We start from the raw sequence: 55,353 nt of genomic DNA on the forward strand, positions 1-55,353 counted from the left end.
TGGTGGCCTCATCGCAGGCCACCGACACGTGATCGGCATCGACGCGCCACAGGTTGATGTTCGCGGCCTTGGCCGCGGCGACGACCTCTTCGGCCCGGCCGGGCACGTTCGCCAGCACGGTGTCGAAGAAGGTGTCGTGCACCAGCGAATCACCCAGGGCCGCAGCGATCTTCGCTGCATGTCCGTGCACCCGGCGGGCGATCTGGGTCAGTCCGGCGCCGCCGTGGTAGCTGGCGTACATGGCCGCGATCACGGCCAGCAGCACCTGTGCGGTGCAGATGTTGCTGGTCGCCTTGTCGCGGCGGATGTGCTGCTCGCGGGTCTGCAGGCTCAGCCGGTAGGCCGAGGTGCCGTCGGCGTCCAGTGAGACACCGACCAGGCGGCCCGGGAGCTGACGGGCGTGCTTGGTGTGCACGGCCAGGTAGCCGGCGTGCGGACCGCCGAAGCCCATGGGCACACCGAAGCGTTGGGTGGTGCCGAAGGCGACGTCGGCACCGAAATCGCCGGGCGGGGTGATCAGGGTGGTCGCCAGCAGGTCGGCACCGACCGCGACGAGTGCGCCGCGCTCATGGGCCTGCTCCACGAGGGCGCTCCAGTCGTCGACGCGTCCGCTGGCGCCGGGCAGCTGCACGATCACCCCGAAGAAATCACCCTCGGGCAGGCCGTCGCGCAGGTCGGCAGTGACGATCTCGATGCCGAGCGGTTCGGCGCGGGTGGCGATCACCGCCGCGGTCTGGGCGTACACGTCGGCGTCGACCGCCAGCCGGTTCGAGGGGCCCTTGACGGCGCGGTGCATCAGCGTCATGGCCTCGGCGGCGGCGGTGCCCTCATCGAGCATCGAGGCGTTGGCCACGTCCAGCCCGGTCAGGTCGCTGACCATGGTCTGGAAGTTGAGCAGCGCCTCCAGCCGGCCCTGGCTGATCTCGGGCTGATACGGCGTGTAGGCGGTGTACCAGGCCGGGTTCTCCAGGATGTTGCGCTTGAGCACCGGCGGGGTCAGGGTGTCGAAGTACCCCTGGCCGATCATCGACACGGCCACGGTGTTGGAGTCGGCCAGTACGCGCAGCTCGGCGAGTGCCTCTTCCTCGGTGGCCGCCGGCGGCAGGTGTTCCAGGCCCGGCGCCAGGCCGTCGGCGCCGACCGCGTCGAGGATGCCGGCCGGCAGTGCCTTGTCGGCCAGCTCGTCGAGTGAACCGACGCCGATGACGTCGAGCATGGTCGCGATGGCATCGGCATCGGGCCCGATGTGGCGGGTAGCGAAGCCGGAATGGTCAACAGACACGTGATCTCCCCTGTTCGAGGGCGCGGACAGCCAGTCCCTCTCCCTCTGTCGGGGCGCCTGAGAGATTCAGCCGGACCGATCGAATCGGGTCCGGCCTTTCCCCATGGGCGGGTGCACGAGGCACCGCTTTCCAGAGGCATCGTGGCCGTCCGCGGTCCTGGGTGCCTGAGAGGTTGACGGAGAGGTATTGCTCCTTCGGCGCCCGTGACTGGCCGTCACGGAACTCTCCCGCGCAAGGGCGATGCGCTGCTGATTCTACCGGTCGGCCAGATCCAGCGCCGTCCACGCCAGCGCAGTGGCGCCATCACGCAGCGCCACCTCGGCCGCCGGACCCACCGCGGCATCGGCGAAAGCCCGCTGATGGTTCACCGCGGGCAATGATCCGATGCCCAGATAGGGGTGGATCGCGGGCACCACCTGGGACACGTTGCCCATGTCGGTCGAGGCCGTGCGCATGGCCGCGGCCCCCTCGGCGGGCTCGGCGGTCATGTCCCGGCCCAGGTCGGCGGCGTTGGCGATGAACATGTCCAGGATCTCGTCATCGGTGCGGAACTCCGCATACGGCGGGGATTCGAGTTCGATGTCGAGCTCGCAGCCGGTGCCCAGCGCACCCGCTTCGAAACAGTTGCGGATCCGGCGTTCGATGCCGGCCAGGTCGGCGAGGGTGCGGGCCCGCACATACCAGCGGCCGGTCGCCGAATCCGGGATCGCGTTGGGCGCGGACCCCGCATCGGTGACCACCCCGTGCACCCGGGTGGTCGGGGGCAACTGCTGGCGCAGCAACCCGATCGCCACCTGCGCCACGGTGAACGCGTCGGCGGCGTTCACCCCGAGATGCGGATAGGCGCCCGCGTGCGCGCTCACACCGCGGTAGCGGACCCGCCAGTGCGCGACAGCCAGCGGTTCGGCCCGCGGCGCGTCGACCGGGCCGGGATGCATCATCAGCGCCGCGTCCAGACCGTCGAACTCGCCGGCGTCCAGCATGGCGATCTTGCCGCCGCCGCCCTCCTCGGCCGGGGTGCCGATGACGTGCACGGTGATCGCCTGTGCGGTGTCGGCGGCGCGCACCATCAGGGCGGCCCCGATCGCGGAGGCCGCGATCAGGTTGTGTCCGCAGGCGTGCCCGAGGCCGGGCAGCGCGTCGTATTCGGCGATGAACGCGATGTGCAGCGGCCCGCTGCCGGCCCGGGCGTGGAAGGCGGTGTCCAGCCCGCCGGCCCGCGGGTCGACGCCGAACCCGCGCTCGGTCAGCAGTGTGGTCAGCATCCGGTGGGCACGGAACTCCTGCCACGCCGGTTCGGGATCGGCGTGCAGCCGGGTGCTGACGCCGCGCACCAGGTCCCAGTTGCGGGCCAGGTGCTCGGCGGCGAGGGCTTTAGAGGTCACCCGGCACCCCGAAGCTCGGGGCGGCCGACGGGTCCAGGGCCCGGCGGACATAGTCGTCACGCTGCGGTTCCCACACCGTCCACAACTCGGCCAGCCGGGGGTAGGGGTCCTCCGCCCAGTCCACCCGCAGCGTGGTCTCGGGCCAGTCGACCTCCCGGTAGACCAGCAGGCCGGCCGCGTGGATCGGACCCTCCTCGCCGCCGGCCGCCAGTGCGGCGGCCAGCCCGTCGAGCAGGCGGCGTTCGAATTGTGGTGCGGCGGAATGTTCGTAGCCGCGGATCAGCTCGGTGATGGTCGCCGGACCGGCGAGCATGTTGCCCGCGGCCACCACACCGTCGCCGGCTGTGTGGTGGTGGGTGCCGAGTGCGCCGGCCCCGCTGAACGCCGCGGACCGGCCCTGGCTGTCCAGCACGGTGAGCTGCCGATAGTCACGCAGTTCGTGGGTGTCGACGACGGTGTCCAGCGCGGTCCGGGCGTCGTCGCCGGCTGCCAGCCGGTCCAGTAACCGCCCGCCCAGTCGCGGATCGGTGACGTTCTGGCTGGCCGCCGCACCGAGTCCGGGCCGGATGTTCAGGCAGCGCGAGGCCACCGCCGGCGACGAGGACGCGATGATCATGCCGAATGCCCCGGTGTCGCGGTCGAGCGCGGCAAGAGAGAACGTCACGACGCCCGCTGCCTGACCGCGATGACGTCCACCTCGACGAGCCACTCCGGTCGGGCCAGTGCGCTGACCACCAACCCGGTCGACACCGGGTGCACCCCCTTGAGCCAGCGGCCGATCACCCGGTACACGCTCTCGCGATAGCGCGGATCGACAAGGTAGACAGTTACTTTGACGATATCGTCGAGGGTCGCCTCGGCCTCGGCGAGCAGGGTGGCGATATTGGTCATGGCCTGTTCGGTCTGCGCGCCGACATCCCCGACTCCGACGTTCTCGGAGGTGTCGAGGTCCTGTCCGATCTGTCCGCGGACATAGACGGTGTCCCCGGCGACCACGGCCTGGCACAGGTCGTTGTCCAGATTCTGTTCCGGGTAGGTGTCGCGGGTGTTGAACGGGCGGATGCGCTGATGGGTCACGCGGGTATGCCGCCGTTCACCCGGTCGGACAGTTCGGCGGCGGCCTTGACCATGCCAAGCGGACCGTCGAAATCGAAGTTGCGGTAGACCGCCGCATAGTGCGCGAACGGCGGAGCCTGGGCGAACAACTGGAAGGTGAGCCGGTGCCCGGCGTAGTCGCTGTTGAGCAGATCGCGCGCGAAGGCCAGCAGCTTGCGCCGGTCGTCGGCCTGCCATTCATCGGTGATCGAGTAGTACTTCTCCAGCCACTCCGACGCCCCGGGGACGCCGAAGGTGGCCGAGTCCGGGGTGATGCAGATCTGACCGCCGCACAGTTCGCGGGCCCAGTGCATCATCTGCGGCAGCTGGGTCTGCGCCCACACCCGGCCGGCCATGAGCAGCGACTGGTTGGGCATCAGCAGGCCACCGGGGCTGGTCTCGGCGGTGGCGATCGCCGCGGTCAGGTGCGCGTCGATGCCCTCGCGGTAGCAGGCCAGCATGGCCAGCTTCTCCTGCACCGCGGGATTGCTGTCCAGACCGGTCTGCCGGACGTTGAACAGCGCGGCACCGATCATCAGGTCGGCGTACCGGATCGACCGGTGCACGTAGGGCAGTGCGCTGTAGCGGTGCAGGCAGCTGCGCACGAAGGTGGCGGCCCGGGTGTGCCGGTAGAACAGGATGTCGTCCCAGGGGATCAGCACATTGTCGAAGATGACCAGCGATTCGACCTCGTCCACCCGGTTGGACAACGGGTAGTCCGCGGCATCGCGGCGGCCGGCGAAACCGGTGCGGCAGATGAACTTCAGGTTGGGCGCGTTGAGGTCGGCGATGAACCCCACGGCGTAATCGGAGAGCTTGGCGTCACCCCAGTTGGCGATCGTGGGTTTGGTGTAGGCCTGGGTCGCGTACGGCGCCGCGGTCTCGTATTTCGCGCCGCGAACGATGATCCCGTCGTCGGTCTCCTTGACCACGTGCAGCAGCATGTCCGGGTCCTGATCCTGGGGGCGCTTGGAACGGTCGCCCTTCGGGTCGGTGTTGGCCGAGATGTGGAACGGGTCCCCGGTGGAGGCCTTCTTCACGTGCCGCCGGATGTTCTCGGCGAACCGGGGGTCGACCTCGTTGAGCACGTCCTGGCCGTCGTAGAGGGCCCACATCTCGCCGACGGTCTCGTCGCCGACGCGGGTGACCACACCGCGCGCCTCGTCCAGGACGAGGTCGATCGCCGCGCGCTTGTCGTGCCAGTCCTGTTGCGTCAGCGGCATCTTGTTCGCGATCGAGTTGCGCTCGCCGTTCTCGTCGACGTAGCTCATCACGTCCTGGCTGGCGGCCTCGTGCGCCATATCGTAGATCCGGGCCCTGATGTCCACGATCGGGGCGAACATCGGGTGCTTGGTGACATCGTGCACCTGCTCACCGTCGATGTAGATCTCGCGTCCGGTGTTGATGGCCTCGCGGTATTCGTCGCCGGTCCTGATCATGCGTGGTGTCCTTCCGTGGTGTGGGCAGAGAGCGTGCGGTACGCGCCGCGCAGATGCAGCAGCGGTTCGGCATCGGTGTGCACGACGTGCCGCACCTCGCCGAGGTAGAGATGGTGGGAGCCGACGTCGGTGACGCTGTGCAAGGCGCATTCGAAGGCCGCCACGCTGTCGATGTAGACCGGGAGCCCGTTCACCCCGTCGGCCCATTCGCTGTCGGCGAAGGTGAACGGCAGCCGCCCGTCGCGCCGGCGCCCGGCGAAAGCGTCTGCCGCACCGTGGTGTTCGGGGCCGAGCAGGGAGACGTTGAACGCTCCACTGGTACGGATGGCCGCGTTGATCGGACTGCGCCGGTTGATGCACACACCGAGAACGGCCGGCTCGTCGGAGACCCGGCTGACCGCGGACACGGTCTGTCCCCAGCGGGTGTCGCCGGTGTGAGTGGTCACGATGGTCACCGGTGTCGCGGCACAGCTGATCGCGCGGATGAACTCCCGCGTGCCGGTCGGTGTCAGGGTGGATTTCACGTCAGATCCCTCGCAATTCGGGTTCGTGGCCAGGATCGCGGAAGGCAGCGTCGAGATCCGCGCCTTCGATGCTGCCCTGGTCCTGTCCATCAGGCAAAGAGTTGATTCCGTTGTTCTGCATCGGTTTTCGAGATGTCCATGGTCACGACGACCTTGCCGGCGCGGCCGGGTTCGGAGAACCTGCGGTGGGCCGCCGCCAGGTCGGCGAAGGCGAACGTCGAATCCAGCACCGGTTGCACGCTGTGCGCCAACACCTTCGGCAGCACCTCGGCTGCCACTTCACGGCAGATCGCCGTCCGCATCTCGTCGCACAGCCTGCCCAGGCTGGACGACGAGATCTCCACTCCGCCGGCCATCAGCGCCCCCAGGTCGACGGCGGCACCCGTGCCGGAGGCGACTCCGACGATGACCAGCCGGCCCAGTGGCGCGAGCACGCCGATGTTGGCGGCCACCGTCGCCGCCCCCTGGTTGTCCAGCACGATGTCGACGCCCGCGGGCGCCAGCCGCTTGACTGCGTCGAAGACATCGCTCTCGCCGTAGTCGATGACCTCATCGCAGCCGAGCGCCTCACACAGGGCGGTCTTCTCCGCTCCCCGGGCAGTGCCGATGACGGTGGCGCCCAGCCCGCGGGCGATCTGGACCGCCGTCGAGCCGACTCCCCCTGCGGCGCCGTGGATCAGCACCCGCTCACCGGGCTGCAGGCGGCCGCGGTGCACCAGATTCCACCACGCCGTCGCGGCGGCCTCCGGCAGCGCGGCGGCCACACTCAGCTCGAGGTCGTCGGGGATCTCGATGCAGGCGCCGGACGGGACGGCGACGTATTGGGCATATGCGCCGGCCCGGGTCAGTGCCGCCACCCGGTCACCGGGGCGCCATCCTGCACCCGCCACGACCACCGTGCCCACGCACTCCAGACCGGGAACACCACCGGGCGGCGGTGGCATCACCCCACGACACTGCAGGATCTCGGCATTGTTGAGCCCGAAGGCATCGACCGCCACCAGTACCTCGCCGGGGGCGGGCTGCGGTATCGGCACCCGCTCGATGCGCAACGGATGCCGTCCGCCCGGGTCGCGAAGGACCGCCGCGGCCATGGTGGGCTCGGTCATCGCAGCACCACATCAGCGTGGAAATCCACCACCGCCCGGGCGAACTCGCTCGGGCACGTCTCCGGGCTGGCGATGTCACCGTCGGCCAGTACGTATTGCCTGGCCTGCGGGAAGGCCGCCATGATCCGGTCGTGCCGCGGGTAGGCCCGCGGGTCACGGGCTGAGGCGACGCACAACACCGGACCCGGATACCGGCCGACGCCGTCCTCGGAGCGATACGCGGCGACTGCGGCGTGCCCGCGGTCGGGATCGGGATGTGCCAGCACGTCCCGCACATAGCGCCCCTGCACGTCGGGATCGGGATGGGCCAGATACTCGGCGCGGCGCTGCCACAGCCGGGCGAGGTGTCCGCCGTCCGGTTCGGTGGCAATATCGTTGAACGGCGGCGCGGTTCGCCGCCGGCGACGCTCGTCCTCGTCGATGAACGGTGTCGATGACAGCACCACTGACAACACGCGTTGCGGTGCCGACACGGCCAGCTCGTAGGCGACGAGCCCGCCGAAATGATGCCCGACCAGATGGGCGCAGGGCACCCGCAGTTCGTCCAGCACATCGAGGACGGCAGCCGCCGCCGACTCGATCGTGTTGTCGGGTAACGCTTGTGAAGCGCCGTAGCCGGGAAGATCGGGTATCACGATGCGATACCCCTCGATCAGGCCGGCGACGGCGCGGAACTCATCCCAGCTACGCGGCGTCTGGTGCAGCAGCACCAGGCAGGGGCCGTCGAGGTGACCGCCCACGGTCACGACGTGCATGCGCCCGGATCGGGTCTGCACGTACATCGGTGTCGGCTCGGTGCCGCTCACATGGCCTCCAATACGGGTCAAGGTCCTTGACTCGATCCAAGACGCGTCCGGCTTGCGGAGCAAACAGTGAATAGTGCTGCATCACATCGGATTAACAGATGCAGTGCATCTACGGAAGCGATCGATCCGGGTGGGTGGATCAGCTCGCGCCGGTCACCACGGTGCGGCACCGTTCGGCGAAGGCCCCGGCGCGGCGACTCATCCGCATGGACTGCAGTGAGGCCACCACCACCCGCAGCGGTCGCACCTCGTCGGCGAGCGGGACGGCCACCACCCGGCCGCCCGCATAGGTGCTGTCGGTGGCCGGGCGCTGGTGCAGCAGGCTGTAGCCGTGGTCCTGGGCCACCATCGCGCGCACCGTCTCGTAACTGCTGGAGCGGTACTGCACGTTGGGCTGCAGTCCGCGTTCGGTGAAGACGCCGATGAAGTAATCGCGACTGAAGGGCAGATCGACCAGGATCATCGGTTCGTCGACCAGGTCGGCGAGTTTTACGCTGTCCTCTCCGGCCAGCCGGTGCGCGGCCGGAAGTGCTGCGTAGGGGTGGATTTCGGCCAACACGTCGCGATCGATACCGTCACCGAGCGCCAGGTCGTAGGTCAGGGCCACCTCGGCCCGGCCCGATTCCAGGTACTCGCTCACCTCACCGGCGACGGCCTCGGTGACGTGCACTTCCAGGCCGGGGTGGTCCCGTTTCAGCCCCGCCAGGATCGACGGGAGGTAGAACGGCGCGATCGGGCTGAAACACACCACGTGCAGCGGACCCCAGAATGCCTGCGCCTCACCGGCGATCGATTCCAGCGATTCGGCAAGTGCGGTGAGCGTCTGGCGGGCGCGGAGCAGCAACTCTTTGCCGGCCGCGGTGAGGATGAGCCCCTTGGCATGCCGCCGGATGAACAGCTGGACGCCCAGCTCCTTCTCCAGGTGGGCGACGGCCGAGGACACCGCCGACTGCGCGACGTAGAGATCCTCGGCCGCGCGCGTCATGCTTTCCCGCTCGGCGACCCGGATGAAGTAGCGCAGCTGCGTCAGCGAGATGCCGCGCAGCTGGTCCACCCCGGTCATGGCCCACCAAGGACCGTCGGCAGCCAGGTCGCCAGCGCCGGGAAGACGATCACCAGGGCGAGCACGCCGACGGTGGCGATGAGGAACGGGGTGTTGGCGCGCAACACGCCCCACGCGTCCACCTTGGCGATCTTGGCGGCCACCACCAGGGACATCGCCACCGGCGGGGTGACCTGACCGACGATGACGGTGAGCACGATGATGACGCCGAAGTACACCGGGTCGATACCGACGGCGAGCATGGTCGGCAGCATCACCGGCATGATCACCGGGATCAGCGGGTCGAACAGCATGCCGGCCAGAATGGCCACCACCGTCAGCACCACCACGTAGCCGAGCTGGGCGTCACCGGGCACGATCTGCGTGGCGAATGCGGTGAGCGCCTTGGGCAGTCCGGCCATCGCGAGCACCGCGCCGAGGGCGACGGAGACACCGACGATCAGCATCACCTCACCGGTCAGGACCGCGGCCTCGATCAGGCACCGGTACAGCCGTCGCACCCCGAGGGAGCGGAACACCAGCGACGAAATCAGGATGGCGTAGACGACGGCGAAGGCACCGGACTCGGTCGGGGTGAACACACCGAGGGTGAGTCCCAGCACCACCAGCAGCGGCACACCGAAAGCCAGGAAGGCGCCACGAAAGGTGCGCCACACCTCGCGCCAGTTGAACGGGATCTTCTCGCCCCACCCGTTGCGTTTGGCCTGCACCGCCACCACCACCATGAGCACCACGGTCAAGATGACACCGGGGATGATGCCGGCCAGAAAGAGTGCGCCCAGCGAGGTTCCGGTGGCCGCGGCGTACAGGATCATCGGTGAGGACGGCGGGATGAGCGGTCCGATGCCCGACGAGGATGCCGTCACGGCCGCGGCATACGGTCCCGGGTAGCCGTGCTTCTTCATCTGCGGGATGAGCGTGGAACCCGTGCCGGCGAGATCGGCCACCGAGGTGCCGACCATGCCACCGAAGAACAGGCTGGTCGATACGTCGACCTGGGCGAGTCCGCCCGGCAGGGATCCGAAAATCGAACGCGCGAAAGCGAATACCCGTTCGGCCACCCCACCGGCGTTCATCACCACACCGGCGAGGATGAACAGCGGCATGGCCAGCAGCACGAAGCTGCTCATTCCGTCGGTGACCTGTTGCGGGTACTGCAGCATCCAGGAGCCGCCCAGGGTGGCGTACACCGCGACACCACTGGCCATCGCGATGATCAACGGCGTGCCCAGCAGCAGCAGGCCGACGATCACCACCAGGGTGAGAGTCAGGATCACGATTTCTCCTCGTCGAGCTGGCGCAGGATCGCCGCTCGGCACCCAGGCAACTGGAACAGCACGATCAGTGCGGCCACGGTCGCCCCGATGGGCAGCGCAGCGATGAAGAAGCCCTTGGGCAGCCGCAGGTACGGGCTGGGGTCACCCCCGAACTTGGTGACGTACAGGTAGGCGAACCAGGCCAGGTGCAACAGGACCGCGGCGGTCAGCAGATCGGTGCCCAACTTCAGCCAGGTCTGGATCCGGACCGGCAGCCGGCCGACGAAGGCCCGGATCTCGATGGACTCCCGGCGGCGCACCCCGAGGGTGAAGCCCAGCATGGTCAGCCACAGCATCATGCCGGTGACCAGTTCCTCGGTCCAGCCCAGCGGGGAGTTGAAGGCGAACCGCATCACCGCGTTGGCGAACAGGATCAGGGTGATCGCCGCCAGCAGCGCGGCGCAGAGGACCTCGAGCACCCGGTCGATCACCGTGTGCGTACCCGGATTCGGGTCGACGCCGAAGGTGGAGTCGAGTTGCATCTCCACGTCGGTCGGTTCGGCGATCGGATGGTGCGTCTCACGTGCAGTGGTCATGCGGGGGCTCCCGTCGCGTCAGGGTCCAACCTGTCCTCCAGCAGCGCCCCGAAGCCCGGTCGCGCCGCCCGCACGCCAGCGATCTGCAGTGCGTACCAGAACGACGCCTGCACCGCGCTGATCACCGGTTTGCCCAGCTCGGCCTCCAGTGCGGCGATCGCGCCGACGCTGGCGAAGTTCGTGCAGCTGATGAAGACGGCACTCGACTCGTCGGTGTCGGTCTCGACGGCAAGGTCGAACACCCGCTCCAGCGGTACCTCGGCCAGTTCCTGGTCACTGGTGATGCCCAGACCGACGCTCGTGACGACCGGATGGCCGTTCTCGCCGAAGAACCGGCTCGCCCGGTCGATCACCTCCTGCCGGTAGGGCGTCACGAGGCTGATCGGCCCGGCGCCGACCGCCTTGAGCGCGGCGATGCTCGCGGTCGAGGTGGTGGTGCAACGACCGGTGAGCCCGCTCCACTGCTCGAAGTGGCCGACCAGCATGCGATCCCACGCGGTGCCGTGCAGAAACGACGCGCTGGTGCCACCGAAGACCAGGACATCCAGTGGCGCCTGGGCCACCAACTCGACGGCGGTCCGCAGCTCGGGCGAGCGCATCATCGCGTCGATACCGTCGACGGTGACGCTGGGCAGCGTGACCCGGCTGGTGTGGATGGTCGCGCCGGGGGTGGCCATGGCATACATCTCGGCCTCCATCAGCGTGCTGGATGCCATGTACACCAGCCCGATCCGGGTCGCCGTGTTCAGCGCCCCGAGCGGGAGTCTGGGCCGTGCCCGGTGCTGGGCCGGGGTCACTGGCGGTACTCGGCGAGCACCCGGTCGGCGAAGTCGCCGGGGATCCCCGCGGCGATCTCGTCGCGCACACCGCTGACCGCCTCACTGAGCTGATTCACATCGGCCTCGTTGACCTGCACGCCGGCGCCTTCGAACTTGGCGATCAGCTGCTCGTCGGCCTCCGCGCCGGCCGTCCTGCTGGTGGCCGCGGCGGCGGTGGCCGCCGTTTCCAGACCCTGCTGAATCTCGGGCGACAGTCCCTGCCAAGTGTCCTCGTTGACGGTGAGGTAGACCGGGCTGTAGATGTGCGATGTCATCGACAGGTAGGGCTGCTTCTCGTAGAAGGAGAAGGCGTCGATGACCTTGAGCGGGTTCTCCTGGCCGTCGAGCACGCCCTGATCGAGCGCGAGGTAGGCCTCACCGATATCGATCTGGGTGGGCGCCGCGCCGAGCGCCTCGAACAGCGCGACCCGCGCCGGGTTCCCGGGCACCCGGATCTTCAGGCCGGCCAGATCCGCGGAGGTGACGATGGGCCGCTTGCTGTTGGTGATCTGACGGAACCCGTTCTCCCCGAAGCCCAGAACCCTGGCCCCGACCGTCTCGACGAGTGACTCGCTCAGTTCGTCACCGAAGGGTCCGTCCAGGAAACCCGAGACGGTGTCGCGGTCGGTGAACAGGAAGGGCATGTCCATGATGCCGAAGGTCGGGTCCAGGTTCGCCACCGAGCCGCTGACCGCGGCAATGTCGATCGCGCCGGCGCGCAGGCCCTGAAGCACGGCCTCCTCGTCGCCGATCGCCCCGCCGCTCTGCACCGTCACCGAGACCGAGTTGCCGAGTTCCTTCTGCACCTCGTCGGCGAAGGCGAGCAGCATGTCGGCCAGCGGGTCGCCGGCACTGGTCTCCACCGCCAGCGTGAGTGTCGTTGCACCGGAGCTGTTCTCGGTTGAACTCGAGCATCCGGCCAGCGCAAGTGCAGCGGCCAACCCGGACGCGGCAATCGCCTTCGACAGTGACTTCATCGTTTTCCTCTCATGGGCCCAACGTTTTTCGGGATCGAGTGTGTTTCCGGGCCGGCGCCGATGCCAACGCGATGGAGTCAAGATTCCGAGTACAGGTGGACCCGCGTCAAACAGTCAAAAGCGGCTGCCTGCATCTGTCAAACAGATGCTACGTAACACGAATTTAACTGCGGCAGAAGATACTTCGGCGTGACATCCGCGTAACGCGGCTGCGGTTCACTACCGGGTTGGGAGCCATCGGGTGGCCGCCGTTTTCCTGGGAGTTTTCGGGGCCGGCGGAGCGCTGCGCCGCGCCGGTCGGGGTCGGCGCAGCTGAAATCGGGGTGGTGTGATCAAACTCATCGCCGGGGTGGGCGCCGCAACTGTGTCCAACACCATGGTGGCGCGGAGCGGAGAAGACATCAAAAAGGGCCGCCGCAGCGGCCCTCTTCGATGTGGTGCGGCGTATCTCAGCCGATTTTGCGGTCGCGGGTCTTACGCCGCGAGGCCAGTTCGTCCTCCGGGGCGGCGATCGATTCGCCGCCGTCGGCACGTTCTCCCGGGAAGTCGGCGATCGCGCCGGTCAGTTCCCGCATGGCACCCGAGACCGCGATCCCGAACACGCCCTGCCCGCCTTGCAGGAGGTCGACGACCTCTTCGGCGGAGGTGCACTCGTACACGGTGGTGCCATCGGAGAACAGGGTGATGTTGGCGAGATCCTGCACCCCGCGTTGACGCAGGTGATCCACCGCGACCCGGATGTTGTGCAGGGAGATACCGGTGTCGAGCAGACGCTTGACGATCTTGAGGACCAGGACGTCCTTGAAGGAGTACAGCCGTTGGCTGCCCGATCCGGCGGCGCCACGGATCGATGGCACAACCAGCGAGGTGCGCGCCCAGTAGTCGAGCTGCCGATAGGTGATGCCGGCGATCTGGCAGGCGCTCGGTCCGCGGTAGCCGACCAGCTCGTCCGGGATCGAGTTGTCCGGGAACAGACCGCCCTGCACGGGTTCGCCGGGTGCGCTGCTCACGGGCGGCGTGGAACCGCCGGCTGAAGACAGATCCAACTCCCCCTGATGTGGCGTGTCGCCCACAGTCCATCCTCTCGCCGTCGCCCCCGGGCCCGTGACCGTACCCGCGTCACGTCCGAGTTTGAATGTGTCGAGCATACGCTCAACACATTGCTGCTACTGCTTGTCGTCGATCAAAATTATGGCTGCCCATTTCCCGTGCGGCTCACACTCGACCCGCGTGTCGAACTCACGAGACGCATCCGTGATGTTCGACGTCACGCGGCCGGAGCAGGGTCAGGTGGCCTTGAAATCATCGGGTGAGACGCTGTCGAGGAATTCCTTGAACTTCTCGACCTCGTCCTCGCGGACCGTTCCGTCGGTCTCCTCGTCGGTCTCGTCGGGTATCAGCAGCCCGGCCTCGGCCAGTACCGCTTCCTCGACGTAGATCGGCACCCCGACGCGCAGCGCGATGGCCACCGAGTCCGAGGGTCTGGCCGAGACCTTGATATCGCGGTCGAAGATCAGGTCGGCGTAGAAGGTGCCCTCCTGCAGATCGACGATGCGCACCTCTTTGAGCGAATGGCCCAGGGCAGCAATCAGATCCCGGATGAGGTCATGGGTGAGCGGGCGTGGCGCCTCGACACCCTGCTGTTCCTGCGCGATCGCGGCGGCCTCGGACTGCCCGATCCAGATCGGCAGGTAGCGGTCACCATTCGACTCGCGCAGCAACAGCACCGGCTGATTCTGGGGTTGCTCCACACGAATACCGACTACCCGAACCTCACCCATCAGCGCCTGCCCTCCGCAACGAAGCCGTCGAGGAAAGTCTAGTCCTCAACGATCGAGAACGTCTCGCACAGCGGACTTGATCAACGACGTGTGCAAGGTGATCGCCAGCGCCGCCACCTCCCGGGCCAGGTCGTCGGCGCGGTCGCGGGCGCCGGCCTTGCCCGCGGCCGCCACCGGCCCGGCGATCTGGGCGATCAGATCGGACTGCCGGTCGGCTGCCGACCGGAACGCCCGCAGATGCCGGGGTTCGACACCGTAGTCGGCCAGCGCCCGCGCGCACTGCGCGATGGTGACCGAATGTTCGTCGAAGAATCCGGCCGGTCCGGGCTTGATGACCCCCGCGGTGACCAGTGCCGCCAGCAGCGCGTTGTCCACACCCGACCGGGACAGCAGGTCCTCCCGGCTGAGCCGCACCTGTGCCGGTGCCACCGCGTCGGTGCCCGCATGGTCGGTGTCGGCGCTCGCATCCCCGGTGATCTGGACCAGGCGCGGGACCGTGTACGCGGAGCCGAGCGCAGGCAGTTCGCCGTCGGGTTGGGCGTCGAGTTGGGCCTTGATGACCTTCAGCGGCAGATACTGCTCACGCTGCGCGGTCAGGACAAACCGCAGCCGCGCGCAGTCGTAGGCGGTGAACCGGCGATAGCCCGCCGCTGAGCGCTGCGGGGTGACCAGCCCTTCGGCCTCCAGGAACCGGATCTTCGAGATCGTCACGTCCGGGAAGTCCGGGCGCAGCAGATCCAGAACCGCTCCGATGGACATCCCGGCGGGCGCCGGTTCGGGCTGGGTCATCTAGTCCTCGCGCGAGCGCTCCGCAGTCAGCCTGCGTCGTCGGTCTTCGGCCCGGTCAGGAACACCAGGCGGAACTTGCCGATCTGCACCTCGTCGCCGTTGGCCAGCACGGCGGAGTCCACCGGCTCACGATTGACGTAGGTGCCGTTGAGGCTACCGACGTCGACCACCTGGAACTCGCCGGACTCCAGCCGGAACTCGGCGTGCCGACGGCTCACGGTGACGTCATCGAGGAAGATGTCGCTGTCGGGGTGGCGACCGGCCGAGGTGGTGGCCTGGTCGAGCAGGAAGCGCGAGCCCGCGTTGGGGCCCCGCTTGACGACGAGAAGTGCCGAACCCGCAGGCAGCCCCTCGACGCCCGACACCGAACTCTCGGTGCCGGTGCTGGCCGGGGCATCCAGTTCATTCAGGAAATCAGCGCGGAAAACCGATGTCGTCTCCACTGTGACTTCATCGGACTGGTCGGCCTGAAAGTTGCTGTTTTCCGTCACCCGCTGCTCCTCTACTGGCTGCTGTGGCGTGCTTGTCCGGCGGCCGGCGCTGGCCCCCCGACCGTCATTGCGTCTTACGACGACCGTACCGCGCCGGGCAGGCCATTGGGTCCACCACCGCCGGATCCGGTCACGCAGACTTGCTCACGCTTGTCGCTGATCAACCGATCCGCAAAACCCTAACAACCCCTACTCGGGGAGAATCCCGCGGTAGCCGTCCGCGTCCAAAAGGTCCGGGAGCGGACCGGCGGGCGCGGCGGTCTCGGTCTGCAGTTCGACCAGCCAGCCGGCCCCGTAGGGATCGGAGTTCACCAGCTCCGGGCTGCCCTCGAGCTCACCGTTGACCGCAACGACTTTCGCGGTGATCGGGGCGTAGAGGTCCGACAGCGATTTGGTGGATTCCACCTCACCGAACGCATCGCCGGCGGCGACCGCTGCGCCCACATCGGGCAGCTGCACGAACACCACGTCGCCGAGGGCGGCCTGCGCGTAGTCGGTGATGCCGACCCGCACGGTGTCCTCGCCGGTGCGTCGCACCCATTCGTGCTCGGCGGTGTACTGCAGATCGGACGGGATCTCGCTCACGGGACTCCTTCGGCGGCGGGACTCGGGCGCACTACTTGACGGGCTGAGCGTATTGGCGAGGTTTCGGTTGCCGCAAGGCGGTCACCTCGACGGACTCGGACTGGGTCACCGTCATCGCGCCGCCGACCCGTTTCACGCTGTCCATCGCCCCGCCCGGAATGTTCATCGCGGCCGACAGGGTGGGCGGATCACCAATCGCCAGAACCGAATACGGCGACCCGAGCGTGACCCCGTCGATGATCAGAGCGCCCGGCGCGCCGACCACCCAGGTGTCCACGCCCACGCGCACCGCCCCGCCGGCCCCGCTTCCCCGGATCTCCATGGCCTCGGCGCCCGCGGCCCGCAATTCGTTGATCACATCGAGCATCGTCTCCGGCGACACGCCGCGCGCGTTGTCCTGGACGTTGATCGTCACGCCCGGGCCGACGGCGGCCACGGCGCCGATCAGGATGGACAGCGCCGCCAGCCTGGCCTGAGCGTTCTCGATGGCCGCCTGATCGCTGCTGCCGGAAGCCTGCAGTGAGTTCAGGGTCTGCTGCAAATCCGCCACCTCGGTGTTGAGCGCGGCTTCCCGCTGCTGCAGGGAATCCAGCAGCACCAGCAGGTCGGCCGGCCGTGCGGTCTCCAGCGAATCCCCGGATCCGGTCTGCCGGACCTGGGTGACGATCGCGATGCCGAGCAACATGCACAACAGGACGCCGAGAGCGCCGAAGATCCATTGCGACCGGGTCCGGCCGGCCTGCGCCGCGGCATCCTCCGGCAACTCGTGGCGGCCGTGCTCGGGCTGCTCGTCACCGTCGTGCTCAGCCATCTCTCACGCCCCGAACAGCCTGCGCCGCAACGCGGCAGCGTTACCGAAGATACGGATGCCGAGCACGACGATGATCGCCGTGGACAATTGGGTGCCGACACCGAGCTGGTCGCCCACGTAGACGATGAGCGCGGCCACCAGCACGTTGAAGACGAAGGAGACGACGAACACCTTCGCGTCGAAGATCCGCTCGAGATAGGCGCGCAGCCCACCGAACACCGCGTCCAGCGCCGCCACCACGGCGATGGGCAGGTACGGCTGGATCGCCTCGGGCACGCTCGGGTGGAAGACCAGCCCCAGCACGATGCCGACGACGAGTGCGGCGATGCCGATCATGTGTGGATCACACTCAGTCCCATACCTCAACGCTCAATCTGTTTGGCGAAGCGGATCTCTCGTACCGAACCGCCGGGCACGCTCAGCGCCTCGCCGGTACTGACCGTAACCCCCACGCCGTAGGACTGCTGCAGCAACGTGAGGCGCTGCATCCCGGGACTGCGGTTGAACACGTCCTGCAGGGCGTGTGGCGGCCCCAGCGCGATGACGGCATACGGACTGGTGATCGGGCGGTTGTCGACGAGGATGCCGCCGCCGGCCTGCCGGATGGTGACATTGGGACCGATCCGCACCCCGCCGACCGCGATCGCCTCGGCTCCCCCGACCCACAGCGAGTTGACCACCAGCTGCAGATCTCGGTCCAGGATCGCCTGCTGGCTGCCCGCGACCCGCTGTTTGGACACGTCGGTGAGATCGCGGGACATGCCGGGGTCGGTCACGGTGACCTCAAGGCCGGGCCCGATCGCGGGGGTGACCGCGGCCTCGAACTCCGCCTCGTCGAGCGCGGCGAGCAGCGCCCGGCCCTGTGCGTCGCCGGCCAGGCGGCTGCGGCGCTCGGTCTCCACCTCGGCGGCCAGCCCGTCCCTGGTTGCCTCGACGGCGTCGGTGCGGTTCTCGCCGGTCCGCACGCTGTCGGCCAGCACCAGCTGGGTCTGCCGATTGGCCGGCGCCACCGACTGCGCCTGCGCGGCGGCCACGGCGAACACCACCGCCACGGTCAACCCGGCCAGCAATGTCCAGCCCCCGGAGCGCAACCGGCCGGCGGGCCGGTCGTGGCGGGCCGACGCGGCGGCCGCGTAACCGGGGTCGAGGTGATCGGAGAGCAGCGAACGTAGCAGCGACGGCACCGGGATGCGTTGCGGCGCACCGGCTTCGTGATGGTTGAGTCCGGCCTCGGGGTGATAGCCACCCAGCGAACTCACGGGATCAACCATTTCCGGGTATCCCCCGGCTCGCCGCGGCGGTGCGGGGCAGTCGCTTGATCACCAGCCCCACCTGCGCCAGGTAGAGCACCGCCGACCACAGGTACAGCGCCATCCCCCAGATCAGGAACGCCCACCCGATGGCCAGGATCACCCGGCTCCACAGCGCGTCGAACTGGCCCAGCAGCACGAACGGCAGCCCGGACATCAGCGCGAATGTCGCGGCCTTGCCCAGATAGGTGACCGGCAGCGCGGTGAGCCCACGACTGCGCAGCACCGGCAGCGTCGCGGCCAGCACCACGTCCCGGCCGATCAGCACCGCGACGAACCACCACGGCACCACCCCGGCGACGGCCAGGGCCACCGGCGTCACCACCATGTAGATCCGGTCGACGGCCGGGTCGAGAAGCTCCCCGAGTCGCGAGGACTGATCGGCGACGAGCCGGGCGATCTTGCCGTCCGCCCAATCGGAGAACCCGCTGAACATCAGCACCGCGACCGCCCAACCGATGGCACCGGTGAACAGCAGATACAGAAAGACCGGCACCAGCAGCAGGCGCAGCACACTCAGCGCATTGGGGATCGTGAAGATCCGATCCCTGCCTTCGCCCCCTGAAGGCTCCATGACGGTCAACCTAGCGGAAGACACCCGGCAGGCTCAGCGCCGACATGACGTTGTCGGCCAGCGGGTCGTCGTGAATCATGTACGTCCACGTCGAGGTCGGGCGAGCCAGCCTGGTCAGGTCCAGGCCGGTCTCGCCGCCGACGATATTGGCGGTGTCGAAGGTCTGCTGGGCCGCCTCGATGGCGTCGGCCGCCAGCGAGGCGAAGGCGTCGACCGCCATCCGGTGGAACTCGTCGAGCGGGCTCTGGTTGCCCAGTGCGCGCAGGCTGATGCTCTCCCGGATGTCGGCGAGGTACGCCAGGTGATCGGCCCAGCCCCGGTCCAGGTGATACAGCATGATCAGCCGGCAGATCTCGTCGAGCCGTTCCTCGGAGACCGATTCGGCGATCTGCTCATAGCGTTTCGGCGAACGTTCCTGCAGCTCTTCGCGCGCCGTGGCGGTGCGCAGCAGGGTGTCGCGGCGGTCGACCAGGATGGCGCGCTGCTGCGCGGTGAGCTGGTTGTAGCGCCAGGTGTTGGCGTGCAGGTCCAGCGTCTTGCCCTCGGCGACCCGCTGGGCGTGGTCGAGCAGGGTGGCCGCCTTGGTGCTGGTGACCTTGCCGTCCTCGTCGGTCTGCAACGGCAGCTTGTTGGGTTCCAGGAAGGACACCACCACGTCGTCCTCCCAGCTGGAGAAGAACACCGAGGAACCCGGGTCGCCCTGGCGGCCGGCGCGGCCGCGCAGCTGGTTGTCCAGCCGCTCGGTGTAGTGCCGTCCGGTGCCGATGACGTGCAGACCGCCCAGCTCGGCGACCTCATCGTGCTGGGCCTCATCCGAGCCGCCGAGGCGGATGTCAGTACCGCGGCCGGCCATCTGGGTGGACACCGTGACCCGGCCCTGCGCGCCGGCCTCGGCGATCACGGCCGCCTCTTCGGCGTCGTTCTTGGCGTTCAGCACCACCGCCGGGATACCGGCCTTCACCAGTCGTTCGTGCAGTTCCTCGGATTCGGCGACATCGCGGGTGCCGACGAGGATCGGCTGCGACGATGCGTGCACCTCGGTGATGTGCTCGACGATGGCGTCGTTCTTGGCGGCCACCGTGATGTAGACCCGGTCCGACTCGTCCTCGCGCATGTTCGGCTTGTTGGACGGGATCGGTGAGACCCCCAGCTTGTAGAACTGGCGCAGCTGCTCGCCGGCGGCCAGCGCGGTACCGGTCATCCCGCACACCCGCGGGTACCGGTTGATCAGTGCCTGCACGGTGATGGTGTCGAGCACCTCACCGGTCTCGGTGATGTCAATGCCCTCCTTGGCCTCGACCGCCGCCTGCAGGCCGTCGGGCCAGCGCTGCAGCGAGGCGATGCGGCCGCGGGAGGCGTTGATCAGGTGTACGGCGTCGTCGCGGACGATGTAGTGCACATCGCGCTCCAGCAGCACATGCGCGTGCAGCGCCACGTTGATCTCGGTGAGCGTGGTGCCGACGTGTTCCTCGGAGTACAGGTCGATCCCGCCGAGGGCCGCCTCCAGCCGACGCGCACCGGCATCGGTGAGCTGCACGTTGCGGCGGTCGGCGTCGGTCTCGTATTCGGCGTTCTCGCGCAGCTCGCCGACGAGCTTGATGATCTCCAGCCGCGGGGTCTCGCGGTGTGAGGTGCCGGCCAGCACCAGCGGGACCAGGGCCTCGTCGACCAGCACCGAGTCGGCCTCGTCGATCAGCGCCACGTCCGGGCTGGGTGAGACCAGATCGTCCACCGAGATGACCAACTGATCGCGCAGCACGTCGAAGCCGATCTCGTTGACCGAGCCGTAGGTGACATTGCAGCCATAGGCCTTGCGGCGCTGCTCGGGCGTCGCGTCGGCGGTGATCCAGCCGACGGTCAGACCGAGCGCCTCCAGCAGGGGGGCCATCCATTCGGCGTCGCGGCGGGCCAGGTAGTCGTTGACGGAGATGACGTGCACGCTGCGGCCCGCGATGGCGTAGCCGGCCGCCGCGATCGCGCCTGCCAGGGTCTTACCTTCACCGGTGGCCATCTCGACCACATCGCCGGCGAGCATGCGCAGCGCCCCGAGCAGCTGGACGTCGAAGGGTCGCAGGGAGATCGACCGGTCGGCCGCTTCCCGCACGATGGCCAAAAACTGCGGGATATCGCTGGAGTCGGCGAGCTCGTCGAGGTTCAGCAGGCCCGCGGCCTTGCGCAGCTGCTCATCGTCGAGGCCGGCGGCCTTCTCGTCGAATGTCGACGAGGCGCGGACCTGGGTCATGGAGCGCGCCTGGTCCTTGTCGGTGCTCGCGCCGAGCAGCTTCCAGAATCGGTTGCTCAACCCGCCTGATTTCGAGCCACCGGACTTGGACGCCTTCGAGGTCTTGGAACTCACAGCCACATTCATACGGTACGCGGCAGCGGCACGGTGGCCGCACTGCCGTGGCGCGGCGCCACGGCACCTACGCTGCGGTAGCTTCCTGCCAACAGCACGCCAACGGCCGGCACCGTCGAACGGACAGAGATGGACACAGCGACGCTCGGCCCGTCGATCGACTGGAGTACCGAGTTCGGGCGTTCGGCGCGGTGGATCCTCGAAGCGTTCGGTGTCACCGCGGCCTGTCTGGCGATCGTGATCGCCGTGGCGGCCCGCCGCACCGAGTGGGGCCGTCAGTTCGTCCGCATCACCGGCAGCTTCTTCACCGGCAGGGGCAGCGCGCCGGTGTGGCTGGCCCTGGGCACCCTGTTGCTCTCGACGATCATCGCGGTCCGGCTCAGCGTGTTGATCAGCTATTACACCAACGACCTGTTCACCTCCCTGCAGATGGCATTTCAGGGCAGCGGCACCGGCGACGACTCGCTCAAGGCCGATGGCATCTCACATTTCTGGGATGCCCTGCTGGTCTACCTCGTGCTCGCCGTGCTGTTCATGACGCGCTACTTCGCCGACCTGTACCTCACCCAGCGCTTCCTGATCCGGTGGCGGCTGTGGCTGACCCGCCACGTCCTCGACGACTGGCTCGCCGGGCACGCCTATTTCCGTGGCCGGTTCGTCCGCGATGCGGTCGACAACCCCGACCAGCGGATCCAGGCCGACGTCGACATCGTGACCACCGGCTCGGCGGAGGAGAACAATCCGGCGCACGGCTCCAACCACATCCTGTTGTTCGGCGCGATCGAGTCCATGCTGACGGTCGCCTCGTTCGGGGTCATCCTGTGGAACCTGTCCGGGCCGCTGAACCTGCTGGGCATCGTGATCCCGCGGGCGCTGTTCTGGACGGTGATCGTCTACGTGCTGGCCGCCACCGTCGTCGCGTTCTGGATCGGCCGCCCGCTGATCCGGTTGAGCTTCCGCAACGAGGTCCGCAACGCCGGCTTCCGGTTCGCGATGATCCGGCTCAAGGAAGCCGCCGCGGGCGTCGGGCTGTACCGGGGAGAGCCGGCCGAACGACGCGGGCTCGACGAACGTCTGGTCGGGGTGATCGGCAACTACCGGAATTGGCTGAACCGGATGATGCTGTTCCTGGGCTGGAATGTGTCGATGAGCCAGGCCATCAATCCGCTGCCCTATGTCGTGCAGGCCCAACGGCTGTTCTCCCAGCAGATCTCCTTCGGCGATGTCATGCAGTCGGCCACCGCGTTCCATGCCATCCATGACGGGCTGTCCTTCTTCCGCACCAGTTACGACGCGTTCGCCGGGTTCCGGGCCGCGCTGATCCGGCTCGACGGACTGCTGGACGCCAACCGGCGGGCGCGGGCCATGCCCGGGATCGATTACCTTCCGCCGGCCGATGACGCGGTCCGGCTGCACGGCGTGGAGGTCCGCACCCCGGACGGCCGCCGGCTGGTCGACAGGCTGAACCTGACGCTGGAAAGCGGGGCCACCCTGTTGGTCACCGGGCCGTCCGGGGTGGGTAAGTCGGTGCTGTTGCAGAGCCTGGCCGGGTTGTGGCCCTACACGTCCGGTCACGCGCAGTACCCGCTGGACAGCATGTTCATCCCGCAGGTGCCGTATCTGCCGCTGGGGACACTGCGCACGGTGGTGGCCTATCCGCACGACCGCGCCGGGTTCAGCGATGACGCCATCCAGCGGGTGCTGCTGCAGGTGGCACTGCCGCACCTGGTCCTGCAGCTCGGCGACACCCGTGATTGGGCGGCCATCCTGTCCCCCGGTGAACAACAGCGCATCGCGTTCGCCCGGGTGTTGCTGCACCGCCCGCCGCTGGTGTGCCTGGACGAATCCACCTCGGCGCTCGACGAGGGCCTCGAGCTCACGCTCTATCAGCTGCTGCAGGCCGAGCTGCCCGGCACCACCGTGGTCAGCGTCAGCCATCGCCGCACGGTGCACCGATTCCATGAACACCGGCTCGATCTGCTCGGCGACGGCCGCTGGTCCGACAGCACCCTCCGACCACCTGTCGACAGCTTCTAGGGGTACCTTGCCCGCATGGAAATGTTCACCACGTCCCTCGACTGGGGCAGTGAGCTCGTCACCTCGCTGATCTGGATCGCCAAGGCGTGGGCGATGGCCGCTTGCGGCACCCTGGTGGTGCTCTTCCTGCTCGGCAGGTTCACCACCTGGGGCCGCCAGTTCTGGCGTGTCACCGGCGCCTACTTCACCGGCCGCGAGTCGGTGAAGGCGTGGGCGTGGCTCGGCGCGATCCTGCTGTCGGTGATCTCCGGGGTCCGCCTCGATGTGCTGTTCAGCTTCCAGGGCAACGACATGATGACCGGCGCCCAGGTGGCAGTGCAGGGCCTGTCCAGTGGTGACGAGGCGGTCCGGCAGTCCGGCGTGGACGGGTTCTGGACGGCGCTGTGGATGTTCGCGCTCCTGGCGACCATTCACGTTGCGCGGGTAATGCTCGACCTGTACATGATGCAGCGTTTCATGCTGGCGTGGCGGACCTGGCTGACCGCCCGGCTGACGGCAGATTGGCTCGACGGCAAGGCCTATTACCGCAGCCGGTTCATCGATGACACCATCGACAACCCGGATCAGCGAATCCAGTCCGATATCGACATCTTCACCACCAACGTCGGCCCGCTGCCGAATACGCCCAACAACACCAGCGGATCCACCCTGCTGTTCGGCGCCATCTCGGCCGTCGTCTCGGTGATTTCGTTCGCGCTGATTCTGTGGAACCTGTCCGGCGATCTGGAGCTCTTCGGAGTCACGGTGCCGCGAGCGATGTTCCTGATCGCGTTCGTCTACGTCTTCATCGCCACGATCATCGCGTTCTGGATCGGCCGCCCGATCATCCGGTTGAGCTTCGACAACGAGAAGTACAACGCCGCGTTCCGTTACGCGCTGGTCCGCCTGCGCGACGCCTCGGAGTCGGTGGCGTTCTACCGCGGCGAGGTCGCCGAACGGGTGCAGCTACGCAATCGGTTCGAGCCGATCGTGTCGAACTATCAGCGCTTCATCAATCGGTCGGTCGGGTTCTACGGGTGGAACTTGACCATCAGCCAGATCATCAACCCACTGCCCTGGGTCATCCAGGCGCCGCGGCTGTTCAGCGGGAACATCCAGCTCGGCGACGTCTCCCAGACCGGTTCGGCATTCGGCCAGATCCAGGAATCGCTGTCGTTCTTCCGTAACTCCTATGACGCGTTCGCCGGCTGGCGGGCCTCGATCATCCGTCTGCACGGGCTGGTGATCGCCAACGAGGAAGGCCGCGCCCTCCCCGAACTCAACGTGGAGCCGTGCGGCAGCTGCCCGGTGGAGTTGCACGATATCGATGTCCATACCCCCACCGGCGAATGCCTGATCGAGAATCTGAACCTGGAGATGTACCCGGGTGACACGCTGATCGTGACCGGTCAGTCCGGCACCGGTAAGACCACGCTGCTGCGCAGCCTCGCCCAGCTGTGGCCGTACACATCGGGCACGCTGCGTTGCCCGGACGGCATCAACGAGACGATGTTCCTGTCCCAGCTGCCCTACGTGCCGCTGGGTGATCTGCGCGCCGTGGTGTCCTACCCCAAGGGCCCCGACGTGCTCACCGACGCCGAGCTGCAGGTGGCCTTGGACAAGGTGTCGCTACCGCAGTGCGCAAGACGCCTCGGCGAGCTGGCGGACTGGGCCAAGGTGCTCTCCCCGGGCGAGCAGCAGCGCATCGCCTTCGCCCGGGTGCTGCTGACCAAACCGCGGGTGGTGTTCTTCGATGAGGCCACCTCGGCGCTGGACGAGGGCCTGGAGTACACCATGTACGACCTGGTGCGCCGGGAACTCCCGGACACCATCCTGGTCAGCGTCACCCACCGCAGCACCGTCGGTCAACACCATGAGCGGCACCTGCACCTGCTCGGCGGCGGCAACTGGATCCTCGGCGATGTCGACGATGACATCGACAAGCCCGACAAGGAACCCGAGCCCAGCTAGGCGCTGCGCACGCCCGCGCGTCGCCCTGCGTGGTCTCCCGCCCGCCGCCCGAAAAAGGACCCCTCGCCCAGCTGCACCCCGCTGGCGTAACCCTTGCCGTCGCGGGCGATGTTGGATGCGCACGCACCGGCGGCGTAGAGCCCGGGGACCGGGCTGCCGTCGGCGCGCAGCACCTCACCGTCGATCGACACCGTCAGCCCACCCATGGTGAACCCGGAGTACATCGCCACCCCGAGGGTCAGATCGAAGGCTGCCCACGGCCCGGTGTCCTGCACGGCGATGTAGTCGGGCTGCTTGTGGAAATCGGGATCGGTTCCGGCCGCGGCGTTCTCGTTGTACCGGGCCAGCGAGGCGGCCAGCTTGCCTTCCGGGATGCCGAGCGCGGATTCCATTTCGGCGACCGTCTCGAAGCCGTCGATGAACTTGATCAGCGGCATCTCCGGCATCTGCATGTGCGCCTCGTCGACGATGAGATACGCCGCCTGGTCGGGTTGCTCGAGGACGAACGCCGAGGTCCGCGAATGATAGGAGTCCTCGGCGACGAACCGCTGCCCGTCCTTGTTGACGATGATGCCGGTCAGCAGGATCTCCGGCGGATAGGCCGCGGCGGTGATGAACAGCTGGTCGAGATTCTTCGCGACGCCGCCGGCCGATACCCCGAGCCGGATGCCCAGGCCGTCGTCGTTGGGGTTGCCCAGGATGTAGGGCGCCACCATGCCGTGGTGTTTGGTCTTGCGTTCCTGGCCGAGTGCCGGGGTGTACTGGGCGACCATCTCCGGGTTCATCGCGAACCCACCCGCGGCGATCACCACCGACTTCGCCCTCACCGCACCGGTTTCGGTGAAGTGCTTCCAGTTCACCCCGACCACGGCACCGTCCTCGACGATGAGGTTGGTGGCGCCGGTCTCGTAGCGGATCTGGACGCCGAGTTCGGCGGCGCGCTTGAGCAGCAGTTCGATGACCATGTTGGCTCCACCGAGTTCGCCGGGTACCGGCACCGAGTGACCGCGCGGGGCGGGGGCGGCCTGTTCGATGAACGGCCACACCTTCTCGTTGCCGGTGTAGGACAGGCCCTCGGTGCCCGGTGGCACCACCACCTTGCCCGGGTAGTAGCTGCGCTCGAACTGAAATCCCAGCGACTCAAGCCAATTGAAGTGGTCGACGCTGCCTTCGCAGTAGGCGCGGATCTTGTCCAGCTCGGGATCCTCGGTCACCGCGACGAGGTACTCGTACATCGCCTCGGCGGTGTCGGCGTGCCCGGTGGCCTCCTGTACGGCGGTGCCGCCGCCGAGGTAGAAATGACCGCCGGCCATCGAGGTGGTACCGCCGGCGGCGGCGGCGCGTTCCAGCACCAGCACCCGGGCGCCGGCCGCGGCGGCCGATACCGCCGCGCATCCCCCGGCGATGCCGAAACCGACGACCACGACGTCGACCTCGTCGGACCAGTCCGCCGCATCGGCGACGGTCAGGGTGTCCGGAATCTGCTGCAGTGTCATATCTCTCACTTCTGCTCGTTCTTGATGTGGTCGAAGACGGCCTGGATGTCGGCCGGGATGTGGGCGATCTCGATGAACGGCACGCCGGCGCCGGCGGCGCTGACATAGGCGAAACGCATCCCGCCGGGCATGACGCCCTGCATGACGACCGGTGCGCCGCCGGCTTGCGCGTCACGCACCGCGGTATCGAACCCGGCCTCGTCGGCGGCGGCCATGCAGATGTGGTGCAGACCGGGTCCGGAGGTGGCCAGAAACTCGGCGTAGATGCTCTCGCCGTCGACCGGCGCGATCAGCTCGAGCTGTAGGTCGCCGGCATAGCTGAGCGAGATGTCGGCGGTGAAGTCGGCAGGCTCACCGCGGTGGGTGCAACTGTCCGGGCCGAAGTGGATGCCGGGCATGCGCACCCACTTCTTGGCGCCGAGCAACGCGGTCAGCGTCCGCTCGGTGGTGTCGAGGTCGCGGGTCACCCAAGCAACCTGGACAGGTGTCTGATTCAGCATCGCCAGTGAGGATATCGCCACCGTGCCACGATGGCTAGAACGTGTTCTAGTTCTGCCCTGTGTCCGGCCACGATTCGCCGACCGATGAGACCAGCGCCTGCACCAACAACCGGACCTGGCCGTCGAACACCACCTCGGGCGCCGTCAGCGTGTCCGGGCCGTACTGTCCGAACACCTCCAGGCTGATCGCGCCCACCAGCGTCGCCCACACCAGGAAGCACTGCAGCAGCACGGGGTCACCACCGGCGAAACCGAACTCTTCTCTCACCCGGCCCAGGTCGTCCGATACCGGTTGCGGCGCAGTACCTTTCGGGTCGGGCACCGCACCGGCACGGATACCGTCGGCGATGGCCGCGAACAGGGCGCCCACCACCCGGGTGCCGGGGCCGACCGTCAACTCGGCCGGCGCACGATAGCCGGGCACCGGACTGCCGTAGAGCAGCGCCCAGCGCGCCGGCTGCCCGACGGCCCAGCGGCGCGCGGCGTGCGCCATGGCCACCAACCGCGCCGCCCAGTCGCCGGGCATCGCCTCGGCGGCGGCGTCCACCGCGTCGGCCAGTTCGGTGTAGGCGTCGATCAGCAACAGGGTCAGCAGATCGTCCCTGCTGGCGACGTAGCGGTACACCGCAGAGGACACCAGGCCGATCTCGCGAGCAATGGCACGCAACGACAATCCGGCGGCACCGTCGGTGACCAAATGACGCCGACCCACCTCGATGATCTGCGCCTCGATCCGGTCGCGCGTCTCCTGCCGTTTTCCCACCGGGTCAGTGTGCCAGAAAAGAGAACACTGCTCTTGATTTTGAGCGCCCGGCGTGCCAGGCTTGATTCAAGAGCACTGCTCTCCAATCGAAGGGAATGACATGACCACACGTTATGACCAGCCGAATCGGGCCGCCCGCGCCTTCAATGAGATGATCCGGCAGTTGGCCGAACTGGGTATCGGAATCGCCGGCAGCCGGGCGCTGCGGGTGCGGGGGCGGACCACGGGTCAGTGGCGGTCGGTGGTGGTCAACGTGCTCACCGTCGACGGCCGCGACTACGTCGTCTCACCGCGCGGGAACACTCAGTGGGTGCGCAATGCGCGGGCCGCGGGAAGCGTGCAGACCGGCCCGCGCTGGCACCGGCGCCAGGTGGCTATCCGGGAGGTCCCCGATGCGGCCAAGCCGGAGCTGATCCGCCGCTATCTGGACAGGTGGTACTGGGAGATCAAGGGTCACTCGGGCGGGTTGACGCCCGTATCGACCGACTCTGAGGTGAAGGAGATCGCCGCTTCGATCCCGGTGTTCGAACTGGCAGGCTGAGTCGCGACGGCCTCGCGGATCCGCTGGCCGGTGGACTGCCAGGACACCGCGGTCGGGGCGCCGCCCCAGGTGCTGTTGAACAATCCGACGATCGCCGCCCGGCCGTCCGGGGTGAGCGTGTAGACGGGGCCGCCCGAGTCGCCCTTCTGACTGACGACACCGTTGCCCATGGTGAACCAGCCGTTGTTGACCGCCGCGACGGTGCCACAGCTCTCACCGGTGACGACGCCGAAGTGGCAGACCTGCTGTCCGGGCTGACTCACCGCCAGCGCCTCGTCGATGACGAGTGCGCGCCCGCCCGGCAGCACCGGGTTGACCTGGACATCGTCGGCCAGGGTGATGGCACCCCAGTCGGCGATCTGGTGATCGCCGGTGACCGTTGCGCCGTCGGGGGTGTTGTCGTCGAACAATGCCATCGCACCGATGACATGACCGGCCTTGTCGGTGACGGGTCCGTCGCCCCGGCAGTGCCCGGCGGTGAAGGCGGCCCGCGCCACCGGATCGACGAATCCCAGCGTGCACAGGGTGCTGCCCTGCCGGATTTCCATCCCGGGATACACAGTCACTCCCGGTTCGGCGGTGGCCGCGGGCGCGACGGCCAGAGCCATCACCGCTGCCGGCGCCGCCGCCATCAGTCCCAGGAACAGGCGTGCACGCATCGAGCCCTCCGATCCTCCACCCCACACAGGAATCGACGCTACCGGGGTGCTGTGGAGTGAATCGGATAACGGATCGATCTCGTTACATCACAGGTCTCATAACAACTCGCGTGTCACAACAGCAACAAAAGCCCGGCCCCGTAGAGGGGCCGGGCCGATGTTTCTGCGATCGGAACTACGGAATCGTGAGCACCTGACCCGGGTGGATCAGGTCCGGATTGGCCACACCGCTGGCGTCGGCAATGCGCTGATACTGATTTCCGTCGCCGTAGAAGCGCTCCGAGATCGCCCACAACGTGTCCCCGGAGACCACCGTGTAGGTGCGTGGGGCCGGCGGCGGCGGTGGAGGAGGAGGCGGGGGCGGTGGTGCCGCAGGCTCGGCGGCCGGTTGCGGCGCGGGCTCCTCGGCGGCGGCGAGCTCGACCTCGGGCTCGGCGGCCGGCGCGGCGGGCGGCGGTGTCGCCGGCGCCGGCGGAGCTTCGGTCGTCTCCGTACCCGAGGCCCAGGCCACCCCGTCGAAGCCATAGAGCACCAGGTTGCGGTCATCCTGGATGATCAGCCGGACATCCTTGGCGCCCTTGGTGTCGGTGTGCCAGACCGGCTTGTCGGGTGTGTAGAGCACGAAGTTGCCGTCCTCCTGCACCTCGGCCCGGACCACGTTCTGGCCGTTGGTCTCCGTGGACCACACTGCGGTGTCGCCGCTGTAGAGCACCAGGTTGCCGTCGTCCTGCAGGACCACGCGGTAGGCCCCGTTCTTGGACGTCAGCGACTCCCCCTGTGCGAGCTTGCCGCCCTTCTGAAGTCTGTCGCTCATGTCGCTCTCCCCTTTCGACAGTTGATGTGCCGAGCCTAACGACCGTGGGGGCTGCGGTGTCCGGTTCTGCTCGCCCGAAGCAGAACAATCGGCGAACATCGGGTGCGAGCGGTCAGGAGTCGAAGCCCAGACCCAGCTTGTCCAGGGTCTTCAACAGCACATTGCGTTTGCCCGCGGAGTGGTCGGCACGATCCAGCGACCACCGGGTGGCCTGAATCCCGGCGCTGGCAACCGGTTCCGGCGGGAACGGCAGCGGCCGCTTGCGGACCATCTCCAACTCGGTGCGCGGTGTCGTTGACCCGTCGAGCAGATCCAGGCAGACGTCGGCCGCGAACCGCGTGGCTCCGACCCCGAGCCCGGTGAATCCGTTGACGTAAGCGACCCGGCCACGGTGCGCGGTCCCCCAGTGCGCACAGAATCGGGTGTTGGTGTCGATGGCGCCCGCCCAGCGGTGGCTGAACCGGATGTCGTCGAGTTGCGGGAAGGTGATGAAGAAATGCTCGGCCAGCTTGCGGTAGGTCTGCTGCCGGTCCTCGTACACCGCATCCACCCGGCGCCCGACGTAGTAGACGGCGTCATACCCGCCCCACACCACGCGGTTGTCGTCGGTGAGCCGGTAGTAGTGGAACTGGTTCGCGCAGTCCCCGACGCCCTGCCGGTTCCGCCAGCCGATCCGGTCGAGCTGGTCGTCTGTCAGTGGCTCGGTCGCCAGCACATAGTCATATACCGGCACTGTGTACCAACGGTTTCGGCGCACCAGGCTCGGATACACGTTGGTCGCCAGCACGACCTGTTTGGCGTTCACCACCGCCGTCTCGGCGCCGACCCGCACACCGCTGCCCGACGACTGCACCGAGACTGCGCGGGTGTGCTCGTGGATGTGCACGCCGGCCTCCCGGCAGGCCCGCGCCAGCTCGACCGCGAGCTTGGCCGGGTGCACGATCGCACAGGTGTTGGGCTCGAACAGTCCCGCCCGGTAGGTCGGTGACGCGACCTCCGCACGCACCTGCTCCTGATCCAGGAACCGGCCCTCCCCCGCGGCCGCGGACTCGGCCAGCCAGTCGACCTGATGTGGTTCGGTGGCCACCGACAACATGCCGGTCCGCCGCCATTCCGCGTCCAGGTCGAGCCGCTCGATATCGGCGGCCATACCATCGAGGTTCTCCAGGCCCATCGCCTGCAGGGTGTCGAACTCGTCGGCCCAGCGCGACTTTCCGTTCTCGGCGCCATGGGTCAGGCTGGCGTCGACGAACCCGCCGTTGCGCCCGGACGCCGCCCAGCCGATCCGGTTCGCCTCGATCAGCACGATCTTGCGGTCCGGGTTGCGCTCGGCGGCGTGCAGGGCCGCCCACAGGCCGGTGTAGCCGCCGCCGATCACCAGCAGGTCGCAGCTCACCGCCCCGGTCAGCGCGGGATGCTCGGGCCGCTGGATGTCGAGCCACATCGGCGCGAACGTGCTTGCGGCAAGCGAACGTTCGACGAGCGCGGGGTCGACGTGGGCGTCGAAAACGGTCTTCACATCATGAGACTACGGGGTCCACCCGTGTTTGCGAGCAGACTTCAGCCCGCGCTGCGGGACACCGAGCGCGCGGCCTCGCGCGGTGCCCAACCGGGCGGCCCGAACGCGTAGCCGAACCTGTCCCGCCAGCGCTTTGCGGCCCGGACATCCCGGCCGATCGCCACGTATTCGTGAGTCTGCAGTTTCCAGATGTTGAAGGTGTCGACCTGTTTGGTCAGCCCGTAGTGCGGCCGGAACAACTCGTCCTGGTAGGTCCCGAAGATCCTGTCCCACAGGATGAAGATGCCCGCGTAGTTCTTGTCCAGATACTCGGGATCCATGCCGTGGTGCACCCGGTGATGCGACGGGGTGTTGAACACGAATTCGACCGGCCGCCAGAGCCGGTCGATCCGCTCGGTGTGCACCCAGAACTGGTAGATCAGATTGACCGAGAAGCTCGCGAACACCATCCACGGCGGAACCCCGAGCAGCGGCAGCGGAATCCACATCAGGATCTCACCGCTGTTGTTCCACTTCTGCCGTAGCGCGGTGGCGAAGTTGAAGTATTGACTGGAGTGGTGGGCCTGATGTGTCGCCCAGATGAGGCGGACCCGGTGCGCGGTGCGGTGATACGCGTAGAACAGCAGATCCACACCGACGAGCGCGATCAGCCAGGTGTACCACTGGTCCGAGGGTAGATGCCACGGTGCCACGTAGGCGAAGATCGCGGCATAACCCAAGAGCGCCAACAGTTTCCAACCGGCGGTGGTGGCCACCGAGACCAGGCCCATGGACAGGCTCGCCCACGCGTCGCGGCGATGATAGGACCCGGCCGGGCTGCGGTCGGCGGGCTCGAGGTGGGCGAGCTTGCGTGCCGCGGTCCACTCCAGCACCAATAGCAGCAGGAAGAACGGGATGGCGAACAGCACCGGGTCGCGCATCTGCGGGGGCAGCGCGTCGAGCACCCCCAGCAACGCGTCCATGGCGGTGAGCCTAACTTCTTCGGTCGGCCGCTGAGGCCGGTCCGCTGACAACCAGAACGGTCATCGGAAACTCAGCACTTCGGCGCCCCAGGTGGCGCGCTGCACGTGGTCGGGATCGTCGGCCAGCACATCATCAGCGCCGATCAGCAGGGTGGCCCGATCGTCGGCGCGGTACGGGCGCCAGACCGGATCGCCCGGTCCCGCCGCCGGCTCGTGGCCCGCGGCGAAGCTGGTCCAGCGGGCCCGCATGCGGCGCGAGACCGCCTTACCGGTCGCCAGGCCGCCCAGCTTGAAGGTCGGGTCCTTCGGTCCGGCAACCAGATTGCCCCACACATAGGGCAACTCGGTGGCGTGCGCACCGCCCAGGCGCAGCGCCCGCAACATCGGGGTGGCCCAGTCGAATCGGTACATGTAGACCGGCGCGACCTGGCTGTGCCCCTCGGCGAACCAGATCGACGGCATCCGGAAGCCGACGTCGCGGGCCACGCCCATCCCCGGCTTCTTTCCCCGGCCGCGGTACACGGCGCCGATCTCCGACTGGCTCGGGATCTGCACACCCGGCTGCTCGGCGGCGATGGCGGTGAACATGTCCGTGATCGCCTGCGGGGTGATCGGCAGCAGAGGCGACCTCATCCAGCGGAACAGCGCCGCCTCATGCTCGTTGGTCCCGATGATCAGCGGTACCGGCAGCGTGCGCCCGGCGCGCGCCAACTGCACCGGGTAGTCGGGCACCAGGTCCCCGTCCATGATCGGCACGAACGCCAGGGTCCCGGGGGCACGCGCCGGGACATCGTTGAACAGATGCTTGGAGGCCGCCACCAGAGCGGTGACCGGCAGGTTCGGCAGCTGCCCGGCGTCGCGGTCCGACAGGCCGAGTTCGGTGAGGAACTCACTCGCGATCCGCCGCCCGCGGGCCTGGTCGTACACCGAGGTGACCGGTGAACTCTGGGCGATGGCGCGGTGGAACAGCCCGGCGGCCGCCGGGCTGCCCAGCAGGGTGGTGACGATGCCGCCGCCGGCGGATTCGCCGAACAGCGTGACACGGTCGGGGTCGCCGCCGAAGCCGGCGATGTTGTCGCGCACCCATTGCAGCGCGAACAGCACATCGCGCAGGCCGTTGTTGGTGTCGAAGGCATCCCCGAACGAGGACAGGTCGAGGAAGCCGAACACGCCGAGCCGGTAGTTGACCGTCACCACGACGACGTCGTCGCCGACGGCCAGTTCCCTGCCGTGATAGAGCGGCTGTGCGCCCGAGCCCAGCACATAGGCGCCGCCGTGCACCCAGACCAGCACCGGCTTTCCCCGGCTGGGCTCGCTCCGGCTGGATGACCCGTCGCCGGCCGGCACCCAGACGTTCAGCGTCAGGCAGTCCTCACCCTGCGGGGCCCCCAGGTCCAGCGGGATCCGCGGGTCTGTCGGTTGCGGACACACCGGGCCCACGGCGGTGGCGTCGGCCGGCTCGGTCCAGCGCGCCGGAGGTTGCGGGGCCCGCCAGCGCAGGTCGCCGGTCGGCGGCGCGGCGTAGCGGATGCCCAGCCACGCCGAGACGACGCCGTCGCTGATGCCGCGCACGGGTCCGTTGCTGGTGTCGACGATGAGCGGGTCGTTCATGTTCTGTCCTACCTTCCGTTGTTCCACGGTACGCATGCGTTCCAGCGGGTGTGCAGACCTGGCGGAAGTACATACATTCGTGCTGCTCAGAACCCTCGGCGCGGGACGGCGGCGACCGTACCGTCGTGCGCCATGGCCATCGATATCGCTGAAACCACCTCCTCGATCCCACTGCTGAATACCCCCGAAGCGGCCCTCGCCGCAGCCGCCGCGGTGGCGGCCGAGCTGGCCGTCGGCGCCGCCGAACGCGAGCGCACCGACACCTCGCTGCTGCCGCAGCTTCGGCTGGTCGCCGAGGCCGGACTGCTCGCTGTTCCGGTTCCCGCCGCGCACGGCGGGCCCGGCCTGCCCGCCTCGGTCCAGGTCGAGGTGCTGCGCCGGCTCTCCCGCGGTGACGGTGCCCTCGGCCAGTTGCTGCTGGCCCATTTCGTGGTGTCCCAGGCGATCGGCGGACTCGGCGTCGACCAGCAGCCCGCGCCGCGCATCTACGGCGACATCCTGGCCGGCGGCCAGCTCGGCAATGCCACCGCCGAACGGGGTACCGCCAGCGCGCTGGACCGCAAGACCAGCATCACCCGCCGCGAGGACGGCCGCTGGGAACTCAACGGCGTGAAGTACTACGCCACCGGCACATTGGGCGCCCAGTGGATCGCGGTGGCCGCGGCCATCACCGACAAGCCGGGCGAGACGGCCACCGTCTTCATCCGGCCGGATCAGCCGGGCGTCACCCTGGATCTGGAGAAGTGGTCGGCATTCGGGCAGCGCGGGACCAAAAGTGGTGCGGTCCGGCTCGACGCCGTGGTGGTCGACGACGATCTGGTCATCGAGGAGGGGCCCGCCCCCGACCCGGTGGACGGCCCGCCCAGCGTGCTCGGCGCCTATGACCAGGCTCTGCACGCCGCGATCGACATCGGCATCGCGCGCGCCGCGCTGGAGGACGGCGCCGAGTTCGTGCGCACCAGGTCCCGGCCGTGGAAGGAAGCACTCAACGCCGGTATCGAACGCGCCGACCAGGAACCCCACATCGTGCGTCGCTTCGGTGAGCTGACGGCCCGGCTGTACGCGCTGGAGGCGCTGCTGGCCCGCGGCGCGTCGCTGGTCGACGAGGGTCAGGCCGCCGAGGAGCTGTCCCGGGATGCGGCGGCCGAGGCCAGCCTCACCGTCGCCGCGGCCAAGGCGCTGGCACAGGAGTTCGGCGTCGAGATCGCCAGTGGCATCTTCGAACTCACCGGCACATCGGGCACCGACGGCGAGGTGAACCTGGACCGGCACTGGCGCAATGTGCGCACCCATTCCTTGCACGATCCGGCCCGCTGGAAGTACGTGCACCTGGGCAACCACACTCTGCACGGCACCCGCCCGCCGCGTCTCGGTCTGGTCCTCTAGAAAGGCGAATCATGGGATACCAGAACAGTTTCTACCTGACCGGCAGCATCAACCAGCCGACCGTCGAGGAGGCGTTCCGGTTCGTCGGGACACGTCTGCAACCCGCGGTGAAGCGGGTGCCCGACGGGGAGCCCGGCGAGCGCGCCAACTGGGTACTGACCCAGACCCCGCACTTCCTGGAGAACCCGACGCTGGATGTGGTGGACAAGGACGGCCGCGCGCTGGCGCGGCTGAAACCCGGCACCACCGGCGCCGACGTCCGGTTCCCCGCCTTCGATTACGCCGATCACGCGATCGCCTCGTACGCGCTGTTCCGCGCCGCCCGCCAACGCGGTGAGCTGGCACCGGATTCGAAGTTCCTGGTGTCGATCCCGACGCCGTTCAACGCGGTCAACTTCTTCGTCGAGTTCGAGTCACAGGTCGAGGTGGCCCGCGCCTACGAGGTGCCACTGCGCGACAGTGTCGAGGCCATCCAGTCCGCGATCCCCCACGAGGATCTGGTGATCCAGTGGGATCTCCCGGTCGAAGACGCCACCGTCGAAGGCTGGTTTCCCAACCCGTACAAGGATTTCGAGGAGATCTACGAGGTGACCGCGCGCCCAGCCTCCTGGGTGCACGACGACGTCGAACTGACCTTCCACCTCTGCTACGGCGATTCCAAGTTCGGGGCGTCCCCGTTCATGGGTGACCCACCGGACGACGAAGCCGCCGCGCGTGGCGGACGGCACATCTACCCACGCGACGCGTCGACGATCGTGGCGGTGTCCAACGGTCTGTCCCGGCATGTCCCCCGCCGCATCGACGCCATCCAGGCAGCCACGGTGACGGCCTGGAACCGGTTGGCGCACTGGCAGCCGTTGGCGAACCTGGCCATCGAGCCGGACACCGAGTTCTACCTCGGGCTGCTGCACGCCGAGGACGGCGCCGCCGGCGCCCGGTACCGGGCGGCGCTGGCCGCCAAGTTCCTTCCGGAGTTCGGTATCTCGACCGAGTGCGGGCTGGGCAGACATTCCGCCGAGCAACTCGATCAGGTGGTGTCCGCGGTCGACGAACTGTTCGAGGCCCGGCAGACCGCGCTGGCCTGATCGCGGCTAGGCTGCCGCGATGCGTAAGTGGGTGCTGCTGAGCGCGGCGATCGCCACCGAAGTCACCGGCACCCTGTCCCTGCGGGCATCCCAGGACCACTCCGCCTGGCTGGCCGTCGTGGTGGTCGGGTATGTCTCGTCCTTCATCTTGATGGCGGCGGTGCTGCGCGCCGGCATGCCGGTCGGCGTGGCCTATGGCATCTGGGGCGCCATCGGCACCGCGGTCACCGCGGCCGCCGCGTCGGTGATCTTCGGTGAGGCCTTCACCTGGTCCCTGGCGGGCGGTATCGCGCTGATCATCGCCGGGGTGCTGCTCGTCGAGTTCGGTTCGCACGAACGCGCACCGGAGGTGCCCGCATGATGTGGCTGGCGCTGGCCGGGGCGATCGGCATGGAGGTGCTGGCGACGCTGTCCCTGCGCGCCTCCGACGGATTCCGCCGCCGGAAATGGATCGTGCCGGTGGCCGCCGGCTATCTCGTGTCCTTCTATCTGTTGTGGCTGTCGCTGTCGCTCGGCATGCCGGTCGGGGTCGCCTACGGCATCTGGACCGCGTGCGGGGTGGCGCTGGTGGCCGTCGCCGCGCGATTCCTGTTCCGCGATCCGTTGACCTGGCGGATGCTGGCCGGGATCGGGTTGATCATCGCCGGGGTCCTCACGATCGAGATGGGTGGCGTCCACTGAGCACACCGGGGAAGCAGGCGAGCAACGCAACCAGCACCCCCGCCGCCGGAACCAGCAGCAGCCCGGCCCGCAGCCCGGCGGCGTCGGCGATCAATCCCACCACCGGCGGGGACGCCACGAATCCCAGGCGCATCAACCAGGCCACCGCGGTCAGCCCCGTCCCGGGACGCAAACCCGGCAACCGGTCGGCGCCGTGCATGGCTGCCGGCACCAGGGTGGCGACCCCCAGGCCCACCGCGGCGAATCCCGCGATGGTGCCCGGCACGCTCGGAAAGGCCAGCGCCGCACCCATCCCGGCGGCGATGACCAGACCGCCGGACAGCGTCACGGCGCGTTCCCCGAACCGGTCCACCAGTCGGTCGCCGGTCAGCCTGCCGATGAACATGCACCCCATCAGCGCCACGTAGCCGAGCACCGCGACCGCCCCCGGCGCCCCGACACCGTCGCGCATGTAGAGCGTGGCCCAGGTGCTGCCGGCATCCTCGATCACCGCGCCGGCGATGGCCATCGCGATCAGCGCCGCCAGCACGGCGTAGACGGCATAACCCGCCCGCAAGACCGTCCCGGTCTCCTGCGTGCCGTCCTCGACACGGTCGGGCCCGGGCAGCAGGAACGGATACGCGGTGAGCGCCACCGCCGCGAAGAGCGCCGCCGAGATCGCCAGATGTGTTCCCCGGTCGATGTGCAGGGCGATGGCCCCCGCTCCCATCAGCCCGCCCAGAATCGCGCCGGCCGCCCACACCGCATGCAGGGAGTTGATGATGGAGCGCCCGTAGCGCTGCTGGACCCGCAGACCGTGCGCGTTCTGGGCCACATCGGTGACCGCATCGCAGGCCCCGCCGAGGAAGAGGGCGGCCGCCAGCACGATCGGGCCGCCGGCATAGCCGGCAACCACCAGCAGCAGAGCCAACAGCACCGTCGAGCTCACCGCGGCGCGGGCCGAACCGAACCGGCGGATGACCACGCCCGCGGCGAGTCCGGCGACCAGCGCACCGGCCGGGAAGGCCGCCGCGACGGCACCGTAGGCGGCATTGGTCAGCGCCAGATCGGTCTTGATCTCGGGATACCGGGGCAACAGGTTCGCGAACACCGCTCCGTTGGTGAGGAACAGGGCGCTCACCGCGATCCTGGCCCGCCGGTCCTGCACGGGGTCGATCCGTCCGGAAACCATGCCCGCCGACAGTACTGGTCGCTGGGCGGACAGCGATGCGCCGACGGATCCGGCAAGATTGCGGGCATGACCGAACTGGCCGATCTCGCACAGCTGTACGGGGTGGCGACCGATTTCATCGACTGGCGCGGGCGCAGCGTCCCGGTCCCGGAGCACACCCTGGTCGGCGTGCTGGCGTCGCTCGGCGTGCCGGCGGGCGGCCCGGCCGAACGCGACGAGGCCCGCCGCAACCACGAGCGTGAGCACTGGGGTTTCACCCTGCCCCCGACCGTCGTCGCCCGCTCCGGCACCGCGTCCTCTTTCTGGGTGCACGTCACCCACGGCGACCCGGTCGGACTGTGGATCCGGCTGGAGGACGGCTCGGTACGCGCCGGGCTTCGGCAGCTCGAAAACAACCGGCCGCCATTCGATTTGGACGGCAGGCTGATCGGCGAGGCCACCTTCGAACTCCCTGCGGATCTACCTCCGGGATACCACCGGTTGCACGCCCAGACCGGTCAGCTCGACATCAGCACCACCCTGATCGTCTGCCCCGCCACACTGGCCGCGCCGGCCACCCGGCAGTGGGGCCTGGCCGCTCAGCTGTACAGTGTCACGTCCGATAATTCTTGGGGCACAGGCGATCTCACCGACCTGACCGATCTTGCGGTGTGGTCGGCGGCCCGGCACGGCGCGGGCTTCATCCTGGTCAACCCACTGCACGCCGCCGCCCCGGTCGCACCGATGGAACCCTCGCCCTACCTGCCGACCTCCCGACGGTTCGTCAACCCGCTCTATCTGCGTGTCGAGGCGGTCCCCGAATACGTCCATCTGCGCAAGCGTGGGCCGCTGCGCAAGGCGCGCGCCGACCTCGCCGCCCGCGCGCGCCGGCAGGACGGGATCGACCGTGACGCCGCCTGGAAGGTCAAGAGAGCCGCGCTCAAGCAGCTGTACCGGGTGCCGCGCTCGGCGGGCCGCGAGCTCGCCTACGCCGCCTTCCGGGACCGCGAGGGACGCAGCCTCGACGACTTCGCCACCTGGTGCGCGCTGGCCGAGGTGCACGGCGCCGACTGGCACGGCTGGCCTCAGCCGTTGACCCATCCGGACGGTCCCGCGGTCGCGGAGTTCGCCGCCACACATGCCGAGGCCGTGGACTTCCACCGCTGGCTGCAGTGGCTGCTCGACGACCAGTTGACCGCCGCCCAGGCCACCGCGATCCAGGCCGGGATGTCGCTGGGCATCATGCACGACCTGGCTGTCGGGGTGGACCCCGACGGCGCCGATGCGTGGGCGCTGCAGGACGTGCTCGCGCTCGGGGTCAGCGCCGGGGCGCCGCCGGACGAGTACAACCAACTCGGCCAGAACTGGTCGCAGCCCCCGTGGCGCCCCGATCAGCTGCAGAAGTCCGGGTACGCACCGTTCCGCGCGCTGGTCGCCGCGGTGCTGCGGCACGCCGGCGGCGTCCGCATCGACCACATCATCGGGCTGTTCCGGCTGTGGTGGATCCCCGAAGGCGCCCCGCCGACCGAGGGCACCTACGTGCGCTACGACCACGACGCGCTGATCGGCATCGTGGCATTGGAGGCCATGCGCGCCGGTGCGGTCGTGGTCGGTGAGGATCTCGGCACTGTCGAGCCGTGGGTGCGGGACTACCTGAGCGATCGCGGACTGTTCGGCACCTCCATCCTGTGGTTCGAGCGGGACCGCGAGTGGGGGCAGCCGGACAAGCCGCTGCCCGCCGAACGGTGGCGGGAGGCCTGCCTGTCCTCGGTGACCACTCACGATCTGCCGCCGACGGCCGGATATCTGGCCGGCGAGCACATCCGGCTCCGGGAGGAACTTGGTCTGCTGACCCGGCCGGCCGAGGAGGAACTGGCCGCCGACCGCGCCGAACAGGCGGCCTGGCTGGCGGAGCTGCAACGGCTCGGGCTGGTCGGCGCGGACCCCGATATCGACGAGATCGTCCGCGGCCTGTACGCCTTCCTGGGCCGGACCCCATCCAAGCTGCTGGCTCTGGCACTGCCTGACGCGGTGGGAGATGTCCGCGCCCAGAATCAGCCGGGCACCACCGATGAGTACCCGAACTGGCGGGTGCCGCTGGCCGGGCCGGACGGCCGCCGGCTGCGGATCGAGGACATCTTCGGCGATCCACGGGCCAACGCGCTGGCTGAAGTAATGAAATCCCAGGTACGGACGATGGAGACGTGACTGGAGTTTCTACAGGTGTGGTTCTGCGATATGTTCGCAGCGCACCGCGACACCCGGAGGGCACGTGAACAAGAAACTGATCGCGTTAGGGCTCGGCACCAGCGCCGCAGCACTGGCGGCTCTGATCACGGCCGGCACCGCCAGCTCGGATCCCGCTGCGGAAAGCCCCTACAACGTCGTGGGCGAACCCTACGGCCGCGCGGTCCAGATCCTGGCCGGCGCCGGTATGAAGGCCACCTTCGGCGGTGCCGTCGGCAGCGACATGCAGCAGAGCCTGTGCGTCGTGGAGAAGCAGAAGTTCACCAGCAACGGGCGCGTGCAGCTGATGCTGAACTGCACTCAGGCGGCCTTCGACGAGGCCGGGCTGAACAGGTCGAGCGGTTCAGGTCCCGGCGGGCGCACCATCGGCGCCAACGGCATCACCACCGTGACGCCCACTCCGGTGCCGCCTCCCGGGGCAGGGGTTCCGACCTCGCCCGCACCCGTGCCTCCGCCGGTGGGCTGAGTCCACGCTTTAGTATTCGCCCATGCCATTGGCAGCTGGGACCGACTTTGCCGGGTATTCCGTTGTCCGCTGCCTGGGTACCGGGGGGATGGGTGAGGTCTACCTCGCCCAGCACCCCCGCCTCCCCCGCCAGGACGCGCTGAAGGTTCTGCGCGCCGGGGTCTCGGCCGATGACGAGTACCGGCAGCGGTTCGAACGCGAAGCCGATATTGCCGCGACGCTGTGGCATCCCCACATCGTCGGCGTGCACGACCGTGGTGAACACGACGGCCAGCTGTGGATCGCGATGGACTACGTGCCCGGCACCGATACCGCCCGGTTCGTGCGGGAGCATCACCCCAAAGGTCTGCCCGCACAGCACGTCGGCGAGATCGTCAGCGCGGTGGCCGATGCGCTGGACTATGCGCATCAGCGCGGTCTGCTGCACCGCGACGTCAAACCCGCCAACATCCTGCTCTCCGACACGCAGTCCGCGGGTCACCGGATCCTGCTGGCCGACTTCGGCATTGCCCGGTGGTCCGATGACGTCAGCGGACTGACGGCCACCAACATGACGGTCGGCACGGTGTCCTATGCCGCGCCCGAACAACTGATGGGCAACACGGTGGACGGCCGTGCCGATCAGTACGCGCTGGCCGCCACCGCCTACGAACTGCTCACCGGCAGGCCGCCGTTCCAGAACTCCAACCCGGCGGTGGTCATCAGCCAGCACCTGTCGGCGCTGCCGCCGGCCATCGGGGATCACCGCCCCGAGTTGGCGCACCTGGACCCGGTGTTCGCCAAGGCGCTGGCCAAGGACCCCGCCGACAGGTTCGACCGGTGCGCCGATTTCGCGCGGGCGCTCGTCCATCAGCTCGAAGGCGACACGCTCGGGCTGACCCAGACCGCCGCAGCGAGCGCACCGGGGGCGCAGGCCGGTCGGTCACGCGCCACGATGGCGATCATGGCCGTACTCGCGGTGTTGCTGTGCGTTGCCGTGGCGGCGGCCGTCTTCGAGCTCAACCGCGCCGACGACGAGGAGCGCCCCACCGCCGCGCCGACACCGTCGTCGACCGCCCGTCCCGCAGCGCCGGTGCCATCCGCGGCACCGTCCACCACGGCACCGGTCACCACGACGCCGGTCACCGCGACGTCGGGCACCGCGGCCGCGACGACTCCGCCGGTGGTCATCGGCGCCGACTGCCTGCCGGAGGGCAGCACCGCGGTCACCGCCTCGGGTGCGTCGGCCTATTGCTCATCGATCCAGGACACCGACGCCACCGTCTGGTCGCTGACGCCCGGCGCGGTGCCGATCCCGACGGTGACGACCGATCCCGCCGAGGAACCGTTGCCGGCCGCCGAGGAACCGCCGGTGCGGGTGTGCATGCAGCAGACCGGACAGACCCGCCGGGAGTGCCGTGAGCAGATCCTCCGGAGCAACGGGATGCCGTGAGCTACTCGCGGTGACCCAACTCCTGCAGCAGTAGATCCAGTAGCGGCCGTTGGCCTTTCAGCAGCTTTTCGCGCGCCTCCACCACCCCGAACCAGCCGACCCGGTCCAGTTCCGGATACTCCCGGAACTTCCCGGACCCTCGGGGCCATTCCAGGGTGAACGTGTTGCTGACCGCGTCGCGGATGTCCAGATCGGCCTCGACCGCGAACACCGTGACCACCTTGCCGCTGGGCTGCCGCAGCGGTGCGAACGCAATGGGCGGACCCTCCGGTGGTGCCAGGCCGACCTCCTCGGCGAACTCCCGCCGGGCCGCCGCCCACGGGTCCTCGGTGTCGTCGTATTCGCCCTTGGGGATGGTCCACGCCCCGTCGTCCTTGCGGGCCCAGAACGGACCGCCCGGATGGCCGATGAGCACCTCGGGAATGCCTTCGATGATGCGGTACACCAACAGCCCTGCACTCAATCGCGGCATACCGCAGGTTAATACGTCGTGAACGTCACATGTCAAGCGTTGTGCGCCCGCGGAATTTAGCGCCACCGCCGCCGGTTGAACACGGCATAGCACCGAAAGAAGGCAGTAGTCCATGAGGGCAAGAGGTTTCAGGACCCCGCGCACACGCGCACACATCGGTACCGCGCTCGGAGTAGCGCTGGCAGGTCTGTCGATCGGACTCGCCGCCCCCGCATCCGCCGCCCCGGAAGGGCCGGATTACCTCGACGAAACCCCGGTTGAGCAGCAAAGTCAGGGCAGTGTCGTGATCGTCGACCGGTTGGGTCCGGTTCAGTTGAACCGGAGCAGGGTCTCGGGTGTCGGACCCGGACTCGCTCCGCTGGAGCTGAACAGGTCCATCCTTCTCCTCGACGCCGGCTGACCACACGGTGTGGCCCAGCACACACCGCACCGCACGGAACCCGTTCTGCCCATTACAGTCTGCACCGTGGCCGACCACCGGTACCGCAGATACGTGGCTGTGGGCGACAGTCAAACCGAAGGACTCTGGGACGTCGATGATTCGGGAACCCTGATCGGGTTCGCCGACCGGTTGGCCCGGATGATCGACGCGCATTACCCAGGGCTCGGCTACGCCAATCTCGCCGTCCGCGGTAAGCGGGTGCGCGATGTGCTGGACGTGCAGCTGCCACAAGCCCTGTCGATGCAGCCGGACCTCATCACCGTCTGCGTCGGGATGAACGACGTGACCCGTCCGGGCCGCAAGTTCCGGCAGGCACTCGAAGATCTCGACGAATTACACCGACAACTGGCGTCTTCGGGCGCCACCGTCGTGACGACGACGTTCCCCGACATCACCCGCATCCTGCCGGCCGGGCGGCTACTGGTGTCGCGGGTGCTGGAGATCAACGATGTCATCCGCACCGCGGCGGCCGACCACGACTTCCGGCTCGTCGATCTGTACTACGCGGAATCCATGACCGATCCCGACGTGTGGAGCCCGGACCGGGTGCACGGTTCACGCAGCGGTCATCTGCTCTTCGCCGCGGCGGCCGCCGAGGCACTGGGTTTGCCTGGCAGCAACCATGATTGGTCGCTGGCCGGGGCGGGTGTCACAGAACACCAGGCTTTCCGGTCACGCATGTACTCACAGCTGCTGTGGACGCAGAACATGTTCATGCCGTGGATCTGGCGGCATCTGCGCGGGCGCGGCGCCGGGCACGGCCGGGTGCCGCGCCACCCCGAACTCGCCCCGGTGTCGGCGCGCACGGAAGCCCAATAACGCGCTGGGCGCTCAGAAGTCCGATGATGCGCTACGCACTCAGAAGCCCAGTACGTCGATCCCGAACACCTTGCCGTCACCGATGCCGGCGACCGCGGCCGGGCAGAACGCCGAGATCGCGAGTCCGGTGAACATGGTGGCCGGTCCCAGCGGCATGCCCGCGGAATCGGCGACCCTGGCGGCGACGTCGGCGACGTTCTGACCGGGTTCGGACAGCATCGGGCACACCGACTGCCCCAACGCGGCGTTGTCGACCATGTTCGGAGCGGTCACACCGGCCTGGTCGACGGCGTTCAGGAAGCTGTCCGTGACGGAGTCCGCGCCGGCCGGCGCGGCAACGGCCAGTGCAGCGGTCGCCGCGGTCATGGTGGACAGCAGGCAAAGCGAAATACGGCGCATGGGCGGCAATTCTACGGTGCTCAGATCCCGGCCCAGCCCGCGTCGATCTGCGCGGCCACATCGATGATCCTGGCCTGTCGTGCGCCCGGGCTGTCGATCTCGCCCACCACGTGCGCGGCGATGAAACGTTTGATCTCGGCGTCGACACCGGCGAGCACCCGCAGCGCCTCGGCCCGCAGCGTGCCCGAGGTCACGTGAATCGAGATGTCCTTGGAGCCCGGCTTGTCCACGTCGATGATCAGCAGCAGCGGGGTGGCCGCCCGCGCCGTCGCCTGCAGGGCGATCTCGCCGAACACCATGAAGCGCGGCCGGTCGATCCGCAGGTCGATCACCATGTTGATCTCCAGCGGGATACGGATGTCGAAGGTGATGGCCTGACCGACGTGCCGGGTCACCCGGGGCGCCTGGATGCGCACGCGGGCGGTGACCTTGGCGATCCCGCCGGGCCCTTGGGCCATCGGCCCCATCTCGAACTCGTCACCGGCGATCGCGCCGATCGCGTCCGCGACACGCTTCTCGGAGACCGCGACCTCGAAGAAGCGGCGGCCGAACTCCTCGTAACTCAGGTCCTGCGGTGCGTTGTCGGCAGCAGACCCGGGGGAAGAACTGTCCATGGTGGATACCACCGTCTCATGTCACCGGGTCGCTGCGATCCCCCGCCTGCGCTTTGTCACCGGCCTCGACGAACAGTCGCAGCCGCTGCACCCGGGTCGGTCGCGATGCCACATCGGCGATCAGCACCGCGTCACCGCCGGGCCCGGTGACGCTCACGGCGACGTGCCGTCCCGCCACGACCGTGGTGCGTCGTCGCGTACCGGCCAGTGCCGCGACGAGTTCGGTCGGCTTGAGCCGGTCCTCGTCGCCCGAAGTGATGTCGGCGTCGGGCCCCAGCACCCGCTTCACCGCGACCTCGTTGCCTGCGCAGGCGTCGTCGATCAGCTGCGCGATGTGGCGTTTGCCGCGCACGCCGACGCCCACCGCCCCGGACATGAACCCGGCCGCCCCCGACGGCCCCTGGTTGGTCAGCAGTGCCCGGGTCAGCTGCAGTGCGGCAGGTACCGCGGCGGGGCCGTTGCGGGCGAACTGCCACGCCATCGCCGGTAGCTCCCAATACGCCTGCAACCGGGAGATGAGCAGTTCGTCGGGGCTCCCGGCCGATTGCACGTCGTAACGCAGGATCGCCGGGATGTGCATTGTCACCGCGGCACCCATCGACACCTCGAGCACCAGGTCACGCAGCACGGTGGCACCGCGCACGATGTCGATGCCGCGGTGGAAGGTGATGTCCCGCGGGCCGATGAAGGTGTTGTAGAACCGCTCGATCTCGGCATGCCCGACATGAGGACGCGAACCGACCGGATCCTGGACCTTCCCGTCGCCGGTGAACAGCCCGACCCAGCCGGCCCGGTCGTGTGCACCGGCGGCTGCGGGCGAGCGCTCCACGGTTGCCAGAACCGCACCTCGTGTTATGGACATATCCTTGGGTACCACCCCTGCGTGAAGGAGGACGGCGATGAGCCAGAACGGGCCGTTCGGCATCGACCCAGAAGAGTTTGACAGGCTTGCCCGCGAAGCCGGCGAGGGGCTGCGCGACGCGCTGGACCGGTTCGGCAAGCGGGCGGGCTGGGCCACCCTGATCGATCAGTTCACCAGCCAGGCCCAGCCGGTCCGGCCCGAGACCACCGGTGACACCGGCGACGGGGTGTGGGCGATCTACAGCGTCGATGCCGCGGGCGGCGCCCGCATCGAAGAGGTCTACCCGAGCGAGCTGGACGCGCTGCGGGCCAACAAGAACAACACCGATCCGTCCCGCCGTGTGCGTTTCCTGCCCTACGGGATCGCGGTCAGTGTGCTCGACGCGCCCGAATAGCCCCGCGCTGAGCGTCGACACCATTAAACTTTGCCGCGGTACGGGCACGACCTGGCAAAGGGTGGGACATGATTCGTGAATTGACGGTTGCTGTATCGATCGCGGCCGCCGCGCTGAGCTTTGCCGCGCCTGCCGCAGCCGATGACGAGTCGGGCCGCTACCCGACCGATGTGCCCGGAATGAACTATCACGCCGCGCTCGGTGCGCCGTGCGACAACACTCAGCTGTTCACCTTCGGGCGCGGCCGCGGTGGTCAGGCGATGAAGTGCAGCTGGATTCCCAACCAGTGGCCGCCGGTGTACACCGGGTTCTGGACGATCTCCTATCCGCTGCACGGTGTGCAGGAGACGGGCGCTCCCTGCTCGGTGGCCAAGGGCGCAGCACAGACACCCGACGGTCGCCCGATGCTCTGCCTGGGCGCGCAGGGCTGGCAGCCCGGCGTACTGACCGGTGACGGGTTCTTCCCGGCCTGAGTCGGCGGCTCAGCTCTCGACCGGCACGAGGGAGCTCAGCGGACCGAATCGAGGTCCGGTGTCCCCGAGCTGTGACTGACGTGCCAGCAACAGCCCGTGATCGGCCAGCTCCACCTGATGCGCCCGCCGTTGTGATTCCCAGCGCTCGAGCGCGTCGGCTCGTCCGCCGCGGGCGGACCCGAGGGCGTCGGCCAGCGCAGCCGCGTCACCGAATGCCTTGGACGTCCCGGACGCGGTATGTGGCCGCACGGTGCCCGCGGCGTCGCCGATGAGAACAACACGGTCACCGAGCATCGGTCCTCCCGGCATGTCGTACACCGGCTGCATGAAGACCGTCGAATGCCCGACCAGTTCGGCGAACTGCGGCGGCAGCACAGTGCCCGCCAACGCGCCGAGCCACGCGGTCGTCTCCTCGGTCAGTTCCCCGGCCGGCACGAAATAGTCGTAACGGCGCCCCGTCCGTCCGGTGAGCAGTCCGGCAAGTGCCGGTTCCTCGACGTTGACGTACCAGACCCAATTCACCCGCCGGTTCCCCGGCGTGGTGTCACCGTCGGCCCCGGGCACCAGGTAGCAGAGCAGCTGCAGGCCGGGGACACCGAACAGCGTGAACCGCTCGGCGAGCAGGTCGATCAGATCCCGGGGCAGACCGGCCTCGGGTTCCAGACCCCGGAACGCGACATAGCCCGAAAAGCGTGGCACCCCGGCCACATCCATCGATGTGCGCACCGCCGAACCCACCCCGTCGGCGCCGACGACGAGGGACGAACGCACGTGGTGGCCGCCGAAATCGGCGGTCACACCGCCGTCGTCGATCGCTGCCGAGGTGAACGTGCTGTCGAGTTGGTAGGCGCCGTCGGGCAGCGCACGGCGCAGCGTGTCGAAAAGGGTGTCCCAGGACGTCATCCATTGCGGCGCGCGGTAACTGGTGAGGCTGCCATCGCGGTGCAGCTGCTGGCGTTCCTGCAGCAGCACACTCACCGCGGACACCGGGTGGCCGAGCCGCCCGAGTAGGTCCGCGACCTCGGGCTGCATGACGATGCCGGCGCCGCGCGGCTGGGTGCGATCCTTGGACCGCTCGTAGACCGTGACGTCGGCGCCGATCGCGCGCAATTCGTGCGCCGCTGCCAGCCCGCCGAGCGAGCCGCCCACGACGGTGATGGTGTCGAATGCCATGTCCGTAATCGTGGCACCGGCCGGCGCTGGTGTCGTTCCCGCTGTCAGCAGACTCGCTCTACCGGCTGGCCGGTAGAGCGACAACATTCCTGGGCTGAGACAGAAAGCTGACTGACCGATCTCGACCATACGCAGAGGTGGCCAATGTATGGTCTGTTGTCATGAGCGGCGTGACCTTCGACCTGTCCTCGGTATTCCGCACGGTGGCCGGCGCCATCGGCGACCAGACCTTTCTGGTCTGGCGGGATCGCCGATTCAATTATGCGGAATTCGACGCCCGGATCGACGGGTTTGCGCACTACTTGGCGTCTGCGGGGCTGGGCTGCCACACCGAGCGCGGCGCCCTCGACGGTCACGAGTCCGGGCAGGACCATCTCGGCATCTATCTGCGCAACGGCAACGAGTACCTGGAGTCGATGATCGGCGCCTACCGCGCCCGGGTCGCGCCGTTCAACGTGAGCTACCGCTATGTCGAGGAAGAACTCGTCTACCTGCTCAATGATTCGAAGGCCCGTGCCCTGGTCTACAACGCGGAGTTCGCCCCGCGGGTGGCCGCGATCCGTGAGCGCGTCCCGCATCTGCAGGTGCTGATCCAGGTTGCCGACGAGTCCGGCAACGACCTGCTGCCCGGCGCCGTGGACTACGAGACGATCCTGGGCACCCCGGCACCGGCCGGCGGACTTCCGGCCGCATCCGGCGATGACCTCTACATCCTGTACACCGGCGGTACCACCGGCATGCCCAAGGGCGTGCTGTGGCGCCAGCACGACATCTTCCTGTCCTCGATGGGCGGCCGGCCGTTCGGCAGCGATCAGGCACTGGCCTCCTACGAGGAACTCGCCGAGAAGGCCCGCGCCGGCGGCGGGGCGATGTCGATGCTGATGATCCCCCCGTTCATGCACGGCGCCGCACAGTGGGCGGCGTACAACGCGATCACCATGGGCGGGCGCCTGGTCATACCCGACGATGTGGAACGGTTGCGTCCCGCCGAGGTCTTACGACTCGCCGAACGTGAACGGGTCCTGACCATTCCGGTCGTCGGTGATGCGGTGGCCCGGCCCCTCGTCGAAGAGATCGAGAAGGGCGACTACGACCTGTCCGGGCTCTTCACCATCACCAACGGCGGTGCCGCGCTCTCACCGACGGTGCGCGAGCGCATCTTGAGCGCCCTGCCGCACGTGATGCTGCTCGACGCCGTCGGCGCCTCGGAATCCGGCGCGCAGCTGAGCACCTTCTCCACCGCCGGGGGCGCGACGACCGCGGCCGTGTTCGACGCCCAGTCGGATACCGCGGTGGTCGCCGAGGACTTCAGCCGGGTGCTGGCACCCGGCGAGGGCGGCGGCTGGCTGGCGCGCCGCGATCTGATCCCGCTGGGCTACCTCGGCGACCCGGACAAGACGGCCCGTACCTTCCCCACCATCGACGGGGTGCGCTGGTCGGTTCCGGGTGACCGGGCGAATGTCCTGGAGGACGGACGGATTCATCTGCTGGGCCGAGATTCGGTCACCATCAATTCCGGCGGCGAGAAGATCTTCGTCGAGGAGGTGGAGCGCGCCATCGCCGCGCACCCGGCCGTCTACGACGTCGTGGTGGTGGGCAGGCCGTCCGAACGCTGGGGCTCCGAGGTGGTGGCAGTTGTGCAACTCGCCGAGGGCGCCAGTGCCGACGACGAGGACCTGGCCGCGGTGTGCGGGCAGTCGGTGGCACGGTACAAGATCCCGAAAGCCTTTGTCCGCCATCCCAAGATCGTGCGCTCACCAGCAGGCAAGGCCGACTACCGGTGGGCCAAGGCGGTGGCCGCCGGAGAGAGCGTGCCGGCGAGCTGATCGCGGGCCGTCTTTCGCGCCGGCACCGCCCTCACCACACTCAGCCCGCGGGCACCCAGTTTCCGTGGAAGCCGGCGGGCACCCGGTGCGGCAGTTTGACCGCGGCCATCGGTTCCAGCGTCCGGGCATCCACGATCGCCAGCTCACTGCGGTCGGTCGGCCGGTCGTAGACGTAGCCCATCAGCACGCCGTCATCCTCGTCGGCATCCGGAGCGGCCGGGTGAAAGACGAACTCCCCCAGCGACTTGTCCACGCCGAAGGACCGTGCCTGGCTGCTCCCGCCGACGAAGTCGTGCTTGAGCAGCGTGCCGGTCCCACCGGTACCCTCGCCGACCGCGGGCGCGTAACCGTAGCGGTGCCGCTTACCGACGAGCCGCTCATCGACGCGCGGGAACTCCTGTCCGCGATCGTCGATCCGCGACTCACGCACCTTGCCGTCGGCGAGGTCTACCGTCCAGCGATCCAGCGTCGGCAGACCCTCGTTCGGCCCGAGGTGGTCGGTGTCGAACATCTTCGGGTGCCGGATCACGTCGAGCACAACCGTCTCGCCGTCGTCGTAGGCGTTCATCGGGTGAAAGACGTAGCAAGGCTCCACGTCGAACCAGCGCACGTCGGCGCTGCCGCCGTCCCGCGGCATCACCCCGACCCGGGCGGGGTAGCGCGGGTTCCACGAGTAGGGGAACCGGCGGTCGGCGCTCATCCCGGACGGTGTCCTCGCGCTGATCGGGTCGGGGATGCGGACGCGACCGATCAACGCGGACAACAGGAGCCGCGCCGGCAGCCGAAGCCCGCGGGGCACCGTCATCTCCGCGGCCTGGCGGCCGTCGAAGGTGACCGGTAGGTCGTAGAAGACGACGTGTCGCTCCGTCAGCGAGAAGTCGTGCATCATCGGGCTGCCCGTGACCTCGATGTCGACGGTGCGTCGCGCCCGGCCGTCGACGCCGATCACCGAGTACTGCACGGTGTTACCGCGATACATGTTGTAGGACACCGCATGTAGTTCACCGGTGTCCGGGTCGCGCTTCGGGTGTGCGGTGTAGCCACCCGTGATCGTGCCGTCGAAGTCGCAGGGTCCCACCGTGTCGAGCTCATCGGTCAGCTCGTAGTTCGCGACGCCGCCCTCGACCAGTGCCACCGTCTTGCCGGCATGTCCGATCACGTTGGTGTTGGCACCGAGCGCGGAGATCCCGGTGTGCCCGGTGCGCCGCTCCTCACCGAGCATGCGGGCTACGTGCGGGCTGCGGACCCACCGGTTCCGGTACCACTCGGCCTTGCCGTCGCGGATACGCAGACCGTGCACCATGCCGTCGCCGATGAACCAGTGGTATAGCTCGGGATCGATCTCCCCGATCGGGTTCGGGCCGTTTCGCAGGTAGCGGCCGTCCAAGAAGTCGGGGATCGTGCCGGACACGTCGAGGTCGGTCAGCGTGACCTCCTCGTCGATCGGCGCGAACGGTCCCTCGAGGTAGCGGTTGGTCATGTCAAGACCTCCATAACAGCGTTATTGATTCCCCCGTTATAACAGCGTTATGGCAGGATCGCAAGAGTGAGTGATGTCAGGGAACGGTTGATCGAGGGCGGTATGCGAATACTCGAGCGCGACGGGTTGCAGGCACTGAGCGTCCGCAGCCTTGCCGCCGAGGTGGGAACCTCGACGATGGCCGTGTACACCCACTTCGGCGGGATGACCGGCGTCATCGACGCGCTGGCCGACGAGGCGTTCGCGCGGTTCACCCGGGTCTTGACCGATGCCGAGCAGACCGACGATCCGGTCCGCGACTTCTTCGTCATGGGTGCGGCCTACCGAGCATTCGCTCTCGCGAACCCGCAGCGTTACCAGCTGATCTTCGGCACCACGTCTCCGGCGTCGGTGGTCGGTCAGCGCACCGACGTCACCAGCACCGGAAGTGCCAACGATCGTGCCGAGCAGGCGGAATCCTTTGAGGCACTGCGACATGCCGTTCGCCGGATGATCGCATCGGGCCGCATCCGCGACGACGGTGAACTGAATGTCGCGGGCCGGCTCTGGAGCCTCGTTCACGGCGCGGTGATGCTCGAGCTGGCCGGCTTCTTCGGTCACGAGGGCCACGGCCTCACGCATGTCCTCGCACCGTTGACGGTCGATTGCGTCGTCGGGATGGGCGACGCACGGGCCGACACGGTCCAGTCACTTGCCTCGGCAGGCGAGGTGCTCGCCCGCTCGCGCTGACGCGTCGCACCGCCGCCTCCGGCGGTGCGGCGCCAACTAGGCGAAGTACCTTCGGATCCCGGCCAGCATCGCGGCGTGCGCGGCGACCGCCTGCCGCGCGGTGTACCCGGTCAGCGGCCACGGCGCGCTGATGCTCAGCCGCTCGGTCAACCGGGTGCCCTCGTCGACCTCGTCGAAAGACACCCTGCCGCGCAACCGCACCCGCGGAAACTGCCGAGCCTCGGTCCAGACCTCGCCCACGACCGGCACATGCAACGTCGCGGTATAGGTGACCGGTAAGCTGCTGCGGCCGAATGGGATTCGGTCCTGCACCCGATAATCCGACACATAGCCGTCGGGTCCGACGGTGCGCGCGGTGCGCTGCACGGCGACGATCAGCGGGTGCAGCGCACGGAGGTTGTCGAGGTCGACGTAGAAGTCGCGGACGACGTCCGGCGCGGCCGGAATGACCTCACTGATCGTGCGCTGAGCACTCACCCGAGTGTGGCGCTGACGTAGACGACGTCACCGAACGACGACAAGCCCTCGGCCGACGGCGGCAGCCCGTAGTCGGCGAACAGTTCCGAGCCTTTTCGCAGCGCAGTTGCCCAGCCCCGGCCGGCCAGGTAGCTGGCCGCCTCGGTCCGCTCACCGGCGTAGAACAGTTCCGCCACGTCCACCTCGTCCCCGAGGTCCATGCCCTTGGCCTGCCATTCCTGCTGGGTGGCGCGCATACGTTCGCTCATCTCCTGCAGATCCTCGACGCTGACCGTCGGGGTGTTCTCGGTGGCGATCATGCTGCCGGGGGCACTCAGCTCGGTGATGTTGTCCAGCAGGCGATCCTGCGCCTCGGGCGGAAGGTAGATGAGCAGGCCCTCGGCCAGCCAGGCCGTCGGCCGGTCGGTCGCGTAGCCGGCGGCACGCAGCGCGGCGGGCCAGTCATCACGCAGGTCGACGGCGATCGGGCGGTGCTCGGCGCCGGGCACCGCGCCCAGGTCGGCGAGCGTACGCGTCTTGAACGTGATGACATCGGTCTGATCCAGTTCGTAGACCGTCGCATCAGCAGGCCAGGGCAGCCGGTAGGCGCGAGCATCCAGACCGGAGGCAAGGATCACGAACTGGCGGATGCCGGCCGCCAGTGCCCCGGTGACGAATTCGTCGAACCAGCGGGTGCGGGCCGCGATGCCGTCGGCCATGCGTACCGCGTCGGCGGGAACCTCGTCACCGGATTCACCGCGGGCGTGTCGGATGTAGGTGGGCACGCCCACCGCCGACACCAGCGCTTCGGCGTACGGGTCGTTCACTCCCGCCGTGCCGGACCGGGTCGCGATGGCCCGCTGCATGGCCACCACGGTGGCCGTCACGCCAACGCTCGAGGCCAGATCCCAGGTGTCGTTGTCCGTTCGTCCCATAGTTAGACAGTCTACGCTTCATCGCGTCACGCCTCGGGCGGGCCGACACTGGACATCACCAACTGCAGGAAGGTCCGGTACAGATCCTCGCCGTCGAGGTGACTGGCCAGCGTGACACCGTCGTTGGTGGCCAGCAGTACCCGGGCCAGCGGCTCGGCCGGAATCTTCAACGAGCCGCCCAGTCGCGCAACGCCTTTGGAGATGTACTCGGCCAGTGAGCGCACCGTCTCGCGACGCTGCACGGCCACTCGATCGCGCGCGGCGGGGTTGCGCAGCAAGAACAGGGTGAACTCGTGGTTCAGCGCGGCGGCCTGTTGTGCGTCGGTGGCACCGCTGAGCACCCGCCAACGTTCGGCGAAGCCTTCCACATCGATATCGGCGAACCGGTCGAAGGATTCCATCACATCGGCGAACCCGTCGAGGAAGCGCTGGCGGTGCCGCTCGATCACCGCGAGGAACAGTTCGTCCTTGCCGCCGAACTGCGCATAGATCGCACCGCGGGTGTAGCCGGCCGCCTCGGCGATGTCCTCCAGCGAACCCGCGTACCCACGGCCGGCGAAGATCTTCTCGGCCGCATCGAGCAGCACCGTGCGGGTCTGCTCCATGCGCCGCTCTCTGGTCCAGCGCTCGGTCATCGCCCCATTCTCGCAAACATCAATCTCAAATACACCCTTGTATCTGAAATTCATCTCTGTATTATCGTGACTGCCGTCACAGCCCCGACGCCGCCGTCGCGTCTTCCGCGAACACCCGCCCGCAGAAGGGAACCCTCGATGTCCATCGATTCCGCACAAACCGCCCGCCCAGGTGAATGGGTCGACTCCGACGGCCTGAGCCCCGACGATGCGAGCGCGCTGTTCCGTATGCAGATCCCGACCGACCGCTACACCTCGAAGGACTTCGTGAACCGGGAGCGCGAGGCCATCTGGATGCGGGTCTGGCAGATCGTCGGCCGCGTCGACGAGCTGGAGAAGACCGGGGACTTCAAGGAGTACCGCATCTTCGACCAGTCCTTTGTGGTGATGCGCGGAAATGACGGCGCGCTACGGGGATTCGTCAACGCCTGTCGGCACCGCGGGAACCCGCTGTTCAGCGGACAGGGACACGCGAAACAACGCATCGTCTGCCAGTACCATCTGTGGTCCTACGACCAGCAGGGAAAGCTGCGCGGCTGTTCCAAACCCGAGATCGACAAGGACGACTACGGCCTGCTGGAGGTCCCGGTGGACACCTTTGCCGGTTTCGTCTTCCTCAACCCCGACCCCAACGCGGCGCCGCTGCGAGATTTCTTGGGCGAGGACGTCATCCGCATCCTGGAGCCCTACCACCTCGACCAGATGACCACCGTGCTCAACGTGCGGGAGGCCCTGGACTGCAACTGGAAGGTGGTGATGGACGCCTTCGAGGAGGGTTACCACGTCTCCGGGATCCACCCACAGCTGCTGCGGGTCCTGGTCATCGACCCCAGCAAGGTGAAGTACCGCTTCCTGGACAAACACAGCATCGCCGTCGCCCCGTTCGAGGTCGCCCACGTCGAGGGCATGGGACCGGAGAAGCAGGTCGAGGGCATCATGGAGCTCCCCGAAACCTTCCCGGGAGTGGTGCGGGTGCTCCCCCGGTTCACCGAACTGGTCGACGAAAACCGCACCGCCGACGGCACTCTGGTGTTCCCCGAGGATGTCACCGGACGCACCCTGCTACAGCAGGCCACCCGCGACACCCTGTCCCGCGACGGACTCGACGTGGACGGACTGACCGACGCACAGATGAGCGACAACCACGGCTGGGTGCTGTTCCCGAACTTCTTCATGACCATCCGGGCCGGTGAGGCGACCATCATCATGTCCACCCCGCACCCCGACGGCGACCCGAACCGCTGCATCTGGCACATCACCAGCTTCATGTGGCTGCCCGAGGAGCACCGCAAGGCGT

General features: G+C 68.3%; 58 protein-coding genes and 2 riboswitches (2 of these 60 cut by a window edge). Of the genes, 17 read left to right on the plus strand and 41 right to left on the minus strand.

Features of this window, described 5'->3' with window-relative positions:
• From gcvP to secA2, 23 genes are all read right to left on the minus strand, one after another.
• Window positions 1–1,282, minus strand: the 5' portion of a protein-coding gene (gcvP, locus tag ASE48_RS05600) for an aminomethyl-transferring glycine dehydrogenase (protein WP_057166062.1). Its footprint begins 1,547 nt before the window's first position; only the first 1,282 of its 2,829 coding nucleotides appear in the window; the start codon lies at window positions 1,280–1,282; its stop codon lies off the left edge, out of view.
• Window positions 1,283–1,317: 35 nt separating this feature from the next.
• A riboswitch (glycine riboswitch) is annotated at window positions 1,318–1,424 on the minus strand.
• Window positions 1,425–1,523: riboswitch (glycine riboswitch) on the minus strand. It abuts the riboswitch before it with no gap.
• 14 nt (window positions 1,524–1,537) lie between these two features.
• Window positions 1,538–2,668 carry a M20 family metallopeptidase gene (locus tag ASE48_RS05605; RefSeq protein ID WP_057166063.1) on the minus strand — a complete coding sequence of 377 codons (1,131 nt, stop codon included), beginning with the start codon at window positions 2,666–2,668 and terminating at the stop codon, window positions 1,538–1,540.
• Window positions 2,658–3,332, minus strand: coding sequence for a DUF1028 domain-containing protein (locus tag ASE48_RS05610; RefSeq protein ID WP_057166064.1), 675 nt, complete (start codon window positions 3,330–3,332; stop codon window positions 2,658–2,660). The genes ASE48_RS05605 and ASE48_RS05610 overlap by 11 nt, the downstream gene beginning before the upstream one ends.
• Window positions 3,329–3,745, minus strand: coding sequence for a RidA family protein (locus ASE48_RS05615; RefSeq protein WP_057166065.1), 417 nt, complete (start codon window positions 3,743–3,745; stop codon window positions 3,329–3,331). The genes ASE48_RS05610 and ASE48_RS05615 overlap by 4 nt, the downstream gene beginning before the upstream one ends.
• Window positions 3,742–5,202: a 4-hydroxyphenylacetate 3-hydroxylase family protein gene (locus ASE48_RS05620; protein WP_057166066.1), complete on the minus strand. Its 1,461-nt coding sequence runs from the start codon at window positions 5,200–5,202 to the stop codon at window positions 3,742–3,744. The genes ASE48_RS05615 and ASE48_RS05620 overlap by 4 nt, the downstream gene beginning before the upstream one ends.
• Window positions 5,199–5,726, minus strand: a complete 528-nt coding sequence (locus tag ASE48_RS05625; RefSeq protein ID WP_162264188.1) for a flavin reductase family protein — start codon at window positions 5,724–5,726, stop codon at window positions 5,199–5,201. Before ASE48_RS05625 ends, ASE48_RS05620 begins: the two co-directional genes overlap by 4 nt.
• Window positions 5,727–5,815: 89 nt before the next feature.
• Window positions 5,816–6,835 (minus strand): quinone oxidoreductase family protein, encoded by a 1,020-nt coding sequence (locus tag ASE48_RS05630; RefSeq protein ID WP_057166068.1) that lies wholly within the window; start codon window positions 6,833–6,835, stop codon window positions 5,816–5,818.
• Complete coding sequence (locus ASE48_RS05635) at window positions 6,832–7,641, minus strand: alpha/beta fold hydrolase (protein WP_057166069.1); 810 nt, start codon at window positions 7,639–7,641, stop codon at window positions 6,832–6,834. Before ASE48_RS05635 ends, ASE48_RS05630 begins: the two co-directional genes overlap by 4 nt.
• Window positions 7,642–7,780: 139 nt before the next feature.
• Window positions 7,781–8,704, minus strand: coding sequence for a LysR family transcriptional regulator (locus ASE48_RS05640; protein ID WP_057166070.1), 924 nt, complete (start codon window positions 8,702–8,704; stop codon window positions 7,781–7,783).
• Complete coding sequence (locus ASE48_RS05645) at window positions 8,701–9,981, minus strand: TRAP transporter large permease (RefSeq protein ID WP_156409065.1); 1,281 nt, start codon at window positions 9,979–9,981, stop codon at window positions 8,701–8,703. The genes ASE48_RS05640 and ASE48_RS05645 overlap by 4 nt, the downstream gene beginning before the upstream one ends.
• On the minus strand, window positions 9,978–10,556 hold the full coding sequence (locus tag ASE48_RS05650; RefSeq protein WP_057166071.1) for a TRAP transporter small permease: 579 nt from the start codon (window positions 10,554–10,556) through the stop codon (window positions 9,978–9,980). The genes ASE48_RS05645 and ASE48_RS05650 overlap by 4 nt, the downstream gene beginning before the upstream one ends.
• On the minus strand, window positions 10,553–11,353 hold the full coding sequence (locus ASE48_RS05655; protein WP_057166072.1) for a maleate cis-trans isomerase family protein: 801 nt from the start codon (window positions 11,351–11,353) through the stop codon (window positions 10,553–10,555). Before ASE48_RS05655 ends, ASE48_RS05650 begins: the two co-directional genes overlap by 4 nt.
• Window positions 11,350–12,351 (minus strand): TRAP transporter substrate-binding protein, encoded by a 1,002-nt coding sequence (locus ASE48_RS05660; RefSeq protein WP_057166073.1) that lies wholly within the window; start codon window positions 12,349–12,351, stop codon window positions 11,350–11,352. The genes ASE48_RS05655 and ASE48_RS05660 overlap by 4 nt, the downstream gene beginning before the upstream one ends.
• A 449-nt stretch (window positions 12,352–12,800) precedes the next feature.
• A complete protein-coding gene (locus ASE48_RS05665) occupies window positions 12,801–13,424 on the minus strand; it encodes a MerR family transcriptional regulator (protein ID WP_057166190.1) in 624 nt (207 codons plus the stop codon).
• Between the two features lie 213 nt (window positions 13,425–13,637).
• Window positions 13,638–14,132, minus strand: a complete 495-nt coding sequence (locus ASE48_RS05670; protein ID WP_057166074.1) for a bifunctional nuclease family protein — start codon at window positions 14,130–14,132, stop codon at window positions 13,638–13,640.
• A gap of 45 nt (window positions 14,133–14,177) precedes the next feature.
• Window positions 14,178–14,921 (minus strand): transcriptional regulator FtsR, encoded by a 744-nt coding sequence (ftsR, locus tag ASE48_RS05675; protein ID WP_057166075.1) that lies wholly within the window; start codon window positions 14,919–14,921, stop codon window positions 14,178–14,180.
• A gap of 26 nt (window positions 14,922–14,947) precedes the next feature.
• Window positions 14,948–15,412: a glycogen accumulation regulator GarA gene (gene garA, locus ASE48_RS05680; protein ID WP_057166076.1), complete on the minus strand. Its 465-nt coding sequence runs from the start codon at window positions 15,410–15,412 to the stop codon at window positions 14,948–14,950.
• Between the two features lie 189 nt (window positions 15,413–15,601).
• Window positions 15,602–15,997, minus strand: coding sequence for a glycine cleavage system protein GcvH (gcvH, locus tag ASE48_RS05685; protein ID WP_057166077.1), 396 nt, complete (start codon window positions 15,995–15,997; stop codon window positions 15,602–15,604).
• A 31-nt stretch (window positions 15,998–16,028) separates the two neighbouring features.
• Window positions 16,029–16,808: a DUF881 domain-containing protein gene (locus ASE48_RS05690; protein WP_057166078.1), complete on the minus strand. Its 780-nt coding sequence runs from the start codon at window positions 16,806–16,808 to the stop codon at window positions 16,029–16,031.
• A gap of 3 nt (window positions 16,809–16,811) precedes the next feature.
• The gene (locus ASE48_RS05695) at window positions 16,812–17,144 is read right to left on the minus strand and encodes a small basic family protein (RefSeq protein ID WP_024455738.1); all 333 of its coding nucleotides are present in this window, start codon (window positions 17,142–17,144) and stop codon (window positions 16,812–16,814) included.
• Window positions 17,145–17,170: 26 nt separating this feature from the next.
• Window positions 17,171–18,079 (minus strand): DUF881 domain-containing protein, encoded by a 909-nt coding sequence (locus ASE48_RS05700; protein ID WP_057166079.1) that lies wholly within the window; start codon window positions 18,077–18,079, stop codon window positions 17,171–17,173.
• Window positions 18,072–18,692: a CDP-alcohol phosphatidyltransferase family protein gene (locus tag ASE48_RS05705; protein ID WP_057166191.1), complete on the minus strand. Its 621-nt coding sequence runs from the start codon at window positions 18,690–18,692 to the stop codon at window positions 18,072–18,074. Before ASE48_RS05705 ends, ASE48_RS05700 begins: the two co-directional genes overlap by 8 nt.
• 10 nt (window positions 18,693–18,702) lie before the next feature.
• Window positions 18,703–21,048, minus strand: a complete 2,346-nt coding sequence (gene secA2, locus ASE48_RS05710; RefSeq protein ID WP_235570838.1) for an accessory Sec system translocase SecA2 — start codon at window positions 21,046–21,048, stop codon at window positions 18,703–18,705.
• 129 nt (window positions 21,049–21,177) lie between these two features.
• Here secA2 and ASE48_RS05715 point away from each other — a divergent pair, with 129 nt between their 5' ends.
• Both ASE48_RS05715 and ASE48_RS05720 read left to right on the plus strand, forming a co-directional pair.
• Window positions 21,178–23,085: an ABC transporter ATP-binding protein/permease gene (locus ASE48_RS05715; protein ID WP_057166081.1), complete on the plus strand. Its 1,908-nt coding sequence runs from the start codon at window positions 21,178–21,180 to the stop codon at window positions 23,083–23,085.
• 15 nt (window positions 23,086–23,100) lie between these two features.
• Window positions 23,101–25,035 carry an ABC transporter ATP-binding protein/permease gene (locus ASE48_RS05720; RefSeq protein ID WP_057166082.1) on the plus strand — a complete coding sequence of 645 codons (1,935 nt, stop codon included), beginning with the start codon at window positions 23,101–23,103 and terminating at the stop codon, window positions 25,033–25,035.
• On the opposite strand, the gene ASE48_RS05725 is transcribed toward ASE48_RS05720, so the two are convergent.
• The 3 genes from ASE48_RS05725 to ASE48_RS05735 are packed head-to-tail and all read right to left on the minus strand — an operon-like array spanning window position 25,032 to window position 27,794.
• The gene (locus tag ASE48_RS05725; RefSeq protein ID WP_057166083.1) at window positions 25,032–26,531 is read right to left on the minus strand and encodes an FAD-binding protein; all 1,500 of its coding nucleotides are present in this window, start codon (window positions 26,529–26,531) and stop codon (window positions 25,032–25,034) included. The two genes, ASE48_RS05720 and ASE48_RS05725, sit on opposite strands and share 4 nt — an antisense overlap.
• Window positions 26,532–26,536: 5 nt before the next feature.
• Window positions 26,537–27,031, minus strand: coding sequence for a VOC family protein (locus ASE48_RS05730; protein ID WP_057166084.1), 495 nt, complete (start codon window positions 27,029–27,031; stop codon window positions 26,537–26,539).
• A 46-nt stretch (window positions 27,032–27,077) separates the two neighbouring features.
• Complete coding sequence (locus tag ASE48_RS05735) at window positions 27,078–27,794, minus strand: TetR/AcrR family transcriptional regulator (RefSeq protein ID WP_057166085.1); 717 nt, start codon at window positions 27,792–27,794, stop codon at window positions 27,078–27,080.
• Between the two features lie 100 nt (window positions 27,795–27,894).
• Here ASE48_RS05735 and ASE48_RS05740 point away from each other — a divergent pair, with 100 nt between their 5' ends.
• Window positions 27,895–28,335, plus strand: a complete 441-nt coding sequence (locus ASE48_RS05740) for a nitroreductase/quinone reductase family protein (protein ID WP_057166086.1) — start codon at window positions 27,895–27,897, stop codon at window positions 28,333–28,335.
• Here the strand turns inward: ASE48_RS05740 and ASE48_RS05745 are convergent.
• The 5 genes from ASE48_RS05745 to ASE48_RS05765 all read right to left on the minus strand — a co-directional run bounded on the left by ASE48_RS05745 (window position 28,248) and on the right by ASE48_RS05765 (window position 33,900).
• Window positions 28,248–28,994 (minus strand): Rv1815 family serine proteinase, encoded by a 747-nt coding sequence (locus tag ASE48_RS05745; protein ID WP_442928695.1) that lies wholly within the window; start codon window positions 28,992–28,994, stop codon window positions 28,248–28,250. The two genes, ASE48_RS05740 and ASE48_RS05745, sit on opposite strands and share 88 nt — an antisense overlap.
• Window positions 28,995–29,169: 175 nt before the next feature.
• A complete protein-coding gene (locus ASE48_RS05750; protein ID WP_057166087.1) occupies window positions 29,170–29,808 on the minus strand; it encodes a LysM peptidoglycan-binding domain-containing protein in 639 nt (212 codons plus the stop codon).
• A gap of 112 nt (window positions 29,809–29,920) precedes the next feature.
• On the minus strand, window positions 29,921–31,327 hold the full coding sequence (locus tag ASE48_RS05755; protein WP_057166088.1) for an NAD(P)/FAD-dependent oxidoreductase: 1,407 nt from the start codon (window positions 31,325–31,327) through the stop codon (window positions 29,921–29,923).
• A 41-nt stretch (window positions 31,328–31,368) separates the two neighbouring features.
• Window positions 31,369–32,289: a sterol desaturase family protein gene (locus ASE48_RS05760; protein WP_057166089.1), complete on the minus strand. Its 921-nt coding sequence runs from the start codon at window positions 32,287–32,289 to the stop codon at window positions 31,369–31,371.
• A 60-nt stretch (window positions 32,290–32,349) separates the two neighbouring features.
• Window positions 32,350–33,900 carry a carboxylesterase/lipase family protein gene (locus ASE48_RS05765; RefSeq protein ID WP_057166090.1) on the minus strand — a complete coding sequence of 517 codons (1,551 nt, stop codon included), beginning with the start codon at window positions 33,898–33,900 and terminating at the stop codon, window positions 32,350–32,352.
• 132 nt (window positions 33,901–34,032) lie between these two features.
• Between ASE48_RS05765 and ASE48_RS05770 the strand changes: the two genes are divergently transcribed.
• Genes ASE48_RS05770 through ASE48_RS05785 form a run of 4 tightly spaced genes read left to right on the plus strand, consistent with a single transcriptional unit; the run spans window position 34,033 to window position 37,052 of the window.
• Window positions 34,033–35,286, plus strand: a complete 1,254-nt coding sequence (locus ASE48_RS05770) for an acyl-CoA dehydrogenase family protein (RefSeq protein ID WP_057166091.1) — start codon at window positions 34,033–34,035, stop codon at window positions 35,284–35,286.
• 11 nt (window positions 35,287–35,297) lie between these two features.
• A complete protein-coding gene (locus tag ASE48_RS05775) occupies window positions 35,298–36,371 on the plus strand; it encodes a hypothetical protein (protein ID WP_057166092.1) in 1,074 nt (357 codons plus the stop codon).
• A gap of 19 nt (window positions 36,372–36,390) precedes the next feature.
• Window positions 36,391–36,732, plus strand: a complete 342-nt coding sequence (locus ASE48_RS05780; protein ID WP_057166093.1) for a DMT family transporter — start codon at window positions 36,391–36,393, stop codon at window positions 36,730–36,732.
• On the plus strand, window positions 36,732–37,052 hold the full coding sequence (locus ASE48_RS05785; RefSeq protein WP_057166094.1) for a DMT family transporter: 321 nt from the start codon (window positions 36,732–36,734) through the stop codon (window positions 37,050–37,052). The genes ASE48_RS05780 and ASE48_RS05785 overlap by 1 nt, the downstream gene beginning before the upstream one ends.
• Here ASE48_RS05785 and ASE48_RS05790 read toward each other — a convergent pair.
• Window positions 37,024–38,223 (minus strand): MFS transporter, encoded by a 1,200-nt coding sequence (locus ASE48_RS05790; protein ID WP_057166095.1) that lies wholly within the window; start codon window positions 38,221–38,223, stop codon window positions 37,024–37,026. The genes ASE48_RS05785 and ASE48_RS05790 overlap by 29 nt on opposite strands.
• A gap of 66 nt (window positions 38,224–38,289) precedes the next feature.
• Here ASE48_RS05790 and malQ point away from each other — a divergent pair, with 66 nt between their 5' ends.
• The 3 genes from malQ to ASE48_RS05805 all read left to right on the plus strand — a co-directional run bounded on the left by malQ (window position 38,290) and on the right by ASE48_RS05805 (window position 42,347).
• On the plus strand, window positions 38,290–40,410 hold the full coding sequence (gene malQ / locus ASE48_RS05795; protein WP_057166096.1) for a 4-alpha-glucanotransferase: 2,121 nt from the start codon (window positions 38,290–38,292) through the stop codon (window positions 40,408–40,410).
• Between the two features lie 64 nt (window positions 40,411–40,474).
• Entirely contained in the window at window positions 40,475–40,915 is a 441-nt protein-coding gene (locus ASE48_RS05800) for a hypothetical protein (protein WP_057166097.1), read from the plus strand.
• Between the two features lie 22 nt (window positions 40,916–40,937).
• Entirely contained in the window at window positions 40,938–42,347 is a 1,410-nt protein-coding gene (locus tag ASE48_RS05805; protein WP_057166098.1) for a serine/threonine-protein kinase, read from the plus strand.
• 1 nt (window position 42,348) lies between these two features.
• On the opposite strand, the gene ASE48_RS05810 is transcribed toward ASE48_RS05805, so the two are convergent.
• The gene (locus tag ASE48_RS05810) at window positions 42,349–42,819 is read right to left on the minus strand and encodes an NUDIX domain-containing protein (RefSeq protein ID WP_057166099.1); all 471 of its coding nucleotides are present in this window, start codon (window positions 42,817–42,819) and stop codon (window positions 42,349–42,351) included.
• A 112-nt stretch (window positions 42,820–42,931) separates the two neighbouring features.
• On the opposite strand from ASE48_RS05810, the gene ASE48_RS05815 reads away from it, so the two are divergent.
• Together ASE48_RS05815 and ASE48_RS05820 are read left to right on the plus strand one after the other, a co-directional pair.
• The gene (locus tag ASE48_RS05815) at window positions 42,932–43,219 is read left to right on the plus strand and encodes a hypothetical protein (protein ID WP_057166100.1); all 288 of its coding nucleotides are present in this window, start codon (window positions 42,932–42,934) and stop codon (window positions 43,217–43,219) included.
• 66 nt (window positions 43,220–43,285) lie between these two features.
• Window positions 43,286–44,080, plus strand: coding sequence for an SGNH/GDSL hydrolase family protein (locus tag ASE48_RS05820; protein WP_057166101.1), 795 nt, complete (start codon window positions 43,286–43,288; stop codon window positions 44,078–44,080).
• Between the two features lie 39 nt (window positions 44,081–44,119).
• Here ASE48_RS05820 and ASE48_RS05825 read toward each other — a convergent pair whose 3' ends face one another.
• Genes ASE48_RS05825 through ASE48_RS05835 form a run of 3 tightly spaced genes read right to left on the minus strand, consistent with a single transcriptional unit; the run spans window position 44,120 to window position 45,955 of the window.
• Window positions 44,120–44,479, minus strand: coding sequence for a DUF732 domain-containing protein (locus ASE48_RS05825; RefSeq protein ID WP_057166102.1), 360 nt, complete (start codon window positions 44,477–44,479; stop codon window positions 44,120–44,122).
• 20 nt (window positions 44,480–44,499) lie between these two features.
• Window positions 44,500–45,093 carry a hypothetical protein gene (locus ASE48_RS05830; protein WP_057166103.1) on the minus strand — a complete coding sequence of 198 codons (594 nt, stop codon included), beginning with the start codon at window positions 45,091–45,093 and terminating at the stop codon, window positions 44,500–44,502.
• 16 nt (window positions 45,094–45,109) lie between these two features.
• Window positions 45,110–45,955 carry a ketosteroid isomerase family protein gene (locus ASE48_RS05835; RefSeq protein ID WP_057166104.1) on the minus strand — a complete coding sequence of 282 codons (846 nt, stop codon included), beginning with the start codon at window positions 45,953–45,955 and terminating at the stop codon, window positions 45,110–45,112.
• Between the two features lie 37 nt (window positions 45,956–45,992).
• Here ASE48_RS05835 and ASE48_RS05840 point away from each other — a divergent pair, with 37 nt between their 5' ends.
• Together ASE48_RS05840 and ASE48_RS05845 are read left to right on the plus strand one after the other, a co-directional pair.
• Complete coding sequence (locus tag ASE48_RS05840; protein WP_057166105.1) at window positions 45,993–46,349, plus strand: hypothetical protein; 357 nt, start codon at window positions 45,993–45,995, stop codon at window positions 46,347–46,349.
• A gap of 68 nt (window positions 46,350–46,417) precedes the next feature.
• Window positions 46,418–46,822 carry a hypothetical protein gene (locus ASE48_RS05845; protein ID WP_057166106.1) on the plus strand — a complete coding sequence of 135 codons (405 nt, stop codon included), beginning with the start codon at window positions 46,418–46,420 and terminating at the stop codon, window positions 46,820–46,822.
• Window positions 46,823–46,831: 9 nt separating this feature from the next.
• On the opposite strand, the gene ASE48_RS05850 is transcribed toward ASE48_RS05845, so the two are convergent.
• Entirely contained in the window at window positions 46,832–47,995 is a 1,164-nt protein-coding gene (locus tag ASE48_RS05850) for an FAD binding domain-containing protein (RefSeq protein ID WP_057166107.1), read from the minus strand.
• 161 nt (window positions 47,996–48,156) lie between these two features.
• On the opposite strand from ASE48_RS05850, the gene ASE48_RS05855 reads away from it, so the two are divergent.
• Window positions 48,157–49,821, plus strand: coding sequence for an acyl-CoA synthetase (locus tag ASE48_RS05855; protein ID WP_057166108.1), 1,665 nt, complete (start codon window positions 48,157–48,159; stop codon window positions 49,819–49,821).
• 40 nt (window positions 49,822–49,861) lie between these two features.
• Here the strand turns inward: ASE48_RS05855 and ASE48_RS05860 are convergent, their stop codons facing one another.
• A complete protein-coding gene (locus tag ASE48_RS05860; RefSeq protein WP_057166109.1) occupies window positions 49,862–51,301 on the minus strand; it encodes a carotenoid oxygenase family protein in 1,440 nt (479 codons plus the stop codon).
• A gap of 66 nt (window positions 51,302–51,367) precedes the next feature.
• Between ASE48_RS05860 and ASE48_RS05865 the strand changes: the two genes are divergently transcribed.
• Complete coding sequence (locus ASE48_RS05865; protein WP_235570826.1) at window positions 51,368–52,030, plus strand: TetR/AcrR family transcriptional regulator; 663 nt, start codon at window positions 51,368–51,370, stop codon at window positions 52,028–52,030.
• A gap of 36 nt (window positions 52,031–52,066) precedes the next feature.
• Here ASE48_RS05865 and ASE48_RS05870 read toward each other — a convergent pair whose 3' ends face one another.
• The 3 genes from ASE48_RS05870 to ASE48_RS05880 are packed head-to-tail and all read right to left on the minus strand — an operon-like array spanning window position 52,067 to window position 54,056.
• The gene (locus ASE48_RS05870; RefSeq protein ID WP_057166110.1) at window positions 52,067–52,507 is read right to left on the minus strand and encodes an SRPBCC family protein; all 441 of its coding nucleotides are present in this window, start codon (window positions 52,505–52,507) and stop codon (window positions 52,067–52,069) included.
• Complete coding sequence (locus tag ASE48_RS05875) at window positions 52,504–53,421, minus strand: SAM-dependent methyltransferase (protein ID WP_057166111.1); 918 nt, start codon at window positions 53,419–53,421, stop codon at window positions 52,504–52,506. The genes ASE48_RS05870 and ASE48_RS05875 overlap by 4 nt, the downstream gene beginning before the upstream one ends.
• A 26-nt stretch (window positions 53,422–53,447) precedes the next feature.
• Window positions 53,448–54,056, minus strand: a complete 609-nt coding sequence (locus ASE48_RS05880; protein WP_057166112.1) for a TetR/AcrR family transcriptional regulator — start codon at window positions 54,054–54,056, stop codon at window positions 53,448–53,450.
• A 138-nt stretch (window positions 54,057–54,194) separates the two neighbouring features.
• Here ASE48_RS05880 and ASE48_RS05885 point away from each other — a divergent pair, with 138 nt between their 5' ends.
• Window positions 54,195–55,353 carry the 5' portion of an aromatic ring-hydroxylating oxygenase subunit alpha gene (locus ASE48_RS05885; RefSeq protein ID WP_057166113.1) on the plus strand. 197 nt of this gene lie beyond the right edge of the window, so the window shows 1,159 of its 1,356 coding nt (coding positions 1–1,159); the start codon lies at window positions 54,195–54,197; its stop codon lies beyond the right edge, outside the window.

The sequence above is a fragment of the Mycobacterium sp. Root265 genome (assembly GCF_001428895.1).
Classification (GTDB): domain Bacteria; phylum Actinomycetota; class Actinomycetes; order Mycobacteriales; family Mycobacteriaceae; genus Mycobacterium.

Excerpts from the sequence above, each read along its gene's own strand:
- ASE48_RS05700 (WP_057166079.1), bottom strand. The coding sequence starts at position 18,079 with ATGGTTGATCCCGTGAGTTCGCTGGGTGGCTATCACCCCGAGGCCGGA.
- ASE48_RS05730 (WP_057166084.1), bottom strand. The coding sequence starts at position 27,031 with ATGCTGAATCAGACACCTGTCCAGGTTGCTTGGGTGACCCGCGACCTC.
- ASE48_RS05720 (WP_057166082.1), top strand. The coding sequence starts at position 23,101 with ATGGAAATGTTCACCACGTCCCTCGACTGGGGCAGTGAGCTCGTCACC.
- ASE48_RS05660 (WP_057166073.1), bottom strand. The coding sequence starts at position 12,351 with ATGAAGTCACTGTCGAAGGCGATTGCCGCGTCCGGGTTGGCCGCTGCA.
- ASE48_RS05740 (WP_057166086.1), top strand. The coding sequence starts at position 27,895 with ATGACCACACGTTATGACCAGCCGAATCGGGCCGCCCGCGCCTTCAAT.
- ASE48_RS05690 (WP_057166078.1), bottom strand. The coding sequence starts at position 16,808 with ATGGCTGAGCACGACGGTGACGAGCAGCCCGAGCACGGCCGCCACGAG.
- ASE48_RS05785 (WP_057166094.1), top strand. The coding sequence starts at position 36,732 with ATGTGGCTGGCGCTGGCCGGGGCGATCGGCATGGAGGTGCTGGCGACG.
- ASE48_RS05875 (WP_057166111.1), bottom strand. The coding sequence starts at position 53,421 with ATGGGACGAACGGACAACGACACCTGGGATCTGGCCTCGAGCGTTGGC.
- ASE48_RS05815 (WP_057166100.1), top strand. The coding sequence starts at position 42,932 with ATGAGGGCAAGAGGTTTCAGGACCCCGCGCACACGCGCACACATCGGT.
- ASE48_RS05880 (WP_057166112.1), bottom strand. The coding sequence starts at position 54,056 with ATGACCGAGCGCTGGACCAGAGAGCGGCGCATGGAGCAGACCCGCACG.
- ASE48_RS05705 (WP_057166191.1), bottom strand. The coding sequence starts at position 18,692 with ATGGAGCCTTCAGGGGGCGAAGGCAGGGATCGGATCTTCACGATCCCC.
- ASE48_RS05845 (WP_057166106.1), top strand. The coding sequence starts at position 46,418 with ATGATTCGTGAATTGACGGTTGCTGTATCGATCGCGGCCGCCGCGCTG.
- ASE48_RS05840 (WP_057166105.1), top strand. The coding sequence starts at position 45,993 with ATGAGCCAGAACGGGCCGTTCGGCATCGACCCAGAAGAGTTTGACAGG.
- ASE48_RS05790 (WP_057166095.1), bottom strand. The coding sequence starts at position 38,223 with ATGGTTTCCGGACGGATCGACCCCGTGCAGGACCGGCGGGCCAGGATC.
- ASE48_RS05835 (WP_057166104.1), bottom strand. The coding sequence starts at position 45,955 with ATGTCCATAACACGAGGTGCGGTTCTGGCAACCGTGGAGCGCTCGCCC.
- ASE48_RS05780 (WP_057166093.1), top strand. The coding sequence starts at position 36,391 with ATGCGTAAGTGGGTGCTGCTGAGCGCGGCGATCGCCACCGAAGTCACC.
- ASE48_RS05860 (WP_057166109.1), bottom strand. The coding sequence starts at position 51,301 with ATGACCAACCGCTACCTCGAGGGACCGTTCGCGCCGATCGACGAGGAG.
- ASE48_RS05745 (WP_442928695.1), bottom strand. The coding sequence starts at position 28,994 with ATGCGTGCACGCCTGTTCCTGGGACTGATGGCGGCGGCGCCGGCAGCG.
- ASE48_RS05770 (WP_057166091.1), top strand. The coding sequence starts at position 34,033 with ATGGCCATCGATATCGCTGAAACCACCTCCTCGATCCCACTGCTGAAT.
- ASE48_RS05750 (WP_057166087.1), bottom strand. The coding sequence starts at position 29,808 with ATGAGCGACAGACTTCAGAAGGGCGGCAAGCTCGCACAGGGGGAGTCG.
- ASE48_RS05630 (WP_057166068.1), bottom strand. The coding sequence starts at position 6,835 with ATGACCGAGCCCACCATGGCCGCGGCGGTCCTTCGCGACCCGGGCGGA.
- ftsR (WP_057166075.1), bottom strand. The coding sequence starts at position 14,921 with ATGACCCAGCCCGAACCGGCGCCCGCCGGGATGTCCATCGGAGCGGTT.
- ASE48_RS05810 (WP_057166099.1), bottom strand. The coding sequence starts at position 42,819 with ATGCCGCGATTGAGTGCAGGGCTGTTGGTGTACCGCATCATCGAAGGC.
- ASE48_RS05830 (WP_057166103.1), bottom strand. The coding sequence starts at position 45,093 with ATGGACAGTTCTTCCCCCGGGTCTGCTGCCGACAACGCACCGCAGGAC.
- ASE48_RS05855 (WP_057166108.1), top strand. The coding sequence starts at position 48,157 with ATGAGCGGCGTGACCTTCGACCTGTCCTCGGTATTCCGCACGGTGGCC.
- ASE48_RS05775 (WP_057166092.1), top strand. The coding sequence starts at position 35,298 with ATGGGATACCAGAACAGTTTCTACCTGACCGGCAGCATCAACCAGCCG.
- ASE48_RS05805 (WP_057166098.1), top strand. The coding sequence starts at position 40,938 with ATGCCATTGGCAGCTGGGACCGACTTTGCCGGGTATTCCGTTGTCCGC.
- ASE48_RS05765 (WP_057166090.1), bottom strand. The coding sequence starts at position 33,900 with ATGAACGACCCGCTCATCGTCGACACCAGCAACGGACCCGTGCGCGGC.
- ASE48_RS05715 (WP_057166081.1), top strand. The coding sequence starts at position 21,178 with ATGGACACAGCGACGCTCGGCCCGTCGATCGACTGGAGTACCGAGTTC.
- ASE48_RS05725 (WP_057166083.1), bottom strand. The coding sequence starts at position 26,531 with ATGACACTGCAGCAGATTCCGGACACCCTGACCGTCGCCGATGCGGCG.
- ASE48_RS05620 (WP_057166066.1), bottom strand. The coding sequence starts at position 5,202 with ATGATCAGGACCGGCGACGAATACCGCGAGGCCATCAACACCGGACGC.
- ASE48_RS05640 (WP_057166070.1), bottom strand. The coding sequence starts at position 8,704 with ATGACCGGGGTGGACCAGCTGCGCGGCATCTCGCTGACGCAGCTGCGC.
- ASE48_RS05670 (WP_057166074.1), bottom strand. The coding sequence starts at position 14,132 with ATGGGTGAGGTTCGGGTAGTCGGTATTCGTGTGGAGCAACCCCAGAAT.
- ASE48_RS05825 (WP_057166102.1), bottom strand. The coding sequence starts at position 44,479 with ATGCGCCGTATTTCGCTTTGCCTGCTGTCCACCATGACCGCGGCGACC.
- ASE48_RS05850 (WP_057166107.1), bottom strand. The coding sequence starts at position 47,995 with ATGGCATTCGACACCATCACCGTCGTGGGCGGCTCGCTCGGCGGGCTG.
- ASE48_RS05695 (WP_024455738.1), bottom strand. The coding sequence starts at position 17,144 with ATGATCGGCATCGCCGCACTCGTCGTCGGCATCGTGCTGGGGCTGGTC.
- ASE48_RS05760 (WP_057166089.1), bottom strand. The coding sequence starts at position 32,289 with ATGGACGCGTTGCTGGGGGTGCTCGACGCGCTGCCCCCGCAGATGCGC.
- ASE48_RS05650 (WP_057166071.1), bottom strand. The coding sequence starts at position 10,556 with ATGACCACTGCACGTGAGACGCACCATCCGATCGCCGAACCGACCGAC.
- malQ (WP_057166096.1), top strand. The coding sequence starts at position 38,290 with ATGACCGAACTGGCCGATCTCGCACAGCTGTACGGGGTGGCGACCGAT.